Annotated in this window: 45 protein-coding genes (1 of these 45 running past the window's edge); 14 read left to right on the forward strand and 31 right to left on the reverse strand. The window is 70.0% G+C overall.

Annotation, left to right across the window (positions count from 1 at the left end):
• The 4 genes from ACYVGD_RS02875 to ACYVGD_RS02890 all read right to left on the reverse strand — a co-directional run.
• On the reverse strand, positions 1-573 hold a 573-nt coding region (locus ACYVGD_RS02875; RefSeq protein ID WP_460741481.1), incomplete at its 3' end, for a hypothetical protein.
• A gap of 4 nt (positions 574-577) precedes the next feature.
• The gene (locus ACYVGD_RS02880) at positions 578-898 is read right to left on the reverse strand and encodes a hypothetical protein (RefSeq protein WP_460741482.1); all 321 of its coding nucleotides are present in this window, start codon (positions 896-898) and stop codon (positions 578-580) included.
• Positions 899-1,774: 876 nt separating this feature from the next.
• Complete coding sequence (locus ACYVGD_RS02885; protein WP_460741483.1) at positions 1,775-4,246, reverse strand: YhgE/Pip domain-containing protein; 2,472 nt, start codon at positions 4,244-4,246, stop codon at positions 1,775-1,777.
• On the reverse strand, positions 4,246-7,053 hold the full coding sequence (locus ACYVGD_RS02890; RefSeq protein ID WP_460741484.1) for an MMPL family transporter: 2,808 nt from the start codon (positions 7,051-7,053) through the stop codon (positions 4,246-4,248). Before ACYVGD_RS02890 ends, ACYVGD_RS02885 begins: the two co-directional genes overlap by 1 nt.
• Before the next feature lie 115 nt (positions 7,054-7,168).
• Between ACYVGD_RS02890 and ACYVGD_RS02895 the strand changes: the two genes are divergently transcribed.
• Positions 7,169-7,786, forward strand: a complete 618-nt coding sequence (locus ACYVGD_RS02895) for a TetR family transcriptional regulator (RefSeq protein ID WP_460741485.1) — start codon at positions 7,169-7,171, stop codon at positions 7,784-7,786.
• A gap of 64 nt (positions 7,787-7,850) precedes the next feature.
• On the opposite strand, the gene ACYVGD_RS02900 is transcribed toward ACYVGD_RS02895, so the two are convergent.
• Positions 7,851-9,236 carry a DUF2079 domain-containing protein gene (locus ACYVGD_RS02900; RefSeq protein WP_460741486.1) on the reverse strand — a complete coding sequence of 462 codons (1,386 nt, stop codon included), beginning with the start codon at positions 9,234-9,236 and terminating at the stop codon, positions 7,851-7,853.
• Between the two features lie 180 nt (positions 9,237-9,416).
• On the opposite strand from ACYVGD_RS02900, the gene ACYVGD_RS02905 reads away from it, so the two are divergent.
• Complete coding sequence (locus ACYVGD_RS02905) at positions 9,417-10,259, forward strand: tyrosine-protein phosphatase (protein WP_460741487.1); 843 nt, start codon at positions 9,417-9,419, stop codon at positions 10,257-10,259.
• Positions 10,260-10,691: 432 nt separating this feature from the next.
• On the opposite strand, the gene ACYVGD_RS02910 is transcribed toward ACYVGD_RS02905, so the two are convergent.
• The 11 genes from ACYVGD_RS02910 to kdpF form a co-directional block, all read right to left on the reverse strand.
• The gene (locus ACYVGD_RS02910; RefSeq protein WP_460741488.1) at positions 10,692-11,756 is read right to left on the reverse strand and encodes an alanine racemase; all 1,065 of its coding nucleotides are present in this window, start codon (positions 11,754-11,756) and stop codon (positions 10,692-10,694) included.
• A 10-nt stretch (positions 11,757-11,766) separates the two neighbouring features.
• A complete protein-coding gene (locus ACYVGD_RS02915) occupies positions 11,767-12,981 on the reverse strand; it encodes a lipid II:glycine glycyltransferase FemX (RefSeq protein ID WP_460741489.1) in 1,215 nt (404 codons plus the stop codon).
• Positions 12,982-13,002: 21 nt separating this feature from the next.
• The gene (locus tag ACYVGD_RS02920) at positions 13,003-13,926 is read right to left on the reverse strand and encodes a hypothetical protein (protein WP_460741490.1); all 924 of its coding nucleotides are present in this window, start codon (positions 13,924-13,926) and stop codon (positions 13,003-13,005) included.
• Between the two features lie 269 nt (positions 13,927-14,195).
• Positions 14,196-15,236, reverse strand: a complete 1,041-nt coding sequence (locus ACYVGD_RS02925) for a PrsW family glutamic-type intramembrane protease (protein WP_460741491.1) — start codon at positions 15,234-15,236, stop codon at positions 14,196-14,198.
• A gap of 67 nt (positions 15,237-15,303) precedes the next feature.
• Complete coding sequence (locus tag ACYVGD_RS02930) at positions 15,304-16,440, reverse strand: PrsW family intramembrane metalloprotease (protein ID WP_460741492.1); 1,137 nt, start codon at positions 16,438-16,440, stop codon at positions 15,304-15,306.
• Between the two features lie 222 nt (positions 16,441-16,662).
• Positions 16,663-17,376 carry a response regulator gene (locus ACYVGD_RS02935; RefSeq protein WP_460741493.1) on the reverse strand — a complete coding sequence of 238 codons (714 nt, stop codon included), beginning with the start codon at positions 17,374-17,376 and terminating at the stop codon, positions 16,663-16,665.
• On the reverse strand, positions 17,369-19,921 hold the full coding sequence (locus ACYVGD_RS02940) for a DUF4118 domain-containing protein (RefSeq protein ID WP_460741494.1): 2,553 nt from the start codon (positions 19,919-19,921) through the stop codon (positions 17,369-17,371). The genes ACYVGD_RS02935 and ACYVGD_RS02940 overlap by 8 nt, the downstream gene beginning before the upstream one ends.
• A 25-nt stretch (positions 19,922-19,946) precedes the next feature.
• Entirely contained in the window at positions 19,947-20,510 is a 564-nt protein-coding gene (kdpC, locus tag ACYVGD_RS02945; RefSeq protein WP_460741495.1) for a potassium-transporting ATPase subunit KdpC, read from the reverse strand.
• 100 nt (positions 20,511-20,610) lie between these two features.
• On the reverse strand, positions 20,611-22,653 hold the full coding sequence (gene kdpB, locus ACYVGD_RS02950) for a potassium-transporting ATPase subunit KdpB (protein ID WP_460741605.1): 2,043 nt from the start codon (positions 22,651-22,653) through the stop codon (positions 20,611-20,613).
• A 119-nt stretch (positions 22,654-22,772) separates the two neighbouring features.
• Positions 22,773-24,473, reverse strand: coding sequence for a potassium-transporting ATPase subunit KdpA (kdpA, locus tag ACYVGD_RS02955; protein ID WP_460741496.1), 1,701 nt, complete (start codon positions 24,471-24,473; stop codon positions 22,773-22,775).
• On the reverse strand, positions 24,473-24,559 hold the full coding sequence (gene kdpF / locus ACYVGD_RS02960; protein ID WP_460741606.1) for a K(+)-transporting ATPase subunit F: 87 nt from the start codon (positions 24,557-24,559) through the stop codon (positions 24,473-24,475). The genes kdpA and kdpF overlap by 1 nt, the downstream gene beginning before the upstream one ends.
• A 266-nt stretch (positions 24,560-24,825) precedes the next feature.
• On the opposite strand from kdpF, the gene ACYVGD_RS02965 reads away from it, so the two are divergent.
• From ACYVGD_RS02965 to ACYVGD_RS02980, 4 genes are all read left to right on the forward strand, one after another.
• Positions 24,826-25,305, forward strand: coding sequence for a hypothetical protein (locus ACYVGD_RS02965; protein ID WP_460741497.1), 480 nt, complete (start codon positions 24,826-24,828; stop codon positions 25,303-25,305).
• Between the two features lie 245 nt (positions 25,306-25,550).
• The gene (pdhA, locus tag ACYVGD_RS02970; protein ID WP_460741498.1) at positions 25,551-26,666 is read left to right on the forward strand and encodes a pyruvate dehydrogenase (acetyl-transferring) E1 component subunit alpha; all 1,116 of its coding nucleotides are present in this window, start codon (positions 25,551-25,553) and stop codon (positions 26,664-26,666) included.
• A 1-nt stretch (position 26,667) separates the two neighbouring features.
• Entirely contained in the window at positions 26,668-27,648 is a 981-nt protein-coding gene (locus tag ACYVGD_RS02975; RefSeq protein WP_460741499.1) for an alpha-ketoacid dehydrogenase subunit beta, read from the forward strand.
• Positions 27,649-27,679: 31 nt separating this feature from the next.
• A complete protein-coding gene (locus ACYVGD_RS02980; protein WP_460741607.1) occupies positions 27,680-29,161 on the forward strand; it encodes a dihydrolipoamide acetyltransferase family protein in 1,482 nt (493 codons plus the stop codon).
• Positions 29,162-29,382: 221 nt separating this feature from the next.
• On the opposite strand, the gene ACYVGD_RS02985 is transcribed toward ACYVGD_RS02980, so the two are convergent.
• The 6 genes from ACYVGD_RS02985 to ACYVGD_RS03010 form a co-directional block, all read right to left on the reverse strand.
• Positions 29,383-30,072, reverse strand: coding sequence for a DUF4282 domain-containing protein (locus ACYVGD_RS02985; RefSeq protein ID WP_460741500.1), 690 nt, complete (start codon positions 30,070-30,072; stop codon positions 29,383-29,385).
• A 117-nt stretch (positions 30,073-30,189) separates the two neighbouring features.
• Positions 30,190-33,099: a 5'-nucleotidase C-terminal domain-containing protein gene (locus tag ACYVGD_RS02990; RefSeq protein WP_460741501.1), complete on the reverse strand. Its 2,910-nt coding sequence runs from the start codon at positions 33,097-33,099 to the stop codon at positions 30,190-30,192.
• A gap of 262 nt (positions 33,100-33,361) precedes the next feature.
• Entirely contained in the window at positions 33,362-35,209 is a 1,848-nt protein-coding gene (locus ACYVGD_RS02995; protein ID WP_460741502.1) for an acyl-CoA dehydrogenase, read from the reverse strand.
• A 227-nt stretch (positions 35,210-35,436) separates the two neighbouring features.
• Positions 35,437-36,273, reverse strand: coding sequence for an HAD family hydrolase (locus ACYVGD_RS03000; protein ID WP_460741503.1), 837 nt, complete (start codon positions 36,271-36,273; stop codon positions 35,437-35,439).
• A complete protein-coding gene (locus tag ACYVGD_RS03005; protein WP_460741504.1) occupies positions 36,270-37,313 on the reverse strand; it encodes an alpha/beta hydrolase in 1,044 nt (347 codons plus the stop codon). Before ACYVGD_RS03005 ends, ACYVGD_RS03000 begins: the two co-directional genes overlap by 4 nt.
• Before the next feature lie 60 nt (positions 37,314-37,373).
• Positions 37,374-38,852 carry an MFS transporter gene (locus ACYVGD_RS03010; protein ID WP_460741505.1) on the reverse strand — a complete coding sequence of 493 codons (1,479 nt, stop codon included), beginning with the start codon at positions 38,850-38,852 and terminating at the stop codon, positions 37,374-37,376.
• A 189-nt stretch (positions 38,853-39,041) separates the two neighbouring features.
• On the opposite strand from ACYVGD_RS03010, the gene ACYVGD_RS03015 reads away from it, so the two are divergent.
• Positions 39,042-40,259 carry an amino acid deaminase/aldolase gene (locus ACYVGD_RS03015; RefSeq protein WP_460741506.1) on the forward strand — a complete coding sequence of 406 codons (1,218 nt, stop codon included), beginning with the start codon at positions 39,042-39,044 and terminating at the stop codon, positions 40,257-40,259.
• Positions 40,256-41,551 (forward strand): D-arabinono-1,4-lactone oxidase, encoded by a 1,296-nt coding sequence (locus ACYVGD_RS03020; protein WP_460741507.1) that lies wholly within the window; start codon positions 40,256-40,258, stop codon positions 41,549-41,551. The genes ACYVGD_RS03015 and ACYVGD_RS03020 overlap by 4 nt, the downstream gene beginning before the upstream one ends.
• 82 nt (positions 41,552-41,633) lie before the next feature.
• On the opposite strand, the gene ACYVGD_RS03025 is transcribed toward ACYVGD_RS03020, so the two are convergent.
• The 3 genes from ACYVGD_RS03025 to ACYVGD_RS03035 form a co-directional block, all read right to left on the reverse strand.
• Positions 41,634-43,025 (reverse strand): aldehyde dehydrogenase family protein, encoded by a 1,392-nt coding sequence (locus tag ACYVGD_RS03025; RefSeq protein WP_460741508.1) that lies wholly within the window; start codon positions 43,023-43,025, stop codon positions 41,634-41,636.
• A gap of 192 nt (positions 43,026-43,217) precedes the next feature.
• Positions 43,218-44,042, reverse strand: coding sequence for a cytochrome c biogenesis CcdA family protein (locus ACYVGD_RS03030; protein WP_460741509.1), 825 nt, complete (start codon positions 44,040-44,042; stop codon positions 43,218-43,220).
• Positions 44,042-44,923, reverse strand: coding sequence for a DsbA family protein (locus ACYVGD_RS03035; protein WP_460741510.1), 882 nt, complete (start codon positions 44,921-44,923; stop codon positions 44,042-44,044). The genes ACYVGD_RS03030 and ACYVGD_RS03035 overlap by 1 nt, the downstream gene beginning before the upstream one ends.
• A 78-nt stretch (positions 44,924-45,001) precedes the next feature.
• Here ACYVGD_RS03035 and ACYVGD_RS03040 point away from each other — a divergent pair, with 78 nt between their 5' ends.
• On the forward strand, positions 45,002-45,652 hold the full coding sequence (locus tag ACYVGD_RS03040) for a TetR/AcrR family transcriptional regulator (RefSeq protein WP_460741511.1): 651 nt from the start codon (positions 45,002-45,004) through the stop codon (positions 45,650-45,652).
• Positions 45,653-45,763: 111 nt separating this feature from the next.
• Positions 45,764-46,807, forward strand: a complete 1,044-nt coding sequence (locus ACYVGD_RS03045; RefSeq protein WP_460741512.1) for an SH3 domain-containing protein — start codon at positions 45,764-45,766, stop codon at positions 46,805-46,807.
• A 407-nt stretch (positions 46,808-47,214) separates the two neighbouring features.
• Here the strand turns inward: ACYVGD_RS03045 and ACYVGD_RS03050 are convergent, their stop codons facing one another.
• On the reverse strand, positions 47,215-47,361 hold the full coding sequence (locus ACYVGD_RS03050) for a hypothetical protein (RefSeq protein ID WP_460741513.1): 147 nt from the start codon (positions 47,359-47,361) through the stop codon (positions 47,215-47,217).
• Positions 47,362-47,803: 442 nt separating this feature from the next.
• Positions 47,804-48,442 (reverse strand): TetR/AcrR family transcriptional regulator, encoded by a 639-nt coding sequence (locus tag ACYVGD_RS03055; protein ID WP_460741514.1) that lies wholly within the window; start codon positions 48,440-48,442, stop codon positions 47,804-47,806.
• Between the two features lie 65 nt (positions 48,443-48,507).
• Here ACYVGD_RS03055 and ACYVGD_RS03060 point away from each other — a divergent pair, with 65 nt between their 5' ends.
• From ACYVGD_RS03060 to ACYVGD_RS03070, 3 genes are read left to right on the forward strand one after another with little or no spacing between them, the layout of a single operon-like run.
• Positions 48,508-49,239 (forward strand): GAP family protein, encoded by a 732-nt coding sequence (locus tag ACYVGD_RS03060; RefSeq protein WP_460741515.1) that lies wholly within the window; start codon positions 48,508-48,510, stop codon positions 49,237-49,239.
• Positions 49,240-49,272: 33 nt separating this feature from the next.
• A complete protein-coding gene (gene pgi / locus ACYVGD_RS03065; RefSeq protein WP_460741516.1) occupies positions 49,273-50,943 on the forward strand; it encodes a glucose-6-phosphate isomerase in 1,671 nt (556 codons plus the stop codon).
• The gene (locus tag ACYVGD_RS03070; protein WP_460741517.1) at positions 50,940-51,596 is read left to right on the forward strand and encodes a SanA/YdcF family protein; all 657 of its coding nucleotides are present in this window, start codon (positions 50,940-50,942) and stop codon (positions 51,594-51,596) included. Before pgi ends, ACYVGD_RS03070 begins: the two co-directional genes overlap by 4 nt.
• Positions 51,597-51,695: 99 nt before the next feature.
• On the opposite strand, the gene ACYVGD_RS03075 is transcribed toward ACYVGD_RS03070, so the two are convergent.
• The 4 genes from ACYVGD_RS03075 to ACYVGD_RS03090 form a co-directional block, all read right to left on the reverse strand.
• A complete protein-coding gene (locus ACYVGD_RS03075; RefSeq protein ID WP_460741518.1) occupies positions 51,696-53,588 on the reverse strand; it encodes a glycogen debranching N-terminal domain-containing protein in 1,893 nt (630 codons plus the stop codon).
• A 63-nt stretch (positions 53,589-53,651) separates the two neighbouring features.
• On the reverse strand, positions 53,652-54,731 hold the full coding sequence (locus ACYVGD_RS03080; RefSeq protein ID WP_460741519.1) for a hemolysin family protein: 1,080 nt from the start codon (positions 54,729-54,731) through the stop codon (positions 53,652-53,654).
• Positions 54,728-56,098 carry a hemolysin family protein gene (locus tag ACYVGD_RS03085; protein WP_460741520.1) on the reverse strand — a complete coding sequence of 457 codons (1,371 nt, stop codon included), beginning with the start codon at positions 56,096-56,098 and terminating at the stop codon, positions 54,728-54,730. The genes ACYVGD_RS03080 and ACYVGD_RS03085 overlap by 4 nt, the downstream gene beginning before the upstream one ends.
• A gap of 127 nt (positions 56,099-56,225) precedes the next feature.
• Positions 56,226-57,047 (reverse strand): aldo/keto reductase, encoded by an 822-nt coding sequence (locus ACYVGD_RS03090; protein ID WP_460741521.1) that lies wholly within the window; start codon positions 57,045-57,047, stop codon positions 56,226-56,228.
• Positions 57,048-57,166: 119 nt separating this feature from the next.
• Here ACYVGD_RS03090 and argS point away from each other — a divergent pair, with 119 nt between their 5' ends.
• Positions 57,167-57,671: the 5' portion of an arginine--tRNA ligase gene (gene argS, locus ACYVGD_RS03095; RefSeq protein WP_460741522.1), read on the forward strand. It continues 1,136 nt past the right edge of the window; only the first 505 of its 1,641 coding nucleotides appear in the window; the start codon lies at positions 57,167-57,169; its stop codon lies beyond the right edge, outside the window.

Below are 57,671 nucleotides of genomic sequence, written 5' to 3' on the forward strand. Positions count from 1 at the left end.
CTCGGGGGTGTCGGGAATAGTGTCAATATGTGATAGGAGGCGGCGAGCAAGGCTTGGTGGGCTGGATGTCTGAGTGGGGCCCGTTTCCTCGAGTTGATCATCGATCGCGGCTGGCTCTGGGAAGACAAGTAAGTCGTCTCTCCAGAAGGCTCCAGCTTGCCAGGCGAAGCAAACGAACGTACGCTGCTCCAGTTGTGAGTGGCGCGGATCGCCGGTGATCGCCGCAGCGTTCAAAATCACGCGCTCGCTGCTCGATAGGAGGGGACGGATTGGGGTGGGCCTAACAGCGTCCGGCTCGATTCCCACCCAGCCCCTGTCGCCGAGTTGGACCAGTCGCACATATGAGTCGGACCGATGGAATGCAAGGTGGTCGAATACTCTCTGGGTCGTCTCCTTCGCCATTTGACGGGGGCCCGAAGGTGATTCTCCGTAATTGAGATAGGCGATATCCGTCATATCGAGTACGGCGTCGATACCCCTTGTCTTGAAGAGGATGAAATAATTGCTGAGCTTGCTTGTGGCACGCATGAACCAGTATATCCATGCGCGAACCTCTATCTCTGCGCCGGACATGTGGTCAAATCTTCTTTTCGGGCCGGCAATCGGGGCCCGGGTATGTGGTGACAATGGACATGTATGAGGGGTCGACGATCACGACGAAATCAAAGATTCCCACGGTTTCGCCAGTCCTGCGCACGTAGCGCCTCAATTTTGATCGGTAGCACCAGTTTAGGTTGTCTTGAACCAGGGGCTGCTCCTCCAAGGCGACACTAATTGCCATATCTGCGAGCTCTTCCCAGGTCATGTCGGTGCCAACGGTGAGTTGCTGGTACTTCTCGCGATGCGACGGCTGTGGGCCGTCGAAGAGGTGCAAGAAGCCGAACCCGTTCTTGTCCATGTATCCATCCGGGCGTCCGCAGAGAAAGGCGATGTCAGCTTCCCCCCATGGCGTCTTGCCTATGTAGTCGTTCTGTTTCGCCTCGCGTTCTTCGTGGTATGGCGCAACGCGCGAGCAGGGAATCCAAGGTGAAATGAGTCCTGCCTTGGGTGTGGCAGCGCGAGTCGGTGACGGAGAAACGCTCCATGACGCCGTGGGTTCAGAATCGGCGTGGGCTGGGGGTGTCCGAAACCGGAGATCAAGGTCGCCGCCAGGGCGACTCGAACGAACCTCAGGGTCATGTGCCCCACTCAAGCAGACCGACGGTCAGTTGGCAACGACGCTTCGAGAGACTGGACTTCATCCGCGCTCTGGGAAGACCTGTCGAAAGAGGTAACCTCTCGATGAACTCGACCTGGGAAGGAAGTCAGCTGGGGGATCTAGGCGTGCAGCAGACGCTTCGGCAGCATCGACGTGAACCGTTCGGGCGCCACGGAGCGTTGGCGCATCACCGCGGCGAGGCTCGCCCGATCGACACGATGCGGCCCGCGCCGCCGAACCTGGCGACCAGCGCATGGTTGACGGCGACGAACACCGTGCCACCGAGCTCGGGGTCGACAGCGCGTTGCTGTCGGTGTTGCTGCAGCCGACGACCGCGCCGACTGTGCCGAACGCGGCGAGGGCCAGCATGCGACGGCTGACGAGGTTGAAACGGGACTGGCTTGCTCCTCGTCTCGCTGGCGCTCGCTCGGAGAGCAGCGGTCGTTCGCAGATCGATGGAGCAGCTGCGGACCGACGAGCCCCACGGCTCGGCGTCCCAGCCGCGGAGCGAACCCGCGCAGCCCGGACGCCGGGCTCCCGCCCGAGCGGCGGGGGTTCCCGCCCGGGCGCCGGGGATCAGGCGTGCAGCAGACGCTTCGGCAGCATCGACGTAAACCGCTCGGGCGTCACCGAGCGCTGGCGCATCACCGCGGCGATGCTCGCCACGAGGGCGACCACCAGCCACAGCAGCGACGTGCCCACCGCGCCGGTCACGCCCGGGCTGTCGGTGATGATCGCGCGGACGCCGTGCAGCACGGGCGTCAGCGGCAGCAGCGGTGTCACGGCGTCGAACAGCTCCGGCACAGCGGAGATGATCCCGCTGGCGGCGGTGAAGGTCACCATGATGATCGACACGATGCGGCCCGCGCCGCCGAACCAGGCGACGAGCGCGTGGTTGACGGCGACGAACACCGCACCGCCGAGAAGCAGCATCGCCAGCACGCCCATCGTCTTGAACAGCGACAGGTCCAGCACGACCTGCCCGATCGCGGTCAGGGCGATGGCCTGCACCGCCGCGATCGCCAGCCCCGGCGCGATGGCGAACGCGGCGAGCTGCCACGTGGGGCGCGTCGACGTCAGCGCCCGCGTCGAGACCGCCTGCACGACCAAGTAGGTCGCGAGCGCGCCCAGCCACAGCGACAGCACCATCAGCAGGGTGGTGGCGACGGCCTCGGGGATGAGCTCGGCGTTGCCGCCGCGGGCGACGGGCTCGGCCACGACGGTCTTCAGGGCCTGGCGGTCGGTCTCGGAGTAGTGCGGGATCTTCGTCGCACCCTCCGCGAGGCCGTCGGCCATCTCCTTCGACCCCTTGGCGAGCTCCTTGCCGCCCTTGTCCGCCTGTTCGAGGCCGCCGGCCAGCGCATCGGTGCCGTCGGCGAGCTTCTGGCCGCCGTCGGCGAGCTGGTCCATGCCGGTCGCCAGCTCGCGGGTGCCCTTGGAGATCTCGGTGACGCCGTCGGTGTACTGTTTCACGCCGGTCGACAGCTTCGACGCGCCGTCGGCCGACTGCTTGATGCCGCCGACGAGGGCGGGCATGCCGTCGGCGAGCGCGTCGGTGCCGGCGGCGAGCTGGTTGGCGCCGTTGACGGCCTGGTTCATCTGGTCCTTCTGGCCCTCGATGCCGGCGGCCATCTGGTCGAGGCCCGCCAGGAGCGCCTGCCCGCCGGGCTTGAGCTGGCGGATCTGCTTGGCGCCCTCGATCATCTGCGGCAGCTGGGGCAGCATCGTGCGCGTCTGCTCGATGGCCTGCGTCAGCTCGGGCGACGCGGCGATGTCGTTGGCCCACTGCACCGGCGTACGCCCGCCCGTCTGCGGGCTCGCGGTGGTGAGGTACGCCTGGCTCTGGGCCCACGCCGCGCAGATCTGCTGCTGCTGTGCGGCGGTCACGCCCGTCACGGTCGGGCAGGGTGCTTGGGAGGCCTGCTGGAGCTGGCCGGCGTACGTCTTCGCCTGAGACTGGACCGTCGCGAGCTGGTCGGCCGCCGCCATGATGTTCGCGCGGTCCTGGTCGGTGATCTGGACCTTGTCGAGCTGGTCGAGCACCGGCGCCATGCCGTCGACGAGCTGGCTGACGCCGTTGACGTACTGGGTGGCTCCGGGGATCAGGCCTGGCGTGGTCGTGCCGTCGGGCTGGGTGATGGTCTGGGAGCGCATCATCACCGGGATCTGCTGGACGCCGTCGACGAGCTGCTTGACGCCACCGGCCATCTGGGCGGTGCCGTCGGCGAGCTGGCGGGTCTGCGAGGGCAGGTCCTTCGTCTGCTCGGCCATGGTGCCCAGGCCGGTCGCGAGCGCGGCGGACCCGTTCGCGAGCTCGACGCCGCCGGCCGACAGCTTGTCCATGCCGTCGGCGAGCTCGCCGGTGCCGTCGGCGGTCTTGCGTACGCCGTCGGCGTACGACTGCATGCCGGTGGCGAGCTCGCGCGAGCCCGTGGCGGACTGGCCGAGGCCGTCGGACAGGGCGGTGGTGCCGTCGGAGAGCTTGCGGGCGCCGTCGGCGACGGTGACGAATTGCTTGCCCATGTCGTTGAAGCCGATGTAGATGTTGTCGAGGTAGTTCTCGGTCAGCAGCTTGTTGACCGACGACTTCGCGGTGTCGGCGATGATCTGGGCGACCGCCGAGTCGGCGATGCCGGTGATCTTCGAGGTCTCGACGTTGATCGTCGCCTGCTTGGCCCTGTCGGCCTGACCGGAGAACGACGTCGCCTTCGCCGAGAACTCCTTGGGGATCGTCACGACGGCCGCGAAGCGGCCCGACTCGAGCCCGTCCTTGGCGTGCTCGGCGTCGGCGAGCACCCAGCGCAGGTTGTCGTCGCGGCGTTCGACGAGCCCCGCCGCGAGCTGGCGCCCCAGCGGGATCGTCTGGCCGTTGACCTCCACCATCTGGTCGAGGTTGACCACGGCCGCCTCGACACGGTGGAGACGGTCGGTGGCCCCCCAGGTGGCGCCGAGGAAGCCGAGGCTGACGAGGATCGGGACGAGCAGCACCCCGACGAGACTCTGCCAGCGGACGGGGAGGTGGTGGCTGGCGCGTTCGAGGCTGATCATCAGTGCTCCTGTGTGGCGAGTTGGAGTTCGGCGTGGCGGGCCTCGGGCTCGCCGATGGTGATCTGGTACGCGGTGTCGGGGACGAGGTCGGCAACGACGGAGGCGTCGGCGACGCCGAGAATCACCGCGGGGGGCGTGACGCCGTCCGGAGGCGCCTGGACGGCGTGGGCGAGCTCGGCGACCGCCGCGCGCTCGTCGTGGCTGGGCAGCGCGTCCGCGCCGTCGATGACGATGAGGTCGACGCGCGGGTTGCGCATGGCCCGGTCGAGGTCGTCGCGGATGGAGGCGTGCTTGTCGCTGCCGTCGCGGTGGAGGCAGTCGACGAGCGCGACGCGGCGGCGTACGCCCGAGGCCTGCTCGGGCAGGACGAGCCCGGCGACCTTGGCCCGGCCTGTCGAGCCGGTGAGACGGCCGGACAGGGCGAGCAGCATCGGCGTACGCCGGACCACGGGGCCCTCGACGACGAGGACGTCGCCGGGCATGAGCCGCAGCTCGACCGGCGGGGTGACGTCGCCGCTGGGGTTGTCGGCGGTGGGGTGGCCGCGGACGGCGAAGCCCTCGGTGACGACGACGTGGGGGTCGTCGGGCGACGGCCACGACTGCAGCTCGAGCTGGTGGGCGAGCGCCTCGCCCTCGACGTCGAACGACGGCAGGCGGCGGTCGAGCCACTTCGGCAGCCACCAGGCCTTGTCGCCGAGCAGCGCGAGGACGGCGGGGACGAGCGTCATGCGGACGACGAACGCGTCGACGGCGACGCCGACGGCCAGGCCGAACGCGATGGCCTTGATGGGGCCCATGCCCTCGGGGACGAAGAACGCGAAGACCGCGATCATGATGAGCGCGGCGGCGACCACGACCGGTGCCGAGCCGACGAAGCCCTTGTGGACGGCCTCCTTGGCGTTGGCGCCGTGGACGTACTCCTCGCGCATGCGGGAGACGAGGAAGACCTCGTAGTCCATGGCCAGGCCGAACAGGATGCCCATGAGCAGGATCGGATAGAACGAGATGACCGCCATGGGTTTCTCGAGGTTGATGATCTCCTTGCCGACGCCGTGGGTGAAGGCCAGCGAGGTCGCGCCGAACGACGCGGCCACCGACAGGAGGTAGCCCAGCGTCGCCTTCAGCGGCACGGCGATCGACCGGAACACCATCGTGAGCAGCACCAGCGACAGGCCCACGACGAAGATGCCGAACGGGATGAGCGCGCGGGTGAGCTGGTCGGAGATGTCGATCTGGACGGCGGTCATGCCGGTGACGGCGGTGTCGACGCCGTACTTCTGCTTCCACTCCGGCGCCTTGGCGATCAGCGCCGCGACGAGGTCCTTGGTGGCGGGGTCGTCGGGGGCGGTCGTGGGGACGATCTGGATGAAACCGGTGTCGGCGTTGCGGTTGGGCGTGGCCATCGGCACCGAGTGGACGCCCGGGACGGCCTCGACCTCCTTCTTGAGGTCGGCCATGAGCTTCAGCGGGTCGGTCGAACCGATGATCTCGGCGGTCACGATCAGCGGCCCGTTGTGACCGGGGCCGAACTTCTCGGCGATGAGGTCGTAGGAGATGCGGTCGGGTGCGTGGACCTCGTGCTGGCCGGAGTTGGGCAGGCTCAGCCGCAGGTCGGGCGCCGGGATGGCGAGCGCTCCCAGCGCGACGATGACCACCGCGACGGTCAGGGCGGGCACCTTCGTGACGACGCGTACCCACCAGCCGGACGGGCTGCGCGCGGCCTTCGCCTCGGCGGCGGCCCGGGCCCCGGCGTCGTACGCCTCCCCGGGCTTCGGCGCCTTCTTCGGGCGCAGACGTTCGCCCGCGAAACCCATCAGCGCGGGCAGCATGGTGAGCGCGATGAGCACGGCCATGGCGACGCCGATGGCGGCGAAGATGCCCATGACGGTGAGGAACGGGATGTTGGCCAGGCCGAGGCCCATGAGCGCGATCACGACGGTCAGGCCAGCGAAGATCACTGCGGATCCGGCGGTGGCGACCGAGCGGGCGGTGGACTCCTCGGCGTCCATGCCGTGGCTGAGCTGTTCGCGGTGGCGCGACAGGATGAACAGGGCGTAGTCGATGCCGACGGCCAGGCCCAGCATGACGGCGAGCATCGGCGCGGTCGAGCTGATGGCCGTCAGACCCGTCGCGCCAAGCATCAGTAGCATCGAGATGCCGACACCCCAGATGGCGGTGACCAGCGGCATGCCGGCGGCGACGACCGAGCCGAGGGTCACGATCAGGACGATGAACGCGACGATGACGCCGAGGCCCTCCGTGGCCGACATCTTGGGGATCTCGACGGAGAACGCGTCGCCGCCCATCGCGATCTCGGTGCCCTCCGGCAGCTTGGGGCGCAGCTGGTTGGCCCAGTTGGTGAGGTCGGCGCGCTGGGCGTCGGTGACGTCGGTGGACGCCACGTCGAGCATGACGTTGGCCATCATCGCGTCGCGGCGGTCGTTGATCATGCCGGAGACCAGCGGGTCGAACGGCGACATCGCCGCGGAGATCCAGGGCTTCGACTCGTCGAGCTGTTTCAGGCCCTCCTCGAGCGGGCCGCGCAGGCCGGGCATGTCGACGGTCTGGCCGGTCGGGGGCACCACGACGAGGGTCGCGCGCGTGCCCGCGACCTCGGGGAACGTCTGGTAGAGCTGCGTCAGCGCCTCCTGCGACGGCGCGCCGGGAATCTCGAACTCGTCGGAGAACTTGCCCCCGATGACGCCGGCGATGCCGCCGAGCAGGACCATCGCCGCCAGCCAGGCGGCGAGGACGCGACCACGGCGTCGGAAGCAGAGGCGCCCCAGGGCGTACAGATAGCTGGACAAGAGCGTCGGATCCTGTCGGTCGAGACTTTTGGATACAGGCGTGTATCCGATGCACCAATGTATCCGATAGGGTGAGGTACGCAAGCCGACCAACATCGAACGGAACCCCACTCCCATGGAGACGATCAGCCCGCGCCGCGAGAAGACGCGTCAGAAGCTGATGTCCGCGGCCGTCGACGTGATCGCCGAGCGGGGGTTCGCCGCGGCGAGCGTCGAGGAGATCTGCGAGCGCGCCGGGTTCACCCGCGGCGCGTTCTACTCGAACTTCGAGTCGAAGGATGACCTGGCGCTCGACCTGCTCCGCCGCAGCGCCCAGGCCCAGCTCGACAGCGCTGAGGCCGCCATTCACCAGGCCTCGCAGACCCCGCCCGAGGACGACACCGTCGACCAGCTCATCGACCGCTCCGTGGACCTGTTCGTCGCCACCCAGCCGACGCTGCGCGAGGACGTCCTGCTCCAGGCCGAGCTGCGCATGCACGCCATCCGCAACCCCGACTTCGGGCGAACGTTCGCCCACTTCGACCACGAGATGTCCGCACTGTTCGCCCAGACCATCGAGTCCAAGCTGCGTTCGCGCGGGCTCGGGCTAGCCCTGCCCACAGGGTCGGCCATCGAACTGCTGCACGCCATCCACAGCCACGCCACGCTCAACCAGCTCGTGCCCGACATGGGCGACTCCCGGCTTGGCGCCTACCTGAAGATGCTGCTCCTGGCGCTCGTCCGCCGCGCCTGAACGTTTCTGTCTCCGGGCGACCCCGGTCACCTGTCCTCCGAGCGAGCGCCAGCGAGACGAGGAGCTATCGCCGCCGCGCGACCTGGTACCCCTCCGCGTCGAACACGGTCTCCCACTTCGTACCCGGGTAGATCTGGCCGCCGTAGGTCGCGATGTCGACCTGCTGGTTCCACCCGCCGGCGACGTTGTCGATGACCAGCCACTCGGCGACGGGGTTGCCCTTCTGGCCGATGTAGTACAGGTCGCGGTCGCCGACGAGCTGGTTCATCAGCGACACGTCGGCGGCGACGAGCGCGCGGTGTGGCACCAGGTCGACGGCAGCAGCAGCGGCTGCCTGGCGGCTGCCGAGCTCCCACTTCTCACCGGGGCGCAGATCCCGCAGCGGCATCTGGTTCAGCAGAGCGATCGACACCGCCAACGCCATCGCCGACCCGTGGAGCCCCCAGCCCCGCAACGCCCAGAACCGTGACCTCCTCAGGCGCGCGCACCCGTCGACGGCCGCCGCGTACGCCACGGGCATGAGCATCAGCGAGTAGTGCCACGTCGGGCCCCAGTGGCCCTCGTTGGCCGACAGGAACCGCCACGCCAGCGTCGGCACGGCCACGAGCGCGAGCTCGCTGCGCAGCAGCGTGAACATCACGCACACGCACAGCAGGAGCAGCGTCGACATCTTCTTCTCGTTGGTGAAGATCTGGTGGGCGATGCCGAACGGGTCGGCGAGGATGTCGCCGAGCGAGATGTTCTTGCCGTAGTCGTACTTCCCCTCGGGGTTGAACGCCGGCAGGACGACCTTCATCGCCAGCCACACCATGAACACGCCCCAGACGACGAGGATGCCGCCGATCAACCAGCGGCGGGACCGCCACGCGAGCACCACGCCGAACGCGGCGACGGTCAGCGGCAGGTCCTCCTTCACGAAGACCAGCAGCGAGGCCCAGATCCCGGCGGTCAGCCAGTTCTCCCGCATCAGCGCCCAGAGTGCGATCGCCAGGATCGGCGCGCCGAGCGCCACCTCGTGGAACTGCACGGCGGCGGCCTGCTGCACACCCCAGCAGAACGCGTACGCCATTCCCAGCGCCCAGCCCGAACCCCGACCGAGGTGCTCGTGGGCCGTCTTGGCGATGAAGAACGCTGAGAGCGCCAGCAGCCCCGCCTGCAGCACGAGCAGCGTGAACGCCGACGGGAACAGGGCGTACGCGGGCGCCAGCACCGCCAGCAGCGGGTGGAAGTGGTCGCCCCAGATCTGGTAGCCCGCGCCCTTCACGTCGACCACGGGCAGCTGAAGCTTCGCGTACCCCTGGAGGACCTGGGTGAAGATCGCGAGGTCCCATGACGGCGACTGGAACCGGCGCCACTGCTGCCAGCCCAGAAGGGTGTACGCGAAGAACGCAGCCAGCGCCACGACCCACGCGCTTCTCGGCTGGGTGAGCAGGGCGCGACGCAGACGCACAGGACGCCACCAAGGTCGCGGGTCGTCCACAGCTGTGGCGCCGGCGATGGTTGCGGCCTGCGGGGTCTGTATGGTCACGAGCTCTCCCTGGAGTCGGGTCACGGGGGATTCAACCAACCCGACGGTCCGTTGGCCAACCCCGGTCATCTGCGCGTAACCGCTGGGGACTAGGTTCGCACCGTGACTGCCTGGCTCGCCTTCGACTCACTCGTCAACGCCCGCGACGTCGGTGGGATCCCCACCGTCGACGGGGGCCGGATCAAGTCGCTGCGGATGCTGCGCTCCGACAACCTGCAGCACCTCACGCCCGCCGACATCAAACAGCTCGTCACGTTCGGGGTGACCGACGTGGTCGACCTGCGCTCGGCGTACGAGGTCCACCACGAGGGCGACGGGCCGCTGGTCGGCCATCCGGGCATCACGTTCCACCACTTCTCGTACCTGCCGGAACAGGAGGCGACCGACCTTCCCGACCACGCGCGTGACGCGGAGTCCCAGGCGGAGGAGGCGGCCGAGGAGCAGGCGATGGTCGGCTCCGAGACGGTCGGCAAGGCTCTGCCGTGGATCGGGCGCCTCCCGGCAGTCGAGGTCGAGGACGCGTTCGCGTCCCACTACCTGTCCTACCTGGTCGAACGGCCCGAGTCGGTCGTCGGCGCGCTGCGGGCGATCGGGAACGCGCGGGGTGCAGCGATCGTCCACTGCGCCGCCGGCAAGGACCGCACCAGGACCACCGTGGCCCTCGCCCTCTCGCTCGCCGGCGCCGAGCGCGACGCGATCGTCGCGGACTACGCGGCGAGCTCTGAGCGCATGCAGCAGATCGTGGACAAGCTCGTCGCGTCCGACACCTACCGGGCCAACCTCGAGGGCCGCCCGCTGTCGTCGCACCTGACCAACCCCGAGTCGATGGACGCGTTCCTCGGCTACGCGGAGGACCGTTTCGGCGGTGTGGAGGAGATGCTCCGCCCGCTCGGCTGGACCGACGACGACACCCGGGCCGTTCGCGCCCACCTGCTCAACGACTGAACGCCCCTGCGCCCTTGTGCTCTGAGGAAGGTGCTCTGAGGAAGGTCTTGCGCCTTCGGCCTTGCGCCGTTCTGTTCTGCGAGCGAGCGCCAGCGACAAGAGGAGCGTGCCGAATCGTCCAGGAGTTGGTGCGACACGCCCAACACCGGGCGGGTTGGGGCGACTTTTGGATGATCGGGCACGCTCGTCTCGGCTGCGGACGGCCTCGCTCGGAGAACAGTGGAAGGGCGGCTCGCTGGAGAGCAGGGATGGTGACCTGAAAGCGGGGGGTGGGGACTTCGCCGCCGGGTCGTGGGTCTGGCCGCCCCGACCGAGCGAGGAACGAGCGAGGGAGCAGTTGGTAGACCCGGCAGCGAAGTCCCCACCCCACCGCGGCAGCCCAGTCCCCGGCGCGGCACCCCGCAGCAGTGAAGTCCGCGGCAGGAGAGAACGTCAGACCTCGGGGTCGTCCACGCGGGCAGCAGCGGTGCGGTCGAACGTCGCGATGGTGTTGCGCACGGCCACAGGGATCTCGTCGCCGACCGACGGCGCCTTCGCCTTGCCCGGCAGGAACACCAGCGACGACTGCATGTGGGGCGGTTCGACGAACCAGCGCTTGGCGCCGTCGACCTCGTACGGCGACAGGGCCAGACCGGCCGCCTCCAGGCCGCCGGTGGCGACGGAGATGGCGCGCTGGCGCACGGACTTCACCGAGCTCGGCGCCTCGAGGCCGATGCCGTTGGCGGTTCCGCCGGAGACGACCACGACCCAGCCGTCCTGCAGCACCGGGCGCTGATGGTAGCCGATGCGCTCCCCCCGCCGGACGGGGTGGACGTCGAGGACGGTTGCGGTCACCGACAGGGCACCGGGGTCACCCAGCCACAACTTGGTGCCGAGGCGCAGGCGGGTGGCGTCCTGGCCGAACTCGTGCGCCAGCGCACGGTAGGACGCATCGGGCACGTGGGAGAACCAGAGCGGTACGCGGAGTATGTCGCGGGCGCGCTGGCCCAGGGCGCGGGCCTCGCCGGAGTGGTCGCCGGCCATGGGGAGGTGGATCGTCCAGCCCTCCACCTGGAGCGCGTCGGCCATGTGGACTGCGGCCTCCATGTCGTCCTTGCCGAGCCCGTGGCGCTTCATCGAGGTCAGGCACTCCACGAGCACGCGAGGGGCCTGGTCACCGCCCAGGTTGGCCAGAACCTCGAAGTCGGCCATGCGGGCGACGGTGAGCACCACACGCGGGTCTCGCGCCAGATGGACGGCCTCGGGGTCGTTGGCCTCCCACGGCAGGAGCACGACGATGTCGCCATCGAAGTGTTCCCTCATGCGGATGGCCTCGGCGGGGGTGCCCACCGCGATGGTGCGCATGCCCAGGCGCGTCGCCTCGTCGGCGAGCCTCGCCAGGCCGAAGCCGTAGCCGTTGCCCTTTGCGACGGGGACGAGCCCCGGCGTGCGGTCGGCGGTGGCGGTGAGGTGCTTGCGCCAGCGCGGTTCGTCGATGGTCAGCGTCAGTCCGGTCACGGACCCCACGTTATCGGGAGCGGCCGCGTACCTTCCCCACCAGCCCCTTGGCGCGACCCGCGACGGCGCGGGCCTTCGCCTTCAGCGCGTTGCGATTCATGTATGCGTCGAACAGCCGGTACAGCGGGGTGTTGATGGGCAGGTCCCACTCGCCGAGGTATTCGACGGCCTCGCCGCCCGTGCCGACCTTGAACTGGATGAGGCCCAGGTGGGGGTCGTCGTCGGCGACGGAGTCGGTGATGCCACGCAGGTCATAGACGCGCGCGCCCGCCTCGAGGGCGTCGGACATCATCTGCCACTGGATGGCGTTGGAGCCGCGTACGTCGCGCTTGGCGTTGGTGGAGGCTCCGTAGGAGTACCAGGCGTGCTGGCCGACGCGTACCCAGGTGGTCGCGGCGACGAGGTCGCCCTCGTGCTCGGCGAGGTAGAGGCGGATGCGGTGGGGGTCCTCGGCGCGCAGCGCGTCCCACATCGTCTCGAAGTACGCGAGGGGCCTCGGCGTGAAGCCGTCGCGCTCGGCGGTCTCGACGTAGACGCGGTGGAAGGCCGGCAGGTCGGCGCGGTCGCCGAGGCGTACCTCCACGCCGGACTTGGTGGCCTTCTTGATGTTGCGGCGCCACAGCTGGTTCATGCCCTTCGACACCTCGTCGGGCGTCTTGGGGGTGCCGTCGGGGTGAGCGAGGCGGAGCCAGAAGTTGAACCGCGGCTGGCCGGCGGCGAAACCCTCGCCCTCCGGCTTGGGCGGCAGCCAGCCGGCGTGTCGCAGCGTGTTGTGGACGCGGGTGGCAACGAGGTTCTCGGTAGTCGGGGTGACGTCGGTCAGTGACCGGATGCCGGGGTCGGCGATGGCAGCCTTGATGGTCTCGGCGTCCCAGGTGCGGCGGACGACGGTCGGGCCGATGCGTACGCCGAAGGCGCCGGCCCGCTTCGCGTGGGCGACCAGCGCGTCGAGGTGGTCGGCGAGGTCGGCGCAGGCCCAGTCGATGACGGGGCCCTCCGGCAGGTAGGCGAGGCAGCGGCCGATCTTCGGCAGCGACCGATAGAGGACGAGCCCGACGCCGACCAGCTCGGAGTCGCGGAACCAGCCCAGCGACTCGGCGCGCCACTCGCTCTTGACCTTCGCCCAGGCGGGGGTCTGGAGGAAGCTGACCAAATCGTGCTCGGCCCGCTCGGCGAGGAACGCGAGGTGCTCGTCGGACGTGATGGTGCGTACGGAGATCGTCACGGCGTCGAATCTAGCGGCGCGTCACGCCCATTCCCAGCGGAGGCCGTACACGCCCGGGTCGGGGTCGTGGACGATGAACTGGGCGCCGTGGCCGTCGAGCGTGACTTCGCGGAGGTCGATGTCCTCGCCGTCCTCCATCTGGGGGCGCTTGAAGGCGACGGTCTCGCGGGGTTCCGCGTCGCGCGGGAAGCGCGCCTCGAGGGCGATCTCGCGGGCGGGGTTGACGCACGAGCGCTCGATGCGGAAGCTCTGGCGGTTTGTGCGGCCGAAGGTGACAAGGAACTCGACCATGGCGAGCTCGCCGCGTTCAAGCGGGCGGGGGAGGATCATCTCGGCAACGGTGAGGTTGCGCTCGGGGATGGCGACGGTCTCGCCGACGGTGCAGGAAGAGACGGCGTTGACGTCGGCGACGACACCCGTCTCGGCGTCCTGCTCGAGGACGACCGGCCAGCGCAGGGCGCCGGAGCGCTCGGCCCGCAGCACCATGCGGGTGAGCTGGGTGGCCTCGGTGCGGTCGTGGTCGACGGTCAGGGTGTCGTGGACGGTGAGGCGGGTGAGGTCACCGGGGGGGAGCTCCATGCCCATCTCGGTGATGATGCCCGCGGCCACGTCGGCGGAGGGGATGACCTTCTCCCAGTCGGCGAGGTGGCGGCTGCGTCGGCGGCGCTCCTCGCTGGCCAGCGACGTCAGCGTGCCCTCGTTGAGGTCGAGCACGCGCTCGAGCTCGGTGACCACCCGGAGGCTGGACGACCGGGTCGGGAGAGATCGCCCGGTCTGCCAGTACGAGAGGGTGGCGATCGACACGGGGGTGCCTGCGGAGGCCAGCCGGGCCCTGATGCGTTCAAGGGTCAACCGCTTGTCACGCACCGCCTGGTTGAGCGTTGTGGCGAAATCTGAGCGGACGGTTTCCTCGTCCGTGGGTTGAATGAGCCCGGGATCAGTCATGAAGGGCCTTCCGTCGGGTGCTGCGATATTACCAGCGAGTCACCTAATGGCGGCAAACCTGCTTATCGGCGGAAATTCCTGTTTCGGTGCGGATTCGGGAATTACCGAGGGCCGGCCCCGAATGGGACCGGCCCTCGTCGAGCGGTGGATCAGGCGGTGTCGATGACGGCGACGGTCTCGCCGGCGTCGGTGGAGAGGACGCGGGCGGCCGGGAGGTTGATGCCGCCGGCCTGCTCGAGGTGGACACGGTAAGCACGATGTGAGGTGGGTCACGTCTTGGATCGCCTGTAGTCGAGGAGAAGCCCGACCAGTTCGTCGTGCTGTGCCAGCAGTTCGGGCCCCGGCGTACGCCCCGACGCCACCTGGGCGTCCAGGAGGTCGCGCACGTACGCCAGCTCGCTGACGTTGTCGCGCAGCGTGAGCAGCCGGCCGTGCTCCACGGGCCCGGCCGCGCGCCGGGCCGCGCGCAGCCACGCGCGACGCCCCTCGAGGCTGCTCAACCACTCAGCGTCGACGGGGTCGACCCATCCGCTGGTGACCATGACGGGCAGGTGTCGGGCGAGCACCTGCTCGCCCTCGCCGGCGCGGCCGCGGGCGTACCAGATCAGGGTCGCCAGCGCGGCGAGGCGGATGGCCACGACGGCGATCGAGGTCGGCGCCCAGGCCGTCAGCACCGACAGGCACAGGGCGGCGGCAAGGCCCAGCAGCGGCGCGACGACCCGCGTGGGCGGACGCGAGGTGAGACCGATCCACAGGGCGATGCCGGCCGCTGCCGCGGCGACCGCGGGGGAGTACGCGCCCAGCACCAGCTCCCCGGTGCGGCGCAGCAGGCCGCTCCACGACCTGCTGCCCGCCGTGTCGAGCAGCCCGGTGGCGAACAGCTGGCCGAGGCCGACGGTGCCGGCGTACACGATGACGTCCGTCAGCGAGGTGAGCTCGTTGCGTCCGCGGCGCGAGGCGAGCAGCACCAGCAGCAGGAAGCACAGCTTGAACAGCTCGGCCAGCAGGGGGATGAAGACGTACGATCCCCAGCTGCCCGGCACCTGTTCGGCGATGAGGTCGCCGAAGAAGGCCGCGAGCGGCACCACGCCCACCCCCCACAGGAACGCGGCCGCGAGCAGGTGGGGCGGCTCGGGCTCCCACCGGTCCAGCAGCCGCAGCGCCGCCATGCCGAGCGCGACCCACCCCGCCAGGACCAGGGCCGTCAGGAGCGACATCAGCGGGTCGTGCCGGGCCTGGGCCACGGCCATGATCGCCATGACGGCGAGGACACTCCCGCCCAGCCCGATGGTGATCAGGGGGTACGCCACGGCCTGCGGGCGACGTAGTGAGCGTGCGGGCTGGTGCGGCCAACCGGGCGGGGGCATGGTCACGACATCACCGCACGCCTGGCGGCGGGGGCGTCCAACCGGTGGGCGCGGGCGGCAGGCGGCCGTTGACCCACTCCTGGCTGGCGCGCAGCTGGGCGACGAGCTGGTCGTGCTGGGTGAGGAGCTCCTTGCTCAGTGGCCTTCCTCGTCGGGCCTGCTCGTCGAGGCGCGCCCGCACGAAGGCGAGCTCGGTCGCGTCGTCGCGAAAGCCACGCAACCGCTTCTGCTCGGCGGAGCTCATGTGGGGCAACGACATGCGGGCCCGGCGCTGCGTGAGCGACGACAGCCACTGGGCCTCGGCGGGGCTGACCCAGCCGGCGTTGACCATCGGGTGGAGCTGCTGGCCGACGACGGCCTTCTCCTGCTTGCGGGAACGCAGGCCCATCACGAGGTAGAAGATGAAGCCGCCCAGGTCGAACACGACCATGGCGATCAGCACCGCGGCCAGGCCGAACAGGGTGGAGCCGTTGTGCATGGCGTGGAGGAACACCGCGGCGCACCAGCCGAGGAACGGCCACACATAGCGCATCGCGCCGGTCGAGTTGATACCTCTCCATACGCCGATGGCCGTCATGCCGGTGTAGACCGAGTGGCTGAAGGCCCCGAGGCCGCGGAGGATCATCACCACGGCGGCCTCGCCGGCGGTCTCGCCACCGGCGATGTACATCATGTCCTCGACGAACGAGAAACCGATGCCGATGAAGCCGGCGTACACGAGGGCGTCGGTGAGCGAGTTCAGCTCCGACCGACCACGGCGCGACGCGAGGAGGACCACGACCAGGAACAGGCCCTTCGCAGACTCCTCGGTCAGCGGCGCCACGACCGCCGCACTGAGCGCCTCGGGAATCCCCGCCAGCGGGATGGTGAAGAGAATCACCAGGATGAGTGCGACACCGCCGCCCCAGAAGAACGCCGACGCCAGCAGCAGCGGCGGCTCCGGCTCCCACCGGTCGAGCCAGTGCAGGTAGAGCGTGCCTACCGTGGCCACGACCATCGAGAAGACGATGCCTAGCAAGAACGGCATGGGGTTGCCCTTGGCGAAGCTGTCGCTGCCGGTGATCAGGGTGATCAGCAGGGCGACCAGGCCGCCGATGGCGATGACCACGATCGGTCCGACGACGGCCTGCGGCTTGCTCCGCAGCATCGGCCAGCCAGGCGGCCAGGCGGCGGTCCCATGGGGGTTGGCCCCGACCGGCGGCATGGCGCCCGGCTGCGAGCTCGCGGGCGGTTGCCACAGTGGCGGACCCTGTGGGGGCATGGGCTGCGGCCAACTGTTGCCGGGCGGTACCTGCGACATCGAACACCTCGTCTGGTCGGGGGACATCTCAGACTGGACGGGAAGGCGGGCACGCCAGTTCCCCGGCGCTCATTGTGCCCTGTCGCCGTCCGTCCGCGTGGAGAGCCGGTAGCCCAGTCCGGGTTCGGTGATGAGGTGAGCCGGGTGGCTCGGGTCGCGCTCGAGCTTCCGGCGCAGCGTGGCGAGGTAGACGCGCAGGTACTGGGTCTCGCGCTCGTAGCCCGGACCCCACACCTCGGTCAACAGCTTCGCCTGCGGCACGAGCACGTCGGGGGTGCGGGCCAGCAGGTGGAGGATGCGCCACTCCGTCGGTGTGAGGCGTACCTCCTCGCCCTCGCGTGTCACGCGGGTGGCGGCCAGGTCGATGCGCAGGGGACCGGCATCGACGACGGGCTGCTCGGCGGAAGTCGGCTCGCCGCGGCGCAGCGCGGCCCGGATGCGGGCCATGAGCTCGTTGATCTCGAACGGCTTGGTGATGTAGTCGTCGGCACCGGCGTCGAGGGCCTCGACCTTGTCGTCGGAGGTGTGGCGAGCGCTGAGCACGATGATCGGCACCGACGACCAGCCGCGGATGCCGGCCAAGACGTCGAGGCCGTCGCGGTCCGGCAGGCCGAGGTCGAGGATGACGAGGTCGACGTGGCGCTCGGAACTGGCGAGCAATGCCCCTTGCGCGTGGGAGGCGGACACCGTGTCGAACCCTCGTGCCCGCAGGTTGATCTCGAGCGCGCGGACCAGACTCGGCTCGTCGTCGACGACGAGGACGGTCGGCCGATTCTCAGTCACGGTCCCCATCCTGCCCTTCGGCGCCAAGATCCTCGGGGCTGGCCGGCGACTCCACGGCCGGCGGGAAGGTCATGACCATCGTCAGGCCCCCGCCGGGGGTGTCCTCGGCCTCGAGTGTGGCGCCGGTGGCGCGGGCGAGTCCGGACGCGACGGCGAGCCCGAGGCCGAGACCGTTCCCGGAGTCGCCGAGGCGCTGGAACGGTTGGAACATCCGTTCGCGCCGAGCCGGGGGTACGCCGGGCCCGGTGTCGACGACGTGCAGCTCGACGCGGTCGGCGACGACCTCGGCGACCAGGCGTACGGGTTCGTCGGCGGGCTGGTGGCGCAGGGCGTTGTCGACGATGTTCGCGACGACGCGCTCGGCCAGACCCGGGTCGGTGCGGACCATGGGCAGCCCGGTGGGCTGTTCGACAAGGACGCGACCGGGTGGGTGGGGCGCGACGGCCGCGCGGACGACCTCGTCGAGTAGTACCGCGCGTGGACGGGCCTGCATGTTGCCGGTCTCGAGCCGGGTCATGTCCAGCAGGTTGCCGATGAGCCGTTCGAGACGGTCGGCGTTCTCGTCGACCATCGTCAGCAGTACGCGACGGTCGTCGGGATCGAGCTCGATGTCGGGGGCCAGCAGGGAGCTGGAGCTGGCCTTGATGGCGGCCAGCGGCGTCCGCAGATCGTGCGAGACCGCAGCGAGGAGCGCGGTCTGGAAGTCCGTCCGCTCCTGGAGCTCGTCGGCCGCCTCGGCGGCGGCGACGAGGTCCTCACGCTCGATTTCGTTGAGGATCTGCGCTCCGAACGCGGCCAGGACGCGCTGCTCGGCGACGGTCAGCGCGCGGCCGCGGACGGCGAAGTCGCGCAGCTCTCCCAGCGCCAGCAGGGAGTCCGGTTCGCCGTCCGGCGTACCCGCGGCGGCGACCACCTGCCACGGCGACGTGATCGCGTCGCGCCGGCGGAACTCGACCGAGTCGAGGCGGAAGGTCTGCTGGATCTGCGCGAGCACGTTCTCGACCGTCAGCGCCTCGCCGCGGGTCTGCGAGGTGAGCCACATCAGCGTGTCGGCCTCGGCGCGGGCCTCGGCGCCCAGACGAGCACGCGCGGCCGCGCGGTCCACCACGGTCGCCACGGCGATGCCGACGAGGGCGAAGACGACCAGGCCCAGGATGTTCTTGGGGTCGGAGATCGTGAGGGTCCCCAGCGGGGGCGTGAAGAACCAGTTCACCAGCAGCGACGCCAGTACGGCGGCCACCATGGCCGGCAGCAGGCCGCCGATGAGGGCGACGGCGACGGTCACGGCGAGGCCGGTCATCAGGGCCAGCGACTGCGAGTAGGACTGCGGGGCGGCGAGGAACGCCATGGTCAGCAGCGCCGGGAGGACGATCGCCGCGGACAGACCCGCCAGTCGGCGGTGCGCCGGCAGGGGCGCCGGGCGGTGGCGTCCGTGGCCGGTGCCGGCGAGGTCGTGGCTGACGATGTGGACATCGATCTCGCCGGACCCGCTGATGATGCGCTGGCTGACGGGCGCGCCGAACAGGCGTTGCCACGGGCGGCGGCGGGTCATGCCGACGACGATCTGGGTGGCGTTGATGCTGCGGGCGTGCTCGAGCACCGCCTCGGCCGGATCCTCGCCGGTGAGCGTGTTGAACGTCCCCGAGAGGTCGGTCACCAGGCGCTGCTGCGCGGCCAGCTCGCTGCGGTCGCGGTCGACGAGGCCGTCGGAACGCGCCACGTAGACCGCCACGAGCTCGCCGCCGACGCCCTTCGACGCGATCCGCGCGCCGCGTCGGATGAGCGCCGCCCCCTCGGACCCGCCGGACAGGGCGACGAGGACGCGTTCGCGCGTGGCCCACGGCGCGTCGATGTCGTGCGTACGCCGATAGTCCGCCAGGCCCGCGTCCACGCGGTCGGCGACCCACAGCAGCGCCAGCTCGCGCAGGGCGGCCAGGTTGCCGGGGCGGAAGTAGTTGTTCAGCGCCGCGTCGACCTTCTCCGACGGGTAGACGTTGCCGTGGGCCATGCGGCGGCGGAGCGCCTCCGGTGCCATGTCGACCAGCTCGATCTGGTCGGCCGCGCGCACGACGCTGTCGGGCACCGTCTCGCGCTGGCGTACGCCGGTGATCTGCGCGACCACGTCGTTCAGCGACTCCAGGTGCTGGACGTTGACGGTGGTGATGACGTCGATGCCGGCGGCGAGCAGCTCCTCGACGTCCTGCCAACGGCGGGCGTTGCGCGCACCGGTGACGTTGGTGTGGGCAAGCTCGTCGACCAGAGCGACCTCTGGCCGGCGGGCGAGGACCGCGTCGACGTCCATCTCGGTGAACGACGCGCCCTGGTGGGTGATCGTGCGGCGCGGCACGACTTCCAGCCCCTCGCGCTGGGCCGCGGTGTGGCGGCGCCCGTGGGTCTCCACGAACGCCACCACCACGTCGGTTCCGCGCTGCGCCCGACGCCGTCCCTCGCCGAGCATCGCGTACGTCTTGCCCACTCCGGGCGCGGCCCCGAGCAGGACGCGCAGCTCCCCACGGGTGGGCGGTTGGGCCGCGGGCGTGGTCACCGGACCAGTCTCACTCATGTCGTGCTCAGCGCGCGAGGTCGGCGTTGACCTTCACCACGTTCACGCGCGGCTCGCCGAGGAAGCCAAGCATCCGACCCTCGGTGTGGCGGGCGACGATGGCGCGGACCTGACCCTCGTCGAGGTGGCGTACGCGGGCGATGCGGGCGACCTGCAGCTCGGCGTACTCGGGAGAGATGTGCGGGTCGAGACCCGACGACGACGCGGTGACCGCGTCGGCCGGGATCGACTCGGCACCATCGCGCCTGAAGATCTCGGCGCGGCGCTGCGCCACCTGGCCGCGCAGCTCGGTGCTGTTCGGGCCAAGGTTCGAACCCGCGGAGGCGAGGCCGTCGTAACCGCCGTCACCTGCGGCCGAGGGGCGCGGCTGGAGCCACTGGTCGCCCTCGAAGCGCTGGCCGATGAGCGTGGAGGCGGAGCGACCGCCGACGGTGATGACCGAGCCGGTGGCCCGGTCGTGCATCGTGACGTTGGCGATCACCGCGACCACGATCGGGTAGACGACGCCGAGGACGAGGGTGAGGGCGACCATCGCGCGGAGGCCGGCGACGGTCTGGCGGAGCAGGTTCATGGTGGAGATCCTTGGTGGGACGGGGCTACGGGGAAAGAGTCGGGGTCGGGCCGGTCGTCGGGCGTGGCGGATACGTCGCGCCCCGGTACGGGGCGACATGTCAGAGCCCCGGGATGAGCGAGACGACGAGGTCGATGAGCTTGATGCCGATGAACGGTGCGACCAGCCCGCCGAGGCCGTAGACCAGCAGGTTGCGACGGAGCAGGGCGCCGGCCGACAGTGCGCGCTGGCGTACGCCCTTCATGGCGAGCGGTATCAGGGCGATGATGATCAGTGCGTTGAAGACGACCGCCGACAGGATTGCGGACTGGGGCGAGTGCAGGCGCATCAGGTTGAGGGCCTGCAGCTGGGGGAACGCGACGACGAACATGGCCGGGATGATCGCGAAATACTTGGCGACGTCGTTGGCGATGGAGAACGTCGTCAGCGCGCCGCGCGTCATGAGGAGCTGCTTGCCGATCTCCACGACCTCGATGAGCTTGGTGGGGTCGGAGTCGAGGTCGACCATGTTGCCGGCCTCCTTGGCCGCGGACGTGCCGGTGTTCATGGCCACGCCGACGTCGGCGCGGGCCAGGGCGGGCGCGTCATTGGTGCCGTCGCCACACATGGCGACCATGGCGCCACCGGTCTGCTCGCGCCGGATCAGCGCGACCTTGTCCTCCGGCTTGGCCTCGGCGAGGAAGTCGTCGACGCCGGCCTCCTCGGCGATGTGGCGGGCGGTGACGGCGTTGTCGCCGGTGATCATGACGGTACGGATGCCCATCGTGCGCAGGGACGCGAAGCGCTCGCGGATGCCCTCCTTGACCACGTCGGACAGTGCGATGACGCCGAGGACGCGGGCCGCCCGGCCGCGCGTGTGCTCGGCGACGACCAGCGGCGTACCGCCGGCGGCGGAGACGTCGTGGACCAGGTCGTTCACCTCGTCGGGCGCGTGGCCGTCGTTGTCGGCGACCCAGGCCAGGGCGGCCGAAGCGGCACCCTTGCGGATGCGGGCGCCGTCGGGGGCGTCGATGCCGGACATGCGGGTCTCCGCGGTGAAGGGGACGACCTCCAGGCCGTCGGTCAGGGCCTCCAGACGGGCGGCGTCGGCGGGGACCTCGGCGGTGGCGAGCTCGACGATCGAGCGGCCCTCGGGCGTCTCGTCGGCGAGGCTGGACGCCAGCGCGGCACGGACCAGGTCGGCACGCTCGACGCCCGGCAGGGGCAGGAAGTTGGTGGCGCGACGGTTGCCGTAGGTGATGGTTCCGGTCTTGTCGAGCAGCAACACCGACACGTCGCCGGCGGCCTCGACGGCGCGGCCAGACGTGGCCAGCACGTTGCGCTGGACCAAGCGATCCATGCCGGCGATGCCGATGGCGGCGAGCAGCGCGCCGATCGTCGTCGGGATGAGGCAGACCAGCAGCGCCACCAGGACGATCACGTCCTGGGCGGCCTTCGAGTACGCCGCGAACGGCTGCAGGGTCACGACGGCCAGCAGGAAGATGATCGTCAGTGCCGACAGCAGGATGTTCAGCGAGATCTCGTTCGGCGTCTTCTGGCGCGAGGCGCCCTCGACCATGGCGATCATGCGGTCGAGGAAGGACTCGCCGGGCTTGGCGGTGATGCGGACGACGATGCGGTCCGATAGCACCGTGGTGCCGCCGGTGACGGCGCAGCGGTCACCGCCGGCCTCGCGGATCACCGGCGCGGACTCACCGGTGATGGCCGACTCGTCCACCGAGGCGACGCCCTCGATGACGTCGCCGTCGCCGGGGATGACCTGGCCGGCCTCGAGCACCACGAGGTCGCCGATCACGAGCTCGGAGCTGGGCACCCGGGTCTCGAAGCCGTCGTTGAGGCGGCGGGCCACGGTGTCCTTCTTCGCGGCGCGCAGGCTGGCGGCCTGGGCCTTGCCCCGACCTTCGGCGATGGCCTCGGCCAGGTTGGCGAAGATCACCGTCGCCCAGAGCCACAGCACCAGCGAGAACGCGAACAGCGACGGGTGGACGAACGCCAGGACGGTGGTCAGGATCGAACCGATCCACACGACGAACATGACCGGCGAGCGGACCATGGAACGCGGGTCGAGCCGGCGTACGGCCGTGGGCAGGGCCTCGACGACAAGGGTGGTCAGGGACTTCCTCGGCGCCGGCAGATGGTGCATGGCGGCGTCGGGATGATGGTGCGTGCCGTCGGCCTCCGTCGAGGCTTCGGGACGCGAGGTGTCGACGGTGGACACGGGGGTCTCCTTCGGGAGGGAGGTCTCAGAGGGCGTATGCGGGGTCACAGCAGGGCCTCCGCGATCGGGCCCAGGGCGAGAGCGGGGAAGAACGTCAGGCCGGCGACGATCAGCACGATGCCCAGCACGAGCGTCACGAACAGGGGGCCGTGCGTCGGGAGGGTGCCGCCGGTGACGGGAACCTTCTTCTGGGCGGCGAGCGAGCCGGCCAGCGCGAGGGCGAACAGGATCGGCAGGAAGCGGCCGATGAGCATGGCGATGCCGATGGTGAGGATCGGTTCACCGGCGGCGATGCCGCCGAACGCGGAGCCGTTGTTGTTGGCGCCGGAGGTGTAGGCGTACAGCATCTCGGACAGGCCGTGGGGGCCGTCGTTGGCGAGCGTGTCGAGGCCCTGCGGGGTGGAGATCGAGACTGCGGCGCCGACGAGCAGCGCGAACGGCATGGCGACGATGCCGAAGGCGACCATGGTGATCTCCTGCCGACCGATCTTCTTGCCGAGGTACTCCGGCGTACGTCCGACCATCAGGCCGGCGACGAACACGGTGAGCACGGCCATCATTAGCAGGCCGTACAGGCCGGTGCCGACGCCGCCGGGCGAGACCTCGCCGAGCATCATGTTCAGCATCGCCATGCCGCCGCCGAGCGCGGTGAACGAGTCGTGCATCGAGTTGACCGCGCCGGTGGACGTGCCGGTGCTGGCGGCGGCGTACAGGGCCGAACCCCACGTGCCGAAACGCAGTTCCTTGCCCTCCAGTGCACCGCCGGCGAGCTGGAGCGCCGTGCCGCGGCTGGCGGCCTCGGCTGCGGAGACGATCGCGACCGAACCGAGCCACAGCGCCGACATCACCGACACGATCGCCAGCCCCTGACGGCGGTCGCCCACCATGAGGCCGAAGCAGTACGGCAGGGAGAACGGGATCACCAGCATCGCCCAGATCGACAGGACGTTCGTCAGCGGGCTGGGGTTCTCGAACGGGTGCGAGGCGTTGCCGTTGAAGAAGCCGCCGCCGTTGGTGCCGAGCTGCTTGATGGCCTCCTGGGAGGCGACCGGGCCCCCGGGGATCGACTGGGTGCCGCCCGCGATCGCGTCCACGACCTGCGGGGCGTGGAAGTTCTGGATCGCGCCACCGGCGACGAACAGCAGGGCGACGATGGCGGCCATCGGGAGCAGCACGCGCAGCGAGGCCCGCGTCACGTCGACGAAGAAGTTGCCGAGCTTGTCGGTGGACTCGCGGGCGAAGCCGCGTACCAGCGCCCAGGCCACGGAGATGCCCACGGCGCCCGAGACGAAGTTCTGCACGGCCAGGCCCATCATCTGCACCAGGTGGCCCGCGGCGGAGTCGCCCGAGTACCACTGCCAGTTGGTGTTGGTCAGAAACGAGACCGCGGTGTTGAACGCGCCGTCCGCGGGGAAGCCCGCGCGCCCCAGCGACAGGGGCAGAAAGTTCTGCAGGCGCAGCATCGCGTACAGCATCAGGACGCCGGCCAGCGAGAAGCCGAGCACCGACAGGGCGTACGCGCGCCACGTCTGCTCCTGGCGCGGATCCACGCCGACGGCGCGGTAGAGGGCGCGCTCGAAAGCGGTGTCGTTCTCGCTGGTCGCCGTCTGGTGGAGCAGACGACCGAGCGGGACGTGGCAGGCCGCCAGCAGGGCGACCAGGAAGCCCACCTGGAGCACGCCGGCGACCGGCTGCGACAGCACCAGGGGAGTGAGGGCCGAGGGGGCGGGGAGAACAGGATTCATCAGAAGTCCTCGGGGCGGACGAGGGTGAACAGGAGGTAGCCGAGCAGGAGCAGCGCCACCACCAGGGCGACGACGTTCTCGATCATCGGCGGGGGCCTTCCGTGGGAGGCGTGAGCAGTCGCGTACCGGACAGCATCGCCATCAGGGCGAAGAAGCCGATCATCAGGAAGAGGCAGAAGAGATCCATCACGAGATCCAGCGAACGCCCCCGCGGGCGATCCGTGAATCTTCTTGACGTGTTCTTTGCGCGGCCGTCGCCATCCTTGACGGGACCTTGACGACACCCCGTTGTGTCTGTCGGGCCGCCAGCGTGTGCAGCAGGGCGAGGCGCCTCAGCGGATAGTCTGCTGGGGTGGACGAGTTCGTGGTTGGACCCAGCGACGCGGCGATCGCACGCAACCGCGAGTTCTGGGGCGGTCGCACGGGACTGACGCTGATGATGGCGCCCGGCGTCGTGATAGTCGTCGTCGGGATCGTCCTGACGGTCCTCTACGGCACGGGGTACAACTTCTTCTTCGGCATCGTCATCGTCCTGTCGGGTCTGATCGGCCTATGGTCGGGCTGGGCGACGCACGTACGCGACCGTGACCGCGCCGCCGAGGCCGTCTGGATCTTCCGGCTGGACGCCGAGGGCGTCCACTTCCCGCGCCAGTTCCCCACCGCCTGGGCCGACGCGCGGTTCGTGCTGGCCGAGACCGACGGCGAGGAACAGCTCCTCGTCACACCCCAGGGGTACGCCTTCACCCTCGACCGCCTGGACCGTACTCCCGCCGAGATCGAGGCCTCGATCGTCGAGCTCTCCGGCGGCACGAAGACCCTCGAACGGACCTGAGCCGCATCCGCCGGCGCCGCGGCGGCCCTCTGGCTCGGTGGAGTTCCCCCTTCACACCGGTGCCGCCCCGTGGTTTGCTGTTGGACGGATTCCCTTCACAGGGGCACCCCCAAGGACTAGGTTGGCCCTCGGTCCGTCGGGAGACCCCTGACGCACCACCCCGGGCAACGACGCACCGGCTCCGGCCCGGCGTCAGCCTTCGCCACACGTGCGGCGACCCCGCACCTCCTGAAAGGACGGCTCCGGTGAGCGATCCCCGAAGCACGGCGGACGAGACACCCCTCGTCCAGCTCCTCACCCCCGAGGGTGAGCGCGTTTCTCACCCCGACTTCTCCTTCGACGGCGACGACGAGCAGATCGCGGGCTTCCTCCGCGACATGGTGCTCGCCCGCCGCATCGACGCCGAAGCCACCGCGCTGCAGCGCCAGGGCGAGCTCGGTCTGTGGGCGTCGCTGCTTGGCCAGGAGGCGGCGCAGATCGGCTCCGGCCGCGCGCTGCGTACGCAGGACTACGTCTTCCCGACCTACCGCGAGCACGGCGTCGCCTGGTGCCGCGGGGTCGACCCCGTTGAGCTGACCGGCCTGTTCCGCGGCGTCGACATGGGTGGCTGGGACTCGCAGGCCAACCGCTTTCACCTCTACACCGTCGTCATCGGCTCTCAGTGCCTCCACGCCACGGGGTACGCGATGGGCGTGACCACCGACGGCAAGGTCGCCACCGGCGACGCCGACTCCGACGAGGCCGTCATCGCCTACTTCGGCGACGGCGCCACCTCGCAGGGCGACGTCAACGAGTCGTTCATCTTCGCCTCGTCCTACAACGCCCCGGTCGTGTTCTTCTGCCAGAACAACCAGTGGGCCATCTCCGAGCCGATCACCCGCCAGTCGCGCATCCCGCTCTACAAGCGTGCGCACGGTTTCGGCTTCCCCGGCCTGCGCGTCGACGGCAACGACGTGCTGGCCACGTACGCCGTGTCCCGCTGGGCGCTCGACCGCGCCCGCAACGGCGAGGGCCCGACGTTCATCGAAGCCTTCACCTACCGCATGGGCGCCCACACCACGTCGGACGACCCCACGAAGTACCGCTTGGCCGCCGAGCTCGAGCACTGGCGCCTCAAGGACCCGATCGAGCGCGTCAAGGCCTACCTCACGCGTCACGCGTCGATCGAGGAGAAGTTCTTCACCGATCTCGAGACCGAGGCCGACGACGTCGCGGCCGACCTCCGCAAGCGGACGCTCGCGCTGCAGCCGCCGACGCTGGTGGACATGTTCGACAACGTGTACGCCGAGCAGACCGCCTACCTGGCCGAGCAGCAGGCCGCCTACCGCGCGTACGTCGAGTCGTTCGAGGGAGTGAACTGAGATGCCGATCGAGAAGCTCACGCTGGGCAAGGCTCTCAACGCGGGCCTGCGCAGGGCCCTGGAGTCCGATCCGAAGGTCGTCCTCGCCGGCGAGGACATCGGCAAGCTCGGTGGCGTGTTCCGTATCACCGAGGGCCTGCAGAAGGACTTCGGCGAGCACCGTGTCATCGACTCGCCGCTGGCCGAGTCGGGTATCGTCGGCACGGCCGTCGGCATGGCGCTGCGCGGCTACCGCCCCGTCTGCGAGATCCAGTTCGACGGTTTCGTGTTCCCCGCCTACGACCAGATCGTGACCCAGGTCGCGAAGATGCACTTCCGCTCGGGCGGCCGCCTGAAGATGCCCGTCGTCGTCCGCATTCCCTTTGGTGGCGGCATCGGCGCGGTGGAGCACCACTCGGAGTCGCCGGAGGCGTACTTCTCGCACACCCCGGGCCTGAAGGTCGTGTCGTGCTCGAACCCGACCGACGCCTACTGGATGATCCAGCAGGTCATCGCGTCCGACGACCCGTACATCTTCATGGAGCCCAAGCGGCGCTACCACATCAAGGGCGAGGTCGACACCGACGCCGAGCCGATGCCGCTGCACCAGGCGCGCGTGGTCCGCGAGGGCACCGACGTGACCGTGCTCTGCTACGGCCCGATGGTCAAGACGTGCGAGGACGCCGCCAACGCCGCCGCGGAGGAGGGCAAGTCGCTCGAGGTCGTCGACCTGCGCACGCTGTCGCCGTTCGACATGCCGACGATCCTCGAGTCGGTCAACAAGACCGGCCGCGTCGTCGTCGTCCATGAGGCACAGGTCTCGCTGGGCCTAGGTGCCGAGCTCGCCGCGCGCCTGACCGAGCAGTGCTTCTACGCGCTCGAGGCGCCCGTCGTACGCGTCGGCGGCTTCGACACCCCCTACCCGCCGAGCCGGGTCGAGGAGGACTACCTCCCCGATCTCGACCGCGTCCTCGACGGCGTCGACCGCGCGCTGGCGTACTGAACGCAAGGAGACGAAAGTGAAGACGTTCAACCTGACCGATCCCGGCGAGGGCCTCACCGAGGCCGAGATCATCTCCTGGCGCGTGAAGGAGGGCGACACCGTCAAGGTCAACGACATCGTCGTCGAGGTCGAGACCTCCAAGTCTCTCGTCGAGCTGCCCATCCCGTGGGCCGGCACCGTCGCGAAGATCCTCGTGTCCGAGGGTGACACCGTGGAGGTGGGCACGCCCATCATCACCATCGACGACGGCTCCGGCGTCGACGAGAAGGGCAACGCCGCGGACGGCGACACCGCGGCGAAGGCTGACGACATGGTGCCGTCCGCTCCCGCCGGCGGCACGTCCGAGGGCGAGAAGACCACGCGTACGCCGAACCTCGTGGGCTACGGCCCCAGCGAGGGTGCCACGACCCGCCGTGCCCGCCGCTCGGCGACCGGCAAGGACATCTCCGCGGAGACGGCGCACAGTCAGGTCAGCGAGACCTTCGGGCTGTCGCAGCCCGTCGGCCGCCAGGCCGACCTGCGTGCGGCCCTCCCGTCGGAGCCCGTCGAGACCACCGGTGAGCCGCTCCCGTCGCCGGGCGAGGCCCCGCAGCCCGAGGTCAGCGTGAAGCCCAGCAAGGTGCTGGCCAAGCCCCCGGTCCGCAAGATGGCCAAGGACCTCGGCATCGACCTGTCCCAGGTCACCGGTTCCGGTCCCGGCGGCATCATCACCCGTGACGACGTCCAGGCGTACGCGTCGGGCGGCGGCCAGCAGGCGTCCGCCGGCGCGCAGGTCTCGGCTCCGCGCCCGGTCGCGTCGGGCCCGGAGGACCGGCGGGTCCCGATCAAGGGCGTACGCAAGATGACGGCGCAGGCGATGGTCGACTCGGCCTTCACCGCCCCGCACGTCACGGAGTGGACCACCCTCGACGTCACCGCCACGATGGAGCTGCTCGACAAGCTCAGGCAGCGCCGCGAATTCCGCGACGTGAAGCTCTCGCCGACGCTGCTGGTCGCCAAGGCCGCGCTGGTCGCCATGGGCCGCAACCCGGAGCTCAACACGGCCTGGGACGAGCCGAACCGGGAGATCGTCTACCGCGGCTCGGTGAACCTCGGCATCGCCGCGGCCACCCCGCGCGGGCTGATCGTGCCCAACATCAAGGGCGCCGAGCGGATGTCGCTGCTCGAGCTCGCCCAGGCGCTGAACGAGCTGGTGTCGGTGGCCAAGTCCGGGCGTACGCAGCCGGCGGACATGTCTGGCGGCACGTTCACCATCACCAACGTCGGTGTGTTCGGCATCGACGCGGGTACGCCGATCCTCAACCCGGGGGAGGCCGGCATCCTCGCGATGGGCGCCATCGACCGGCGGCCGTGGGTCGTGGGCAGCGGGGCCGACGAGCGCATCGAGCCGCGCTGGGTGACGACGCTGGCGCTGTCGTTCGACCACCGCCTGGTCGACGGCGAGCAGGGCTCGAAGTTCCTTGCCGACGTGGCACAGCTCCTCTCTGACCCGGGGCTCGCGCTCCTGTTCTGAGAGTCGCCCGCCCGACCTACGCACGAAGAGGCACGAGTTGGTCCCCGAGACGCTATCGGGGACCAACTCGTGCACACGCGACAAGGGCTCGGTCCGCGCTCACGCCGCCGGGGTCAGGGCGTGATCCATGTGCGCAGGTAGATCCCGGCGGCCGGTCCCAGGGACCGACCGGTGAAGGTTTGTGCACGCACCGGGCGTCGGGACGTGCCGTCGGCGGCGGCTCAGGCGTCGAGCTTGGCGCGGATCGCCTTGGTGTCCTGGTTGGTACGCACCAGCGCGAGCATGTACTCGAGCTGGACGCGCAGGGCGATGATATAGAAGACGTACACCGGCGCGCCGAGCAAGAACCAGAGGAAGCCGGCGATGAGGCCGCCACCGTCCGAGGAGCTGCTGTAGGTGGACGAGGCCACCGACCCCATGACCAACATCATGAACGCGCCGCCGAGCCAGTAGATGGCGCCGAGGACTAGTCCCATGATGTAGAAGATCTTGATGACGCTGGGCGTCGCGTACCGCGTGAAGTTGAAGTCGACGAGCGCCCTGAAGAAATTGTCGTCGGCGCCGGGGGCGGTGGTGGTCTGTCCCTGGCCGGGCCGGGCCTGGTTGTACTGGCCGGCCTGGTTGTACTGGCCGGCCTGCATGCCGCCCTGGTTCATCTGGTCCTGCTGGGCAGCCCACTGGCCGCCCTGCATGCTCTGGCCGTGGACGTCTTCCACGTAGCCGGCCGATCGCTGGCCCACCGGGTCGCCCCACGAGTTGGAGGCGCCGTAGGGGGCCGACGACTGGGACGCCGGGTCGGTGCTCGACGGCTGGGAGGAGGGGTAGGGGCTCGCCCCACCGCCGTATCCGCCCTGACCGTAGCCGGACTGGTTGTGGTTGGGGTCGTAGCCACCCTGGTAGTCGTTGGACATGGTTCGCATTCTGCCGTGCGAGGGGCCATCGGCCGTGCAATTCGCCGAGAAAACGACGGAACGGGCCCGGACCGTGAGGTCCGGACCCGTCCGAGGGTGTCGATCAGGGGTGAGCGATCACCAGACTCCCCGCGCGGGGGCCCAGTTGATCGTGCCGCGCTGGTAGGCCTGCGAGCAGCCGTTGGCGGTGCAGGTCTCGGCGGCGACGGGATAGCCGTAGCGGCTGTTCTCCCAGCCCTTCGAGGCCCAGAACTCACCGATCAGGCCCCACACGGGGTGGGCGCCGGACTTCGCCGACCAGTAGATGTGGGTGTTGTTCTGGAAGTGCTGGCCGCAACCGCCGTCCTTCAGGCCGCAGAACTCGTTGCCGGTCGGGTAGCCGAGCGGGGATTTCTCCCAGCCGAGCCGCTGGTATTCGCCGTAGATGGCGCCGAACACCGAGTGGGCGCCGGTGGCCGGGGAGTACATGGTGACGCCGCCCTCGAAGCGCTGGCTGCAGCCACCATCCTTCAGGCCGCAGATCTCGTCGGCCAGCGGGTAGCCGAGCGGGCCGTTCTCCCAGCCGACGTGCTTCCACGCCACCGCGAGTGCGCCGCGGACGACGTGGGCGCCGGTAGCCGGCGAGTAGTAGATGGCGCCGCTCTGGAACGACTGGAAGCAACCGCCGTTCTTCAGTCCGCAGCGCTCGTCGCTCGTCGGGTAGCCGAGGTAGCCGTTCTCGAAGCGGAGCGAGCCCCACTTGTCATGGATGGCGCCCCAGACCTGGTGGGCGCCGGTCGCCTGCGACCAGTAGATGCTGCCGCCCTGGAACTTCTGGAAGCAGCCGCCGTCGGTGAGGCCGCATACCTCGTCGGCCATCGGGTAGCCGAGCGGGCTGTTCTCCCAGCCCATCGCGGCGTACTTGTCGTAGATCGCGCCCTTGACGGTCGCCGCCGGCGACTTGTCGGACCAGTAGGTCAGGCCACCGTTGGGGCCGGGGCGGTAGCAACCGTTGTCCTTGAGGCCGCAGAAGGCGCCGAACTTCACCACGACGGGGAACTGGGTGACGGTGATGTTGGGGTTGGCGATGAAGCGCAGCACGCCGGGGCCGGCGGGCATGTTGGGGAAGGTGACGTCGATCGCGGCGACCTTGCCGTCGACGACCGGGGCGCGGCCGACGACGACCGGCTGGCCACCAGCGGGGGTGAACGCGGCGACGAGCTCGGTGTTGGGCACCGGCGTGGTTTTGTTGCCGGTCAGGTTCAGGGTGTCGGGGGCGACGCCGCCGGCGGCGGGCACGCCCACGGCGAACGTCTGCTTCTCGTTGGTCTTGAACTCCCTGGGGGCCGGCTTGACCGAGACGAACTGCTTGCCGTCGTCGGGGGAGACCTTCTGGATCTGCCGGATGTAGTCGACGAACGCCTCGAGATCGACGCGACCGGTGTCCTTGGTGTTGGTGCCCTTGCCGAGCTCCCAGAAGTTGTCGCCACCGGCGATCAGGAACGAGCCCGAGCCGACGGTGTACTTCGCGTTGAGGTCGAGCGGCTTGTTCGACACGAAGATCGAGGTGATGCGGTCACCCTCGGGGCGCGACTCGTCGTACGCGACGGTCACGTTCTGGGAGACGCCGAGCTGGAGGTACGGACGCGACGGCACGTTGCCGGCCTTGTCGCGCTGCCACTGCTGCTCGAAGACCTTCTTGAGCTGGGCGCCGGTGACCTGGGTGGTCATCAGCGAGTTGGCGAACGGCAGGATGCCGGCGGCCTCCTCGTAGGTGATGTCGCCGGCGTCGAAGTCGGCGCGGGTGCCGCCCGGGTTCTGGAGACCGATGAAGTTCGGGTCGTCCTTGCCGAGCTGGTCCTTGAACATCTGGGCGACCAGGTTCGACATCTGCGACTCGCGGTTGCGGTCGGTGGCGACGGCGCGGGTCACGGGGGCGGTGGCGCTGCCGATGACCTGGGCGCCGATGACCTTCGACTGGGCGATGGCGTTGTCGACGATCGTCTTGATCGGCGTGATCTGGGTCGGGAAGGTCTCGACGGCCTGGTCGGCGGTCATCGTGGGCTTGACGTTGGCCTTGGTGTAGCAGTTGACGACCGACTTGTTGTTGGCGTCGATGCCGAGCTCGACCTTGCCGATCAGCGAGGCGTACGAGCCAGACTGCATGACCGGGCGCTGGCCGCCGGTGGTCGCGACGTCGTAGGCGTACGTCTGGTGGGTGTGGGCGTTGTAGATCGCGGCGACCTGCGGCGAGGTCTGCTCGGCGATCTTCTTGAACATCGCCGAGGCGGCGGCCTCGGTGGCGTAGTCGCCGGAACCGGCGGCGCCCTCATGGTAGGCGGCGATGATGATGTCGGCCTCGCCGTTGGCGGCGTCGCCGTCCTTCAGCTGGGCGGCGGTGCGGTTGACGGCCTCGACGGGGTCGCCGACGGTGAGGCCGGTCATGCCCGCGGGGGAGACCAGCGACGGCAGGTCGGAGGTCACGGCGCCGATGACGGCGACGCGTACGCCGGCTTTCGTGAAGACCTTGTAAGCCTCGGGGGCCCCGGCGCCGGTGATGTTGGCGGCCAGGTAGGGGAACTGGGCGCGCGTCTTCACACGGGTGTTGAAGTCGTTCTGGCCCTTGTCGTACTCGTGGTTGCCCACCGAGGAGACGTCGAGCTTGGCCGCGTTGAGGATGTCGAGCGTCGGGTTGTCGTCCTGCGACGCGGAGGTGAACAGCGAGCCACCGATGTTGTCGCCGTTGGAGAGCAGCAGCGTGTTGTCGACGCCAGCCGCGGTGCGCATCTGCTCGATTTCCCCGAAGAAGCCGACGGTGTCCGGGCCCGACGTGGCGATGCGACCGTGGAAGTCGTTGAAGCTGAGGATGGTCAGCTTCGTGGCATCGGTGCACTGGTCGGCCGGGACGGCCTTGGCAGTCGCGACGCGGGTCGGGGTGGCCGACGGCGTGGCGGCCGACGCGGAAGGGGAGGCCGACGCGGTGGCGGTCGACTTCGGGGTGGGCGTCGGCGTGGCGGTCGGCGCTGCGTACGCAACGCTCGAGGCCATCGGGCCGACGACGATACAGAGGGCGCAAACGGATGCGGCCCCACGGATCCAGCCAGGGATCTGCATGACTCTCCTTGTGGTGGGCTCATCATGGACTGAGACGAGTCCACGAATTTCCACAGACAACTTGGCTGGACCAGCGCCCCGCCCGCAAGCGTGGCCCGCAGGAATTCGCCGTCTGTTCAGATGGCCGTGACCTGAATGAGAGGAACCCCGCCCCCACTGAGGGGGACGGGGTTCGACCGACTGCTGGGCAGATGACTCAGAAGATGCTCTCGGGCAGCTCCATGATGTCGAGATCGGTCGCCTCGAGCATCTTGCGCTCCGACGTCAGGCGCGGCAGGTAGGTGCGCGCGAACCACTTCGCCGATGCCACCTTGCCCTCGTAGAAGTCCTTGTCGGCACCTGAGGCGCCCTCGAGCTTCGCGTACGCCACCTCGCCCGCACGGATCATCAGGTAGGCGCAGACCATGTCACCCAGTGCCATCAGCAGGCGCGAGGTGTTCAGGCCGACCTTGTAGAGGTTGCGGGGATCGCCGCCGTTGCGCGGGTCGGCCTTCTGCATCAGGCCGATGAGGGTCTGGAGCATCAGGGCGACGTCCTCGGCGCCACGCTGCAGCAGCGCGCGCTCGGCCTCGAGCGCGCCGCCGGCCTCGAGGAACTCCTCGACGTCCTGGGCGAGCTTGCCGATGGCCTTGCCGTTGTCACGGACGATCTTGCGGAAGAACAGGTCCTGGCCCTGGATCGCCGTGGTGCCCTCGTAGAGGGTGTCGATCTTGGCGTCGCGGACGTACTGCTCGATCGGGTAGTCCTGCAGGAAGCCCGAACCGCCGAAGGTCTGCAGCGACTCGGTGCCCAGCAGCGTCCATGCGCGCTCGGAACAGTAGCCCTTGACGATCGGCAGGAGGAGGTCGTTGATGCGCTCGGCCATGTCGTCGTGCTCGCCGCGGGCCTCGGCGAACCACACGTCGTCCTGGTAGGAGGCCGTGTACTGCACGAGCAGGCGCAGCGCCTCGGCGGTGGCCTTCTGGGTCATCAGCGAGCGACGTACGTCGGGGTGGTGGGTGATCGTCACGCGCGGCGCGTCCTTGGCCGGGGTGAGCATGTCGGCACCTTGGACGCGCTCCTTGGCGTAGTCGCGGGCGTTCAGGTAGCCGGTCGACAGCGTCGACATCGCCTTGGTGCCGACCATCATGCGCGCGTGCTCGATGACCTGGAACATCTGCGCGATGCCGTTGTGGACCTCGCCCAGCAGCCAGCCGACGGCCGGGGCGCCGTCGCCGAAGGTCATCTCGCATGTCGAGGAGACCTTGAGGCCCATCTTCTTCTCGACGTTGGTCGCGTACACCCCGTTGCGCTGGTCGGTGTGGACCTCGCCGGTTTCCAGGTCGAACATGTACTTCGGGACGAGGAAGAGCGACAGCCCCTTGGTGCCCGGGCCGCCGACGCCCTCGACGCCGACGGGGCGCGCGAGCACGAGGTGCATGATGTTCTCGGTCATGTCCTGCTCGCCCGAGGTGATGAAGCGCTTGACGCCCTCGATGTGCCAGGTGCCGTCCTCCTGCGGGTAAGCCTTGGTGCGGCCGGCGCCGACGTCGGAGCCCGCGTCGGGCTCGGTGAGGATCATGGTGGCGCCCCACTTGCGGTCGACCATGTGCTGGGCGATCTTCTTGTCGCGCTCGGTGCCGTTGTCGTAGACGACGTGGCCGAACTTCGGGCCGGCGGAGTACATGTACATGGCCGGGTTGGCGCCGAGGAGGAACTCGACGGCCGACCAGCGCAGCGAGGGCGGGGTGGGCTGGCCGCCGAGCGATTCGGGCAGCTCGATGCGCCACCACTCGGAGTCCATGTATTCGGCGAAGCCCTTCTTGAACGACTCGGTCACCTCGACGGTGCGCTTCTCCGGGTCGTAGACCGGCGGGGTGCGGTCACCGTCGAAGAACGACTCGGCGAGCTTCGTCTCGCACAGGTGGGCCATCTCGTCCAGGACGGCTTCGGCGGTCTCGCGATCCATGTCCTCCGCGGGACCGGTGCCCAGAACGGCCTCACGGCCGAGGACCTCGAACAGGTTGAACTTGGTGTCGCGCAGGTTGGACTTGTAGTGGCTCATGGCACCCCTCTTGGAGACGAACAGCGTGTGATCACGCTCACTACCCACGAGTATGCTACTGACGGGTAACGGGTGCAAGTGTCTCGATCAGGTGATTGATCGTTTAATCACTGTTGATAATAATCGGATTTGCCCTGTCCACGAAGGCCCAGCCCGGCACCGGGCCACTGGGAGCGCGGCTGGGCGGCGAGCCGCTGTGCGATCGACGAGTGGGTCGAGGCCGGCCGTCAGTACTCGAGGGCGCCCGCCTGCATGTGAGAGTCGAGCCAGACGGCCACGGCCTCCTCGGCATTGGTGTCGGCCGTGACCTCGTCGGCGGTGGCACGCACCTCGGCCTCGGCGTTCGCGACCGCGACGCCGTGCCCGGCCCACCGCAGCATCGCCAGATCGTTGGGCGCGTCGCCGAACGCGACCACCTCCTCGCGCGCGACGCCGAGCGTGCTGCAGAGCCGGGCCAGCCCCGAGGCCTTGTCGACCTCGGGGTGGGCGATCTCGACGAACGGGGCGCCCGAGCGGGTCGCGGCGAACCCAGTCAGGCCCAGAGCGCGGATGGTCTCCAGTGTGTTCTCCGGTGCGACGTCGGGCTCGCGCACGACGAGCTTGAGCGCCGGTTCGGCGGTGACCTCGTCGAGCGTGCCGGTCTCCATGCCGCTCGGATGTCGCTTGTGGTCGGTGAATTCCGCGAGCTCCGGGTAGCCCTCCTGGGCGAGGAACCCGGACGCGGCGTGGCCGCGCACCGACGCGACGCGGGCGCCGGGGCGTACGGCCAGAGGAGCAGTCGCCAGCTCGCGCTGCACGGCCGGGTCGAGCGTGGTCGCGAACCCCACCTCGCGGGTGCCGAGGTGGTAGGAGAACGCCCCGTTCGAGCACAACGCCCAGCCGTCGAGACCCGCGGCGGGCGCGATGTCGACCAGCCCGATCGGCTGGCGTGCCGTCACCGGCACCACCACGATGCCGCGGGCGCGGACCGCGTCGAGCACCGCGCGCGTCCGCGTACCGACCCGGCCGTCGGGCAGCAGGAGCGTGTGGTCGAGGTCGGTGGCGACCACCCGGACGCGGGTCATCGCGAGTCGAGGCCGGCGCGGAGGGCGCCGGCGATGCGCTGCGCGGCCTGCGCGGGCTTCAGCCCGTAGCCCTGCGCGTTGATGAAGGCATGGATGAACCCCTCGAAGAGCATGGTCTCGCACGGCACGCCGGCCTCGCGGAGGCGTTCGGCGTACGCCAGGCCCTCGTCGCGCAGTGGGTCGAAACCGGCGACGACCACGCACGCCGGTGCCACCCCCTCCAGCGCGGAGTCGGGGGCCAGCAAGGGCGAGCATCGCGGGTCGCGCCGGTCGTCGTGGTTCGGCACGTAGTGGTCGAGGTACCACTCCATCTGGGCGGCGGTGAGGAAGTGCCCCGTCCCGAACAGCTCATAGGAGCGCGTACGCCGGCTCGCGTCGGTCACCGGGAAGATCGGGACCTGGAAGCACGGGCCGCCCTCGGCGTCGTCACGCGTCTGCTGGGCGACGACGCACGTCAGGTTGCCGCCGGCGGACTCGCCGCCCACGGCGACCCGGTCGGCGGTCGTGCCGAACGCGGCGGCGTGGTCGCGCACGTGGCGGAACGCCGCCACCGCGTCGTCGACCGCGGCGGGGAACGGGTTCTCGGGGGCCAGGCGGTAGTCGACGCTCACCACCGTCACGTCTGCGTCGAGGACGAGGCGGCGTGCGAACGAGTCGGCGCCGGCGTAGCCGCCCAGCACCCAGCCGCCGCCGTGGAAGTAGACGACGGCACCGGTCGGCGAACCGGCCGGCTCGTAGACGCGGGCCGGCATCGCGCCGGCGGGGCCGGGGATGGCGATGTCACGGGTGGCGACGTGGGGTTCGGCGCCGAACGCGTAGGCCTCGTCATCGAGCTCGGCGCGGCCGCGGGCCAGCGGTTTGGTCTCGAAGGTGTCACCCGAGGCGTTGATGACCTTCAGCGCGAGCTGGGCGTCGACGTCGAGCTCCTGGGCGTCGACGACGACCGGTGGGCCGGCGAGGCGGCGCTTGGCGGACGCCGGCAGCGCGCCCGCCCCGCGTACGGCAAGACGAAGGACGCGGGCGAGAGGACGTGGGCGCATGCGCCCATTGTCGCCCACGCCCGCGCCCCGGTGCGTGATCGGTGCAGCGGAGACCGCCGGTCAGTCGATGCGGGCCGCGTCGGCGTCCTCGCCCGTCTCGGCATCCTCGGCCGTCAGCGGGGCAGCGATCTTCTCGAGGTTCTGGCCCTCGGCGGCGACGGCCAGGAACATCGCCACGATGCCGCCGACGATCATCAGGGCGGCGCCGATGTAGTAGCCGAGCGCGATGCCGGTGATGTCGTTGGATTTCGCGGCGTCCTCGATGAGGCGTCCGAAGAACAACGGGCCGGAGATGCCGCCGACCGCCGTGCCGACAGCGTAGAAGAAGGCGATGCACAGGGCGCGGGTCTCCATCGGGAAGATCTCGCTGGCCGTGAGGTACGCGGCGCTGGCGCCGGCCGAGGCGAAGAAGAAGATCGCGCAGCCGATCGCGGTGAGCGTGAGCGCCGAGACGCCACCGAGCATGAAGCCCGCGACCGCCAGGCCGATGCCCGAGATGAGATATGTCGCCGAGATCATGCGCTTGCGGCCCAGTGAGTCGAACAGCGGGGCCAGCAGGAGCGCGCCGAGGAAGTTCGACAGGGCGAACGCCGCCAGATACCAACCGGTCTTCTCCACGCCGAAGAACGAACTGAGGGCGTCGCCGAAGGTGAAGAAGAAGGCGTTGTAGAGGAAGGCCTGGCCGATGAACAGGGCCAGGCACAGGATCGTGCGCTTGGGGTAGAGCGTGAAGACGGTCTTCGCGATCATCGTGAAGGGGATCGACTCGCGCTGGCGGATCGTGATCGAGTCGTCGACGCCGGGAAGCTTCTCACCCGTCTGCTCGGCGACGGTGTCCTCGACGTCGCGGACGATCTTCTCGCCCTCGTCCTCGCGGCCATGGATGAACAGCCAGCGCGGGCTCTCGGGGACGTTCTTGCGCACGAAGAGGATGACCACGGCGAACAGCGCGCCGATGGCGAACGCCAGTCGCCAGCCCCACTTGGGGTCGACGAGCGTCGGGTCGAGCAGCGGCAGCGTCAGCAGGGCGCCGCCGGCCGCGCCGAGCCAGTAGGAGCCGTTGATGACGACGTCGACGCGTCCGCGGAACTTGGCTGGGATGAGCTCGTCGACCGCGGAGTTGATGGCCGCGTACTCGCCGCCGATGCCCGCACCGGTGAAGAAGCGGCAGACGAAATACATGAGGGGGTTGCCGGAGAACGCGGTGGCCACCGTGGCCAGCGTGTAGAGCACCAGCGTGATCATGAACAGCTTCTTGCGGCCGAACTTGTCGGTGAGCTGACCGAAGAACAGGGCTCCCAGGCACGCGCCAGCCACGTAGGTCGCACCCGCGATGCCCACGTCGCCCGAGCTCATGCCCAGGCCCGCGACCGGGTCCTTCAGGGCTTTCGACATCGACCCGACGATGGTCACCTCGAGCCCGTCGAGGATCCACACCGTCCCGAGCCCGATCAGGATCATCCAGTGCCACTTCGCCCAGGGCAACCGGTCCATCCGCGCCGGGATGTCAGTGGTGATCTTTCCTGTCTCCACACCCATGAGTCTCTCCTGTTGTAGACACCTGTCCTCGTCGACAGGGGAATTCATCGTGGCGTGCCCTACGCGCCCACGGGGTCTTCCTGACAGGTTTCTCACCTTGAAAACCTCTGAGTCTTCTTCAGGAACGCGTACTCTCGCGTTCTGCGTGGACACCTCCCATGGGTCGGGCGTCCCAACTAGCATGTCGCCATGACCGCACCGTGGCGTGACACCGACACCTACTGGCCCACGCTGACCGAGGCCACGCGGGCGTACGACACACCCCTGGCCACGATCGACCGTGCGGCGCTCGAGGCCAACGCCGACGACCTGGTGCGGAGAGCCGGTGGCAAGCCCGTCCGGGTGGCGACCAAGTCGGTCCGGGTGCGCTCGGTCGTCGACGAGCTGCTGGCCCGCCCCGGGTTCGGCGGAGTGCTGGCGTTCACCTTGGACGAGGGGCTGTGGCTCGCGGCGAACGGTGTCGACGACGTGGTCGTGGGCTATCCGACCGCGGATCGCGACGCGCTGCGCCGCCTCGGCGCCGACGAGGACCTCGCCTCTCGCGTCACGCTGATGGTCGACTCCCTCGACCATCTCGAACTCGTCGACTCGGTCGCCGCGCCCGGCACGCGGGCCGAGATCCGCGTCTGCCTCGAGCTCGACGTCTCGTTCGACCTACCGAAGGTGCGGGTGGGCGTGTTCCGCTCGCCGGTGCGCACGCCCGACCGGGCCGCCGCGCTCGCACGGGCCATCACCGACCGGCCCGGGTTCCGGCTGGTCGGGATGATGGCGTACGAGGCCCAGATCGCGGGCATCGGCGACGCGCTCGCCGGGGCCGTCCCCGCCAGGGCGCGCACGCTGCTGGTGCGTCAGCTCCAGAAGCGCTCGCTCGTCGAGCTCACCGAGCGGCGCGGGCAGGCCGTCGCCGCGGTGCGTCGTGTCGCCGACCTCGAGTTCGTCAACGGGGGTGGCACCGGATCATTGGAGGTCACCTCCGCCGACCCGGCCGTCACCGAGATCGCCGCCGGTTCGGGCCTGTTCGCGCCGCGGCTGTTCGATCACTACCGCGCGTTCACCCCCGCGCCCGCCGCGGCCTTCTGCCTGTCGGTCGTACGCCGGCCCAACGCGGTGACCGCCACCCTCCTCGGCGGCGGCTGGGTCGCCTCCGGGCCGCCGTCCGCCGACCGGCTCCCGACGCCGGTGTGGCCGCAGGGGCTCAAGATGGTCGCCAACGAGATGGCCGGCGAGGTCCAGACCCCGGTGGTCGGCCCCAGCGCGGCGGGCCTGGCGGTGGGGGACCGCGTGTGGTTCCGCCACGCCAAGGCCGGTGAGCTGTCCGAGCACGTCAATCGCTTCCTCGTCGTCGACGGCGCCGCCGTCGTCGACGAGGTGCCCACCTACCGCGGCGAGGGAAGGGCATTCCTGTGAGCAAGAACCTCTGGTCCAACTGGTCGGGCAACGTCACCTGCGACCCGCTCGAGGTGGCGTACCCCTCCTCGACGCAGGAAGTGGCCGCCCTGGTGCGGCGCGCGGCCGAGCGCGGGCTGACCGTCAAGGCCGTCGGTGCGGGCCACAGCTTCTCGGCGATCGCCGAGGCATCCGGCGTCCAGGTCAGCCTCGACCGCATGGCCGGCTTGGTGTCGGTGGACGCCGCGACCAAGCAGGTGACGCTGCGGGCCGGTACGCGGCTGCACAACATGCCCGGCATCCTCGAGCCGCTCGGCCTGGCGATGGAGAACCTCGGCGACATCGACGCCCAGTCGCTCGCCGGCGCCGTGTCCACGTCGACCCACGGCACCGGCCTGGGATTCGGCGGCATCGCCACCCAGGTCGTCGGGCTGGAGATCGTCGATGGCCGCGGCGAGGTCCACCGTCTCAGCGGCCAGCAGGTCCGCCCCGTCGTCGTGTCGCTCGGCGCACTCGGCATCGTCACCGAGGTCACGCTGCAGTGCGTCGACCGGTTCGTGCTGGAGGCCGTCGAGGCACCCGAACCCCTCGCCGACGTCAGAGAGCCGTTCGTCGAGCGCGTGGCGGCCGCCGACCACTTCGAGTTCTACTGGTTCCCCCACACCAAGACCGCGCTGACGAAGACCCAGACCCGCCACCCCGCCACCAGGGAGCGCGCCCCGCTCGGACGGGTGAAGCGGTTCGTCGACGACGACCTCGTGGCCAACCGCCTGTTCGACCTCACGTGCCGGCTCGGGTCCCGCGTACCCGCCGTCGTGCCTACCATCAACCGCGTCGCCGAGAGACTCACCGGCGACCGCGCCCACACCGACTGGTCGACCAACGTCTACACGACCCGCCGCGACGTGCGTTTCCGCGAGATGGAGTTCTCGATCCCGCTCGAGGCCATGCCCGAGGCACTCAAGGAGATCGACGCCCTCATCGAGTCGCGCCGCTGGAAGGTGTCGTTCCCGCTGGAGTGCCGCGGCGTCGCCGGCGACGACCTGTGGATGTCGACCGCGTATGGCCGTGACTCCGGCTACATCGCCGTCCACCGCTATGTACGCGACGACGAGCGCGCCTACTTCCAAGCCTGCCAGGAGATCCTGTACGCCCACGATGGCCGGCCCCACTGGGGGAAGATGCACTCGCTGACGCGCGCCGACCTCGAACCGCGCTACGAGCGGTTCGCCGACTTCTCGGCGCTGCGTGACGAGATGGACCCCCAGCGGGTCTTCGCGAACCCCTATCTGGACAGGGTGCTGGGCCGCTGACGGGGTCCTCGCCCGAGGCGTTCCTCGTCTCGCTGGCGCTCGCTCGGAAACCAGTGAGGATGGCTCCCGGCTTCTGGCTCGACTAGTCCTTCGCGCGGACGGGCAGCAGCAGCTTCTGCAGCTTGCGCTTCAGCTCACCGGCTGGCGGATAGAGCGTCGCCAGGGTGTCGGGCTGCAGCGGCTTGGTCATCACCGAGCGCAGGTGGGAGAACGCGTCGATCGACGCCTGGCCGTGGTAGCGGCCCATGCCCGATTCGCCCACCCCACCGAACGGGAGGTCGTGCGCCGACAGGTGGACCAGCGCGGCGCCCTCGACCAGGCCACCGGACGACGTGCGCTCCCGGAAGGCCCGGCGTACATCCTTGTCGTCGCTGAACACGTACAGCGCGAGCGGCTTGGGGCGAGCGTTGATGCGGGCGATGGCCTCGGCGGCGTCGGCGACGCGCAGCACCGGCAGGATCGGCCCGAAGATCTCCTCGGCCATGACGGGCGAGTCCTCGGCCACGTCGGTGAGCACGGTCGGCGCGATGTAGCGCTGGGTGCGGTCCGACTCGCCGCCGTACGCCGCGGTCCCGCTGGGCAGCAGCGCGTGCAGCCGGTCGAACTGGCGGGTGTTCACGATGCGACCGAGGTCGGGGCTCGTACGCGGCAGGTCGCCGAAGAACTGGCGGATCGCCAGGCCGAGCTGGCGTACGAGCTCGTCGTGGACGTCGGCGGTGACATACACGTGGTCGGGCGCCACGCACGTCTGGCCGGCGTTGGTGAACTTCGCCCAGGCGATGCGGCGGGCGGTGGCGACGAGGTCGGTGTGGCGGTCGACGAAGACCGGGGACTTGCCGCCGAGCTCGAGCGTGACGGGCGTGAGGTGCTCGGCGGCGGCCTTCATGACGACGCGGCCGACGGCTGTCGAGCCGGTGAACACGATGTGGTCGAAGCGCTCGGTGAGCAGCGCGGTGTTCTCGGCGACGCCGCCTTCGACGACGGCGATCGCCCGCTCGTCGACGTATCGGGGGAGCAGGCGCGCCATCAGTGCCGACGTGCGCGCGGCGACCTCCGACGGCTTGACCAGCACGGTGTTGCCGGCCGCCAGGGCGCCGACGATCGGCGACAGCAGCAGCTGCACCGGGTAGTTCCACGGCGACATCACCAAAACGACGCCCAGCGGCTGGGGCTGGACGTGTGCCGTGGCCGGCTGCAGCACCGACGGTACGCCGACGCGGCGCGGCGAGAGCCACGTCTTGAGATTGCGGGCGAAGTGGTCGACCTCGGACGAGATGACGGCGAGCTCGAAGGTGCGTACCTCGTCGGCGGGCTTGCCCACGTCGGACGTGACTACCTCGGTGATCTCGTCGGCGTGCTCGGCGAGCATGCGCTGCAGGCCGCGCAGCTGGTCCAGGCGCCACTCCAAGGGTCGGGTGATCCCGCTGTCGAAGGCGCGGCGCAGGGTGTCGACGGTCTCGGCGTACTGGCTCATGGAGCCATGGTAGGGACGGGTGTCCCACACCGGTAGGCCCCGCCCTGCCCGTGGGGCGCGACCTGCCCGGGCGCGTCACATCGTCGGTCCGCCGGAGGCGACGGCCTTCCCGGCGGTGGCCGATGGCGTACGCGCTGGGCCAACCACCCCGACCAGCAGGTGCAGCGGCGCGGGACTGTACGAGCAGCTGGGCTAGGTCGAGGTGGGCGTACGCCGACCCGCGGCCCACTGATGGACGGCCACGCACGAGGCGACGAGCATCACCAGCACGACGACGACGACCAGGTCGGCCACGCGCGCGGCGACGCCGAGGATCTGGACCTCCAGGCCCTGCTGGGTCTCCGCGTCGACGACGCCACCCAGACCCGAGAAGCCGTCGGTGACCAGCATCCCGATCCCGATGGCGACGAACAGCAGGCCCGACACGAGCTGGCCGACGGTCGTCGACACCGGCCCCAGCTTCACCGGGCGCGGCCTCAGCAGGCTGCGCGAGCCCAGGTCGAGCACGTCCCACAGCAGCGCCAGCACCATCAGCGGCAGGACCATCCCGGCGGAGAAGATGCCGAGCAGGACGCCGCCGCGTACGGAGTCCTGGCCCATCGCCGCGACCGACAGCACCGCACCGAGGATGGGGCCCGAGCACGCGCCGGCGATGCCGTACACCGTGCCCAGCAGGAAGACCGACAGGTTGCCGGTGTCACGGGCGGCACGGGCACCCAGCAGCGGGATGCGGACGCCCAGCGCCTGCAGGATGCCCAGCACGATCACGACGCCCGCGGCGACCGCCACGAACGTCGCCCGCTGCCGGATGAACAGTGCGCCCACGCTTCCCGCGGCGATACCCATCGGCACCAGCGTCGCCATCAGACCGAACCAGAACACCGCCGTACGCAGCACCAGGGTGCGCGTCGAGGCGAACGCGTAGGCGAAGAACGCCGGCAGCAGCATCGCCGAGCACGGCGACAGGATCGTGGCGACGCCGCCGAGGAGCGCGCCGGCGTAACCGATGTCGACCATCAGCCGCCGCGCTTGGCCGTCTCGATCGCCTGGACGAAGTTCTGCGTCGGCTGGGCGCCGTTGAGGATCTGCGTGTTGACCACGAAGAAGGGGGTGCCGCTGATGCCGAGCTGCTGGCCGTGGGCGCCCTCGGACTCGACGATCTTCCTCAGTTCCGGATCGGCCAGGTCGGCCTTGAACTTCGCCATGTCCGGTACGCCGGCCGCACGCGCGAAGTTCTCGATCTCCGCCGGGCCGATGTTGGGGTGGCCCGACTGGGGCGCGGCGTCGAAGACGGCGTGGTAGTACTCCCAGAACTTGCCCTGGCGGCCCGCCGCGCGTACGGCGATCGCGGTGTTCACCGACTGCTCGCCGAACAGCGGCAGGTCGCGGTACTCGATGCGAAGCGTGCCGTCGTCGACATACTTCTGCAGCTCCGGCAGCGTCCGCTTGGCCCATACCGCGCAGAACGGGCAGCGGTAGTCGGACCACTCGATCAGCACCACGGGGGCGTCGACCTTGCCGAGGGCGGCCATGTCGTTGGGGTCGCGCTTCGGCAGCGACTTCAGCAGCTGGGTGACCTGCGGGTCCTGCGAGGGCTTGGCCGTCGGCGCGGCGGCGGCCGTCTCGGCGGGGACCCCGTCGGCGGGGGCGGCGGTCGGGGCCGTCGTGGGACGGCTCTGCATGCCGAGCACGAAAGCGAGCACGACGCTCAACGCCCAGGCCGCGATCCAACCGAGCCGGGCCAGCCCGTTCCCCGGCTTCGGCTCCGGGGCGAACGGGGACGACGAAGAAGGCCCCAGCATCCCCGCGGCAGGCTCGTCCTGCGCGGGCGTTGGGGCTTGCGCAGGCGTCGGGGCTTGCGCGGGCATCTGCGGGCCGGGCGCCTTCTTCTTGCTCACGGCCCCAACCCTAGGCAACCCACAAGGGAAGGCAACCCGGGTGAGACCTTCGCCACTGTCCCCAGTCGAAGCGCCGAGATGATTGAGTATGCGAATAACAACGACCAGAAGGGGGCCGACATGCCGCGCATGGCTGCTGCTGAACGACGTGCCAAGCTGATCGACGCGGCGCGCCGCGTGATCGCCCGCGACGGCGTCACCGCCGCTACGACGCGCGCCGTCGCCGCCGAGGCCCAGATGCCGCTGGCCAGCTTCCACTACGTCTTCGACTCCCAGATCGAGCTCATGCGAGAGCTCATCCACGTCTTCGCCGAAGAAGAGGCCCAGGCCCTCGGCGAGATCGCCTTCGACCCCGAGGACCCCTCCGGCGCTGTCGAGTCGTTCCTCAACGGCTACCTCGACCACGTCATCGACAAGGCCGGCTCCCAGCTCGCCGTGTTCGAGCTCGCCCACTACGCGCTGCGTACGCCCGGGCTCGAGCCCCTCGCCGCCACACGCGTCGACGCGGCGCGCGCGATGGTCCTGACCGTCGTCAACAGGTTCGAGGAGGCCTACGGCCCCCTGCAGGCCGACGTCGACGCCCTCGCCCAGCTGACCGTCGTCCTCGGCGACGGCCTCGCCACCACCTTGCTCTGCGAGCGCGACGAGGCCCGTGCGCGCGCCGTCGTCGGGCTCATCGCCCCCAAGGTGGAAGAACTCGCCTTCGGCGCCCGTCTCTCATCTCGCTGATGCCCCGGCGGCCTCGGGAAACCGCCTCCCTGAGGATTTTATGAAAATTCGGCATCTTCTCTTAGACTCTTCGCGTACCTCCCCGAAACTCCCTCGACAAGGACTGAGATCTTGGACGCCGAACCCCGCCGTCAGCTGCTCGACGACGAGCCGACCACCGTCGCCTTCGACGAGCACGACCACGGAGTGTCCCGCCCCGCCGCGCTCGTCCGCCGTTTCGCCCTCCCGGGCATCCTGGCCGCGTCGATCGCCGTGGGCGCCCTCGGAGGCACCCTGACCCCCGCCCGCAGCGACTCGACCGTTGTCGCCGCCGCGAGCGCTCCCAGCGCCGTACGCGCCGAGACCCCCGAGGTCTCCCGCGACACCCAGCGCCCCGAGATCGACCCCTCGGCGACCCCCGAGGCCCAGCAGGGCACCGGCCTCACCGAGCCCCAGGCGCTCGCCGTCGCTCCTGCCCCCGCCAGCGCGGCACCCAGCCCCGAGCAGAAGCCCGCCGCGGCACCGTCGACCCAGGCCACCGCCACCTCGACGATGTATGCCACCGAGACCCTCAACGTGCGTTCGGCGCCGAGCTCCTCGGCCGACAAGATCGCCACCCTCGCCAAGGGCGACAGGGTCTCCGCCACTGACAGCACCGACAACGGCTTCCGCAAGGTTGTCGTCGACGGCCGCGCAGGCTGGGCCTCCAGCGAATACCTCTCCAGGAACGCCCCCACGTCGACCCCGTCCGCATCCACCCCCGCCGCCTCGCCGAAGTCCAGCAGCAGCGCACCCAAGGCCGACTCCGGCAGCGCCCCCACCACCTCCGGTGCGTGCTCGCCGCTGCCCGGCGTCCGCGCCAACACCGAGAAGGTCCACCAGGCCATCTGCGCCAAGTTCGGCTCCGGCGTCTCCTCCTACATCGGCGTACGACCCGACTGGGACGTCGAGCACCCCTCCGGCCGAGCCCTCGACGCCATGGTGTCCTCCAACTCCACCGGCTGGGCCATCGCCAACTACGTGCGCGCCAACGCCTCGTCACTCGGCGTCACCGAGGTCATCTTCGACCAGAAGATCTGGACCACCCAGCGCTCCTCCGAGGGCTGGCGCTCCATGAGCGACCGCGGCTCCACCACCGCCAACCACCGCGACCACGTGCACGTCAGCACCCGCTGACCCCAGATCTCCGCGGCCCCCGCCCTGTCACGATGACGGCGGGGGCCGTGGCACGTTGCTGCGGTTCGCGCCCGCGCCGGGGTCCGGGGTCTTCATCGCTGTCGTCATCGAGCCGCGGCAGGTTAGCTCTCACCAGCGGAAGCCGTCGCGGGGCGATTCCTTCGTGCTCTTCCAGACGCCCGGGGCGCGCTTGCCGACGCTGGCCGGTTTCTGCTCTTCGAGCGAGGCCGGCCACGGCCGAGACGGGGAGCGCACCCGTGCACCGAGACTGATCGTCAACCACTCGCCCGTAACCCGCGGCTCATCCGCGAGTGGTCGACGATCTGCCAGAGGGAAATGCGAAGGACCCCGGCCGGAGTCGGGGTCCTTCGGGTGATCCATGGGTCGGCGGCACCGCCGAGTGGTGATCAGAAGTTGCGGGCGAACTGACGCTGGGCGACGAGGATGAGCTCGTCACGCAGGGCCGGGGTGGCCGCGTTGTTGATGGCCTTGTTGATGGCGCGGTTGGTACGGGCGGCCTCGCGGCGGGTGCGAAGAGACTGCGCGAACGACATGTGATCAGATCCTTATGGGAAGTGGTGGCGGTGCCTGCACGACCTTGTGGGCACGTGATTTTGTGGTGTGCACGCTTGTGAGCTGTGACATCTCCATTCTAGAAAGACCTATACCGCAGTATCCAATTGAAGCGTCTACTTGTGGGCAATCTCACATGTGCGATCGGCGTCGGCTCATCGGGCTTCTGACTAGGGACTCCGCAGATGTGGGCCACCTCCCCGGAAGCGGCCGGGCTCAAGGCCATCGAGGAGATGCCCGTCAACATCGAGCCTCACCCATACTGGCGCCGCGGGGCTTGTCAGCCGGTTGTGGACGACGCCGTCGGTCGCGCCGGGTGTGCGACCTGCGTGGTCTCAGCCATGGCGCGCTGCACGCGGCGCTCGGCGAGCTCGACGGTCGGGTCCTCGGCCATGGGGAAACCTACCGGCCCGTGGCCCGCGCTCAGCGGGAGCCCGCGTCCCAGGTCGCCTCCACGTCCGCGAGCAGGTCGCCCACCTCGGCGTGGAGCCGCTCGGCCGGCCAGTGCTCGGGATAGGTCGCCCCCTGCACGCTGAGCCCGTCGATCACGAGGTGGACGCGGGTCACCAACCGCTCGGCGGTGTCGGGGAGGCGCTCGTCATGGCTGCGGGGCAGGGGCAGGCCGAGCGCGTCGGCCACAGCGGTCCGGCACACCAGCCGGCTGCCGTTCCAGCTGGTCTGGCGGAAACCGTCGAGGGCGTCGTCGGACCGGGCACGCGCCATGTACGCCAGCCACACCAGGACCTCCACCCTGCGGTCGGCGTCCATCGGGAGCATCTGCTCCAGCGTCGCCGCGGCACGCGAGGCATCCCCGCGGGCGGTCGGCTCCTCGGTGTACAGGGCGGTGATGCGCTCCTGGATGCGTCGGGTCATCACCTCGATGGCGAAGCCGAGCAGCTCGTCCTGGGTGGAGAAGTAGTGGCGTACGGCGCCCATCGACCAGCCCGACTCCGCGGCGACTGCCCGGACGGACGCACCCGTGATCCCCGCGCGGCCGACGAGCCGCCAGACGGCGCCGGCCAGCTCCTCGCGGCGGGCCTCGTGGTCGACGATCTTGGGCATGACTCGTTATAGCACGACTGTGCTAACGTGAAAAAGCACGAACGTGCGAAATAGAGGGAGGGTCCATGGACATCACCACCGCGCTCGGTCTCGCCGGGCTCGCTCTGGTCGACAGCCTGAGCTTCGGCACGCTCGGCATCCCTGTGTTCCTGCTCGTGCAGCGCCGCGTACGCGCGGGCGTGCTGCTCGGCTATCTGGCGACGATCGCCACGTTCTACTGGGGTCTGGGGCTGGCGCTGGTCCTGGGCGCAGGGTTCCTGGCCCGGGTGGGATCGGGGCTGGGTGACAACCGGACGGTCTCGTGGGTCCAGCTCTACGCCGGCGTCGCGCTGTTCGCCGTCAGCTGGCTGTTCGACGGCAAGCGCGCCGCCCGACGCCGCGAGGAGAGGAAGGCCTCCGGGGCGGGCCCCACCCGTCACGAGCGATGGAAGGCGCGCCTCGCCGACGGTGACGTCCCCGCCGGGCTCGTCGTCGGCGTCGCCCTGGCCGCCGGGCTCGTCGAGGCCGCGTCGATGCTGCCCTACCTGGGTGCAGTGGGTCTGCTCTCGCAGGCGCACCTGCCTCCGCTGGGCACCGGGGCAGCGCTGGCCGCGTACGTCATCGTGATGGTCGCCCCCGCGCTGCTCCTGCTGGCGCTGCGGTTGCTGCTCCGCAGCAGCCTCGAGCCGGCGCTCGTACGCCTCGGCGGCTGGCTCGAGCGCAGCTCCGACGAGATGCTCGGCTGGGTGCTCGGCATCGTCGGCGCGCTGCTGGCGCTCGACGCCGCCTCGCGCCTGGGGAACATGCAGGTGGGCTGAACCGGTGCGCCGGGCCCGCGTACGCTTCAGACCATGCAGAAGCCTGTCGACGCCACCCAGACCAACGCCTGGCAGGAGCTCACGCGCCTGCACTCCGAGTTCACCCCCGACCTGCGCCGCTGGTTCGAGGCCGACCCCGACCGCGCCAAGCACCTCACGATGACCGCGGGTGACCTGCGGGTCGACCTGTCGAAGAACTTCCTGACGCCGCGCGTGGCCGGCGCGCTCATGGGCCTGGCCAAGGAGGTCGGGCTCGCCGAGCGCCGCGACGCCATGTTCGCCGGCGAGAAGATCAACGTCACCGAGGACCGCTCGGTTCTCCACACCGCGCTGCGCCTGCCGCGCGACGCCTCGCTCGAGGTGGCCGGCCAAGACGTCGTCGGCGACGTCCACGCCGAGCTCGACAAGATGTACGCCTTCGCCGAGAAGGTGCGCTCCGGCGAGTGGACCGGCATCACCGGCCGCCGCATCGAGACCGTCGTCAACATCGGCATCGGCGGCTCCGACCTCGGCCCGGTCATGGTCTACGAGGCGCTGAAGCCCTACGGCCAGCTGGGCCTGGAGTGCCGCTTCATCTCCAACATCGACCCGACCGACTGCGCCGAGAAGACGTTCGGTCTCGACCCCGAGACCACGCTGTTCATCGTCGCGTCGAAGACGTTCACGACGCTCGAGACCCTCACCAACGCCCGCATGGCGCGCGCGTGGCTGCTCGAGCGCCTCCACGAGCAGGGCGCCATCCACGGTGAGGACGCCGAGCGCGAGGCCGTCGCCAAGCACTTCGTGGCCGTCTCGACCGCGCTGGACAAGGTTGCCGACTTCGGCATCGACCCGACCAACGCCTTCGGCTTCTGGGACTGGGTCGGCGGCCGCTACTCGGTCGACTCGGTCATCGGCACGGCTGTCGCGATCTTCATCGGCCCAGAGAACTTCAAGCAGCTGCTGGCGGGCTTCCACACGATGGACGAGCACTTCCGCACCGCGCCCATCGAGGAGAACGTCCCGGCGCTCATGGGCCTGCTGAACGTCTGGTACGTCAACTTCTTCAAGGCCAAGACGCATGCCGTGCTGCCGTACGCGCAGTACCTGCACCGCTTCCCGGCCTACCTGCAGCAGCTCACGATGGAGTCGAACGGCAAGTCGGTGCGCTGGGACGGCACGCCGGTCACCACCGAGACCGGCGAGGTCTTCTGGGGCGAGCCGGGCACCAACGGACAGCACGCGTTCTACCAGCTGATCCACCAGGGCACCCAGCTCATCCCGGCCGACTTCATCGCCGTCGCCAATCCGGCCCACCCGACCAAGGACGGCGCCGCCGACGTCCACGAGCTGTTCCTGGCGAACTTCTTCGCCCAGACCAAGGCGCTCGCGTTCGGCAAGACCGCCGATGAGGTGCGCGCCGAGGGCACCGACGAGCAGATCGTCCCCGCCCGCGTGTTCGAAGGCAACCGGCCGACCACGTCGATCATGGCGCCCGAGCTGTCGCCGTCGGTGCTCGGCCAGCTCATCGCCCTGTACGAGCACATCACGTTCACCCAGGGCGTGGTGTGGGGCATCGACTCGTTCGACCAGTGGGGCGTCGAGCTCGGCAAGCAGCTCGCCAAGGAGCTCACCCCGGCTGTCGGCGGCGACCGCGAGGCCCTCGAGGCCCAGGACTCGTCGACGCGCGGCCTCATCGAGTACTACCTCGAGCCGCGCGGATGAGCGTACGGCGCAGGCTCGCGATCGGCGCGGTCTCCGTCGTGGGGCTCGCCGTCGCGGGCGTGGGCGTCCCGTGGCTGGTGGTGCAGGGGTACGCGGCTGGGCGTACGCACCACTCGGCCGCACAGGCACCGCAGCGGGACGTGGCGCTCGTGCTGGGTGCCCAGATCTATCCCGACGGGACGCCGTCGCCATTCCTCAAGGGGCGCCTGGACATGGCGCTCGATCTCTATCGGGCCGGCAAGGTCAAGGTCGTCGTGGTCTCGGGCGACAACGGCGAGGAGCACTACAACGAGCCGGACGGCATGCGGAACTACCTGATCCGCCACGGCATCCCGGCCTCGAAGGTGGTCGCCGACTACGCGGGTTTCGACACGTATGACTCGTGCGTGCGCGCCAAGCGGATCTTCGGCGTCGAGCGGCTCACGATCGTCACGCAGGACTATCACGTGCCGCGTGCGGTCGCGACGTGCCGCATGGTCGGCGTCGACGCCATTGGGGCGGGTGACACCAGCCAGCACGGCACGCGTTTCTATCCGATCGGGCGGGCGCGCGAGGTCCCGGCGAACCTCAAGACGTTCTGGGACGTGCTGTCGCGGCGTACGCCGACCCTCGGCCCGCACGAGACCGGCGTGGAGGACGCGCTCCGCTCCTGAAGCCCGATTCGTGCACAAATCTTCACGGGTTGATCGCCGGAAACCGCCACCCGATACGCGAACGTTCGTGCGGAGATCGGACTTCGGGTGGGGTGGGGGTCAGAGAGCCTGCACGGCGACCACGGCGGCGGCGGCCGACCACGCCTGGGGGCGGCAGGCCGCGGGATAGGGCACGGCGGTGTCCTCGCCGGACCACAGCTCGGGCATGCGGTCGTCCCACGCGAACGACGCCTTGTAGAGCCCCTGGGCCAGCACGCGCGCCTCGTCGTGGAGGCCGGCGCGCAGCATGCCGCGGATGACCACAGCGGTGTCGTGGGGCCAGACGGATCCGCAGTGATAGCTCAGCGGCGAGTAGCCCCCGTCGAGCGTCGACATCGTCCGCAGGCCGAGCTCGCCGGCCATGTCGGGACGCACGAGGCGTCGGGCGATGACTTTCTCCTCGTCGGGGGAGAGCAGGCCGGTGCCGAGCAGGTGTCCCATGTTGGAGGTCACCGAGTCCACCGGACGTTTGTGGCCGTCGAGCGCCAGGGCCACGAAACGCTCGTCGCCCTCGCCGACCCAGAACTGGTCGCGGAAGCGTTCGGCCAGGGCGGCCGCCCACTCCCGCAGCGGTGCGGCGCCGGGCTCGCCCAGCGCGTCCAGCATGTCGGCGGCGCCGGTCGCGGCCTCGTATGCGTACCCCTGCACCTCGCACAGCGCGACCGGGCCCTCGGCGCGGGAGCCGTCGTGGAAGCGCACCGAGTCGGCGGAGTCCTTCCACCCCTGGTTGGCGAGGCCGTGGCCGGTGACGTCGATGTACTCGGCGAAGCCGTCGCCGTCCGCGTCGGCGGAGGTGGTGATCCATTCCAGTGCGGGCCGCAGGTTGGGCAGCAGGGCTCGTATGTCGTCGGCGGGCAGACCGGCGCGCCAGGCGTCGACGAGGAGGCACACCCACAGGGCGGTGGCGTCGATCGTGCCGAAGTACAGCGGGGGGAGGCGGATCGCACCGAGGTCGAGCTCGCCGCGGCGCAGCTCGTGCATGATCTTTCCGGGCTGCTCGGCGGCGGACTGGTCGTCCTTGTCGCCCTGCAGCGCGGCGAGGGCGCGCAGCGTGGAGCCCGCATGGGAGACGTCGACGTCGACGAGCAGGCGCGCCGTCCACAGGGAGTCGCGGCCGAACAGGGTGAGGTACCAGGGCGATCCGGCCGCGAAGAACGCGTCCTCGGGACGCGCGGTGGTCGCCATGCGCAGCCCGTTGAGGTCGCGCAGGGACTGGAGCAGCCAAGTCGCGGCGCCCTCGCGGACCGGCTCCTCCAGGCGGGCGACGAGACGCTGGGTGATGGCGTCGACGTCGAGCCCCGTGCCGCGCGCCGCGACCACGGCGCCGCCCTCGTCCTGGCAGCGCAGCTCCCACGACAGGGCGAGGTCGCAGTGGGCGGCGATGGTGCCCTCCCACGTCAGCGAGATGAGCGTGGGGTCGAGCAGGTCGACGACGGCGCCGGGTGCGGCGATCGAGTACGTGGCCTCACCGCGGGTCCAGGTGACCCCCTCAGGCGTCACCTGGGCGCCGTGCGGGACCAGGGAACGGTCATCGCCGTTGCGGACCTCGGCCATCGAGCCGTCGTCGCAACCGATCTTGAGCGTGATGAGGAAGGTCTCGTCGCGGTCTGCCATTGAGGTGAGCAGGAGCTCCTCGCGGACCGTGCCCGGCTCGACGGCGCGACGGCGGTCGATGCGCAGCGCGGGGTCCTTCATGGGGTCGTCGCCGTGGGCGATGCCCAAGGAGCTGAAGACCTGGTCGCCGGCCACGGCCTTGCGGGCCAGCGAGATCGGGACGACCCCGTCGACGAACATGCGGCAGACCGCGAGTACGCGCTGGTCGGCGTGGAACACGCCCTCGCCGCCGTCGGGCCACAGGTCCTCGGTGCCGATGTCGCCGGACGCGTCGGACAGCACCAGCGTGGGGGCCGCCACGGAGGTGACGAGCTGGTGGAGGGGTTGCTGTCGAGCCATAGGGGCATCTTGTCACCAACCGATCGGTCACCGGGGGAACGCCGACAAATTGTTACTGATCAGTCAGTTGTTGTTCCCCGGCGGGTACGCGGCGTGCGACCGGGGGTTCGTGGTCGGCGTCGCGTCGCTCACCTGGCCGACCAGCAGCTCGACGACATCCTCGAGCATCGCGGCGCCGACCATGCGGTTGCCGTCGGTCACCATGGCCATGTGGGACTCGCTGGCCTGCATGCGGGCCAGGACGTCGCGCACGGGGTCGGTGAGGGCGACGGTCGCCAGCGGCCGGACCATATCCTTGGGTAGCGGCGCGCGGGCGCTCAGCGGCGGCACGTCGAGGACGTCCTTGACGTGGATGTAGCCGATCCACCCGCCGGCCGCGTCGACGACGGGGAAGCGGGAGAAGCCGTGCTCGACGCAGGCGGCCTCCGCATCGGCCCGCGACGGCTCCGGGCCAAGGACCACGATGTCGGCCATGTCGACCAGCACGTCGGCGGCGGTCGCCGAGTGGGCGCCGACGGCGCCCGCCATCAGTCGGTGCTCGTGGTCCTCCAGCAGCCCCTCCTCGCGGGACTCCTCCAGGTAGTCGCCGACCTCGTCGGCGGTGAACGTCGACGAAACCTCGTCCTGCGGTTCCACGCGCAAGAGCTTCAGCACGACGTTGGCCAGGCCGTTGAGCAGCCACAGGACCGGACGCAGGACCCACGCGATGGCATACATGGGCGGCCCGAACAGGAGGGCCGAGCGCTCGGGGTCGGCGAGGGCGAGGTTCTTGGGGAACATCTCGCCGACGACCATGTGCAGGAAGACCACGATCGCCATGGCCACGGCGAACGAGACCACGTGGAGCAGGGCGTCGGGGAGGTGGGCCGCGTGCAGCAGCGGCTCGAGCAGGTGGGCGACGGCGGGTTCACCGAGTGCGCCCAGGCCCAGGGAGCACAGCGTGATGCCGAGCTGGGCGCCGGCCATCATCAGCGAGACGCGCTCCATCGCGCGCAGGGTCGTGCGGGCTCCGGCCCTCCCGTCGGCGGCCGCGATCTCGATGGAGGCGCGCCGCGCCGACACGAGCGCGAACTCGGCGAGGACGAAGAAGCCGTTGCCGGCCAGCAGGACCAGGCTGAGGGCGATCGCCAGGGCGGGACTCATCGAGAGGTCTCCTCGTCGTCGGTGACCGGGGAGGTCGTCAGGCCGACCAGGTCGACGCGGTGGCCGTCCACGCGCTCCACCGTGAGGTGGACGTCGACCCATGGCGCGAGACCGTCGGCGTCGGGGTGGGCGTGGTCACGGCCGCGTACGGTCACCGCGTCGCCGACCTCGGCGAACCGGGTGAGGCGTTCGGTCACCAGCCCGCCGAGGGTCTCGGAGGCGAGCCCCTCGGGCAGCTCGAGGCCGGCGATGTGGCGCAGCTCGTCGGGACGGATCATCCCGGTGAGGCGCCACCTGCCGTCGGTGAGCTGCTCGTGGCGCGGGCGCTCCTCGTCCTGCTCGTCGGCGATCTCGCCCACGATCTCCTCGACGAGGTCCTCGAGGGTGACGATGCCGTCGGTGCCGCCGTACTCGTCGACGACCACCGCCACCTGCAGGCCATGGCGCAGTCGTTCCAGCACGTCGTCGAGCGGCATCGACGACGGGACGAACACCGCGGGCGTCATGACCTCGCCGACCGTGCGGGACAGGCGCTGGTCGGCCGGGACCGCCAGAGCGTACTTGAAGTGGACGACGCCGACGATGTCGTCGGCGTGCTGGCCGGTGACGACGAAGCGTGAGTGGCCGGTGCGCCGCGTGACTTCGAGGATCTTGGCCACGGAGTCGTCGTCGTCGAGGAAGCGTACGCGGGCCCGGGGCGTCATCGCGTCACGCGCGAAGCGCGTGCCGAGCTCGGCCGACTGCGACATGTGGTGGGCGAGCTCGGCGTCGATGGTGCCCTCGCGGGCGGAGTGGCGGGCGAGGGCCGACAGCTCCTTGACCGTCCGGGCGTTGCCGAGCTCCTCCTGCGGCTCGAGGCCGACGGCGCGCACCAGCACGTTGGCCGCGCCGTTGAAGAACACCAGCAGCGGCTTGGTCACGAGGCTGAACATGCGGTGGGGCGTGGCGACCCAGCGGGCGAGGCGCATCGGCTCGGCGATCGCCCAGTTCTTCGGCACGAGCTCGCCGAAGACCATCTGGGTGACCGTGGCGATGGCCATGGCGGCGGTGATCGACACGGCCAGCGCCGTGGCCCGCGGCAGGCCGAAGGCCTCCAGCACCGGCGAGATGAGGTCGGCGATGGCCGGCTCGGCGATGAAGCCGACGACGAGGCTCGTCAGCGTGATGCCGAGCTGGCAGCCGGACAGCTGGGTCGACAGCGTACGCAGCGCCTTGTCGACCGACTCGGCCGCGGCGTCGCCCTCGGCCTTCGCGCGGCGCACGGCGTTGCGGTCGACCGTGACCAGCGCGAACTCCGCGGCGACGAAGAAGCCGTTGGCGAGGATGAGCAGGATGGTGAGGCCCAGCAGGAGGAGCGAAGTCGTCATGTCGCCGTCCACACTACGGGGCACCCCTCAACTCCTCGTCCCGTTCGCTGCGCGAGCCCAGCGGCCCGATCACCCGGCGAGCCCAGACAGTCCCGTTCTCCGAGCCAGTGCAGCGAGACGAGGAGGCTCAGCCGTTGAACGTGTCCGGGTCCGGGCCCATGCGGCGGCCGCGGTCGAGCGCGTCGATCGCCCGCACCTGGTCGTCGGACAGCTCGAAGTCGAACACCTCGAAGTTGGATGCGATGCGCTCGGGCGTCACCGACTTCGGGAAAACGATCGAGCCGTGCTGGAGGTGCCAGCGCAGGATCACCTGTGCCGGCGTACGCCCCACCTGGTCGGCGATCTCGACGACCGCCGGGAGCTGGGGGTCGGCGGGCGCGCCGAGAGGGCTCCAGGCCTCGACGTGGATGCCCTGCGAGCGCGTGTAGGCGACGAGCCCGCGCTGCTGGAAGGTGGGATGGACCTCGATCTGGTTGACGACAGGGACCATCGACCCCTCGGCGAGGATCTTCGCCAGGTGGCGCTCGGTGTGGTTCGACGTGCCGATCGAGCGGGTCAGGCCTTCGCGGCGAAGGTCCTCCAGCTGGAGCCAGGCGCCCAGGAAGTCGCCCTTGTCCGGCGTCGGCCAGTGGGTCAGGTAGAGGTCGACGTGGTCGAGACCCAGGCGCTCCAGCGACTCGGTGAGCGCGGCGCGGGCGTCGCCGTGGCGGTCGTTCCACAGCTTGGTGGTGACGAATAGCTCGTCGCGGGGAACGCCCGACTTGCGGATCGCCTCGCCAACACCCTCCTCGTTGCCGTAGATGGCGGCGGTGTCGATGTGGCGATAGCCGATCTTCAGCGCGGTCGTGACCGAGTCGACGATGTCGTCGCCGGAGACCTGCCACACCCCGAAGCCGAGCTGGGGGATCGTGCGGCCATCGTGCATGCGGATGTTGGGAATCTGGGTCATGCCTTCCACCGTAGCGACCCCAGTCGGGCTCACGCCCGTGCGACCTGACCGACGCGCCCGGGGAGTCGGCTCGCTGCCCACCATTCCTACCTTGTGGTAAGGCGTGGGAGAATGGGCTCATGTCTTCACTGCCCTCCGAGCTCGCATCCCGGATCGAGGCCGTCGCCAGCGCCGACCCCGAACTGCGCGCCGCCACGAAGCCTCAGTTCGGCCACTTCCAGTCCAACGTGGCGCTGCGCCTGGCGAAGCAGGAGGGCAAACCGCCGCGGGAGATCGCGCAGCGCATCGTCGACGAGCTAGACGTCGCCGACCTGTGCGAGCCGCTGGAGGTCGCCGGGCCGGGCTTCATCAACTTCCGGCTGCGCAACGACGTACTGGCGCGCACCGCGCAGCAGGTGCTCGACGACCCCCACTGCGGTGTCGCCCAGACCGACGAGCCACAGAAGGTCGTCATCGACTACTCCGCGCCGAACGTCGCCAAGCAGATGCACGTCGGCCACCTGCGTACGACGATCATCGGCGACTGCTTCAACCGCGTGCTGACCGCCGTCGGCCACACCGTGGTGCCCCAGAACCACATCGGCGACTGGGGCCGGCAGTTCGGCATGCTCATCGAGCAGATCC

The organism is Mariniluteicoccus endophyticus, from assembly GCF_054780035.1.

Excerpts from the sequence above, each read along its gene's own strand:
- ACYVGD_RS03070 (WP_460741517.1), top strand. The coding sequence starts at position 50,940 with ATGAGCGTACGGCGCAGGCTCGCGATCGGCGCGGTCTCCGTCGTGGGG.
- ACYVGD_RS03085 (WP_460741520.1), bottom strand. The coding sequence starts at position 56,098 with ATGACGACTTCGCTCCTCCTGCTGGGCCTCACCATCCTGCTCATCCTC.
- ACYVGD_RS02895 (WP_460741485.1), top strand. The coding sequence starts at position 7,169 with ATGGAGACGATCAGCCCGCGCCGCGAGAAGACGCGTCAGAAGCTGATG.
- ACYVGD_RS03050 (WP_460741513.1), bottom strand. The coding sequence starts at position 47,361 with ATGTCGTTCGCGCAGTCTCTTCGCACCCGCCGCGAGGCCGCCCGTACC.
- ACYVGD_RS02975 (WP_460741499.1), top strand. The coding sequence starts at position 26,668 with ATGCCGATCGAGAAGCTCACGCTGGGCAAGGCTCTCAACGCGGGCCTG.
- ACYVGD_RS03010 (WP_460741505.1), bottom strand. The coding sequence starts at position 38,852 with ATGGGTGTGGAGACAGGAAAGATCACCACTGACATCCCGGCGCGGATG.
- ACYVGD_RS03075 (WP_460741518.1), bottom strand. The coding sequence starts at position 53,588 with ATGGCTCGACAGCAACCCCTCCACCAGCTCGTCACCTCCGTGGCGGCC.
- ACYVGD_RS02920 (WP_460741490.1), bottom strand. The coding sequence starts at position 13,926 with ATGACTGATCCCGGGCTCATTCAACCCACGGACGAGGAAACCGTCCGC.
- ACYVGD_RS03060 (WP_460741515.1), top strand. The coding sequence starts at position 48,508 with ATGGACATCACCACCGCGCTCGGTCTCGCCGGGCTCGCTCTGGTCGAC.
- ACYVGD_RS02880 (WP_460741482.1), bottom strand. The coding sequence starts at position 898 with ATGGACAAGAACGGGTTCGGCTTCTTGCACCTCTTCGACGGCCCACAG.
- ACYVGD_RS03080 (WP_460741519.1), bottom strand. The coding sequence starts at position 54,731 with ATGAGTCCCGCCCTGGCGATCGCCCTCAGCCTGGTCCTGCTGGCCGGC.
- ACYVGD_RS03005 (WP_460741504.1), bottom strand. The coding sequence starts at position 37,313 with ATGCGCCCACGTCCTCTCGCCCGCGTCCTTCGTCTTGCCGTACGCGGG.
- ACYVGD_RS02995 (WP_460741502.1), bottom strand. The coding sequence starts at position 35,209 with ATGAGCCACTACAAGTCCAACCTGCGCGACACCAAGTTCAACCTGTTC.
- ACYVGD_RS03055 (WP_460741514.1), bottom strand. The coding sequence starts at position 48,442 with ATGCCCAAGATCGTCGACCACGAGGCCCGCCGCGAGGAGCTGGCCGGC.
- ACYVGD_RS03030 (WP_460741509.1), bottom strand. The coding sequence starts at position 44,042 with ATGGTCGACATCGGTTACGCCGGCGCGCTCCTCGGCGGCGTCGCCACG.
- ACYVGD_RS03025 (WP_460741508.1), bottom strand. The coding sequence starts at position 43,025 with ATGAGCCAGTACGCCGAGACCGTCGACACCCTGCGCCGCGCCTTCGAC.
- kdpF (WP_460741606.1), bottom strand. The coding sequence starts at position 24,559 with ATGATCGAGAACGTCGTCGCCCTGGTGGTGGCGCTGCTCCTGCTCGGC.
- ACYVGD_RS03090 (WP_460741521.1), bottom strand. The coding sequence starts at position 57,047 with ATGACCCAGATTCCCAACATCCGCATGCACGATGGCCGCACGATCCCC.
- kdpA (WP_460741496.1), bottom strand. The coding sequence starts at position 24,473 with ATGAATCCTGTTCTCCCCGCCCCCTCGGCCCTCACTCCCCTGGTGCTG.
- ACYVGD_RS03000 (WP_460741503.1), bottom strand. The coding sequence starts at position 36,273 with ATGACCCGCGTCCGGGTGGTCGCCACCGACCTCGACCACACGCTCCTG.
- ACYVGD_RS03040 (WP_460741511.1), top strand. The coding sequence starts at position 45,002 with ATGATTGAGTATGCGAATAACAACGACCAGAAGGGGGCCGACATGCCG.
- ACYVGD_RS02990 (WP_460741501.1), bottom strand. The coding sequence starts at position 33,099 with ATGGCCTCGAGCGTTGCGTACGCAGCGCCGACCGCCACGCCGACGCCC.
- pgi (WP_460741516.1), top strand. The coding sequence starts at position 49,273 with ATGCAGAAGCCTGTCGACGCCACCCAGACCAACGCCTGGCAGGAGCTC.
- ACYVGD_RS02930 (WP_460741492.1), bottom strand. The coding sequence starts at position 16,440 with ATGCTGCGGAGCAAGCCGCAGGCCGTCGTCGGACCGATCGTGGTCATC.
- kdpB (WP_460741605.1), bottom strand. The coding sequence starts at position 22,653 with ATGCACCATCTGCCGGCGCCGAGGAAGTCCCTGACCACCCTTGTCGTC.
- ACYVGD_RS02985 (WP_460741500.1), bottom strand. The coding sequence starts at position 30,072 with ATGTCCAACGACTACCAGGGTGGCTACGACCCCAACCACAACCAGTCC.
- ACYVGD_RS02885 (WP_460741483.1), bottom strand. The coding sequence starts at position 4,246 with ATGATCAGCCTCGAACGCGCCAGCCACCACCTCCCCGTCCGCTGGCAG.
- kdpC (WP_460741495.1), bottom strand. The coding sequence starts at position 20,510 with ATGAACCTGCTCCGCCAGACCGTCGCCGGCCTCCGCGCGATGGTCGCC.
- ACYVGD_RS03015 (WP_460741506.1), top strand. The coding sequence starts at position 39,042 with ATGACCGCACCGTGGCGTGACACCGACACCTACTGGCCCACGCTGACC.